The organism is Krasilnikovia sp. M28-CT-15 (genome assembly GCF_047159595.1).
Taxonomy (GTDB): domain Bacteria; phylum Actinomycetota; class Actinomycetes; order Mycobacteriales; family Micromonosporaceae; genus Actinoplanes.
In genome coordinates, this window is the sequence record NZ_BAAGAK010000001.1 from 1,534,698 (window position 1) to 1,592,368 (window position 57,671).

A 57,671-nucleotide genomic window follows, 5' to 3' on the forward strand; every position below is an offset into this window, starting at 1 on the left:
GTACGGCCTGCGCAACATCGACGAGGGCTACGTGCCGGAGCTGTACGACGCCACGGTCCTCAACCGCCGGTTCTCCGTGGGCACCCGCGACGCGGTCCTGCGGACCCGGCAGCTGGTCGAGGTCGAGGGGATCTTCGCGGGCTTCTCCACGGGCGCGATCCTGCACGCGTCGCTGGCCGTGGCGCACGAGGCCGTGAAGGCGGGCCGCCGCGCCGACGTGGCGTTCGTGGTCGCCGACGGCGGTTGGAAATACCTGTCCACGGGCGCGTACGGCGGCACGCTCGCCGATGCCGAGGAGGCCCTCGAGGGCCAGCTCTGGGCCTGAGCGGATCCGTGGGACTGTGCGGGGGACAACGGTGCCCGGGCTGCCGCCGGGCGGGCGGTCAGTAGGCGACCGCCAGCCCGACGGCCGCCGTCAGCGACACCCCGGCGCCGAACAGCAGCAGCCAGGGCGGGCGCCGGCGGTGGATGGACAGGAAGCCGGCCACCGACAAAGCCACGCTGAGCATTCCGCAGAACGCGAGCATCGGCACGTACCAGTCCGGGACGCCGCCGCGCACCGACGACACCAGCCCGCGGACACCCACCCCGACCCCGGCGAGCCCGAGCAGCGACGCGTAACCCGACATCGCCAGCAGCCGCCGGGTCCGCGGCGCGGGGTCGTCTTCGGCCGGGAAGCGGAACAGGACGCTGCGCGGGTTCGGGGGCGCCGGTTCGTTCACGTCTGTGGCCACAACGCCTCCGTCGGCAGGGGGCCGCAGCCCACAACGATGCACTTCACGGTGTGCAACGCCCCCGACTCACGGCCCGTGACGCCCCGTTCAATGATCCAGATCACGTCCTGTGTGACATGTGTTGTCGATTTAGCGACAAGTCGATCAGACGTTTACCCGTGGCGCTGGTCCCGGCGTAGGCTGCGCACCGTGATTGACTGGTCTGACGACTCAGCCACGGGCCGGTCGGCTGGGGCGTGGACGACCCAGCGTGAGCCAGAGGAAGCCGCATGCGACTGACCGTCCTCGGCTGTGCCGGCAGTTTCCCCGGCCCCGAGTCGGCCTGTTCCGCATACCTCGTGGAGGCCGACGGCTTCCGGCTGTTGATCGACTTCGGTTCGGGCTCGCTGTCGGCGCTCCAGCGGTACGCGGGCATCGACGGCATCGACGCGATCATGCTCACTCACCTGCACTGCGATCACATGCTCGACGCCTGCACGTACGTGGTGGTCCGCCGCTACACCCCGGGCGGGCCGCTGCCGCCCCTGCCCGTGTACGCGCCGATGGGCGCCGCCGAGCGCATCGCCGCCGCATACAGCGCCGAAGCCGAGCCCGTCGACGACGTGTACACCTTCTACGGGCTGCAACCGGGCACCTTCCCGATCGGACCGTTCGCGGTGACCGTGGACCGGGTCAACCATCCCATCGAGACGTACGGGGTGCGGGTCGAGCACGGCGGCCGGGTCCTGGCGTACTCGTCGGACACCGCGCCCTGCGACGCCCTGCTGCGCCTGGCCCAGGGCGCCGACCTCTTCCTGTGTGAAGCCAGCTACCCCGACGGCGTGGACAACCCGCCCGACCTGCACCTGACCGGTGGTGAGGCGGGCGAGGCGGCCACCAAGGCGGACGTGGGCCGGCTGCTGCTGACCCACCTCGTGCCCGCCTGGTGCAGCGAGGCATCTACTGTGGAGGCCGCGAGCGCCACCTTCGCGGGCCCGGTCGATGTGGTACGCCCGGGTTCCCGCTACGATCTCTGAGCTTGCCGCTGGGGGAACGGCATCGGATCGTCAGTTCCTGATGTGACCACGGGAGTGCCCTGCATGCGCATCGTCCGGCTGGCCAACTTCGTCACACCGCGATCGGGCGGGTTGCGCACCGCGCTGCGCAACCTCGGCGAGGGCTACCAGCGGGCCGGGCACGAAGCCGTCCTCGTCGTCCCGGGGCGCGAACCCTCCGACACCATGACCGCGCAGGGGCGGGTCATCACGCTCCCCGGGGCCACGCTGCCGCGCACCGGCGGCTACCGGGTGCTGGCCGAGCGCCGGGAACTCACCCGGCTGCTGGACGAGCTGCGGCCCGACCGCATCGAGGTGTCCGACCGGTCCACCCTGCGCTGGACCGGCCACTGGGCCCGGCAGCGTGGCGTCGGCTCCATGATGGTCTCCCACGAGAGCCTGGCGGGGCTGCTCGGCGTGTGGGGGATGCCCGCCCGCGACTCGCTGGCCGACCGGCTCAACCGGCGCACCGCGCAGGCGTACGACCAGATCGTGTGCACGACCGCGTTCGCCGCCGCCGAGTTCCGTCGCCTCGGCGTGCCCAACCTGGCCGAGGTGCCGCTCGGCGTCGACCTCGCCGGATTCCACCCGAGCCGCGCCGATCCCGCGGTCCGGGCCCGCTACGCCCGGCCCGACGAACTGCTGATCGTCTACTGCGGCCGGCTGTCCGCCGACAAGCGACCCGAGCTGGCGGTCGACACGATCGCTGCGCTGCGGGCGCAGAAGACCCCCGCGGTGCTGGTCGTCGCGGGGGACGGGGCCCGGCGCACCGCGCTGGCCTACCGCTCGGCCCGGTTGCCGGTGCGGTTCGCCGGGCACCTGTCCGAACGTGGCGCGGTGGCCGCGCTGCTGGCCGGCGCGGACGTGGTGCTGGCGCCGGGGCCGGTGGAGACGTTCGGGTTGGCCGCCCTGGAGGCGCTGGCCTGCGGCACCCCGGTGGTGGTCAACGCGGCCAGCGCGCTGCCCGAGGTGGTCGGCGACGCCGGGCTGGCCGTACCGGGCACTCCGGAGGCGTTTGCGCAGGGCGTACACCAGGTGCTGGAACGGCCCGAGGCCACCCGCCGGGCCGCCGCCCGCGCCCGGGCCGAGCTGTTCGGCTGGCCCCGCGCAGTGGCGGGCTTCCTGCGCGCCCACGACGCCGCGCCCGCGGTGATGGCGGCGGCCGCGTCCCGCCCCCTGCGCGCTTCCGGAGCGACCCGGCAGCCGGATCCGGCGCAGCCCCGCCCGACCCTGCTGCGCCCGGCCGTGCCCGAGACCCGGTCCCGTGCCGGTCATCTCGCCGGCCCGAGGCGGGAGCGCACCACCGAACCGCGCTTCGCGGCTGGGCGGGCCCCGGCGCGCCACACGGGAGCACCCGCCTGGGCGGGCACCACGGCCGAACCGGCCGGGGCGGACGACACCCACGGCGCCCGGTACGCATAAGGTGACCGGCATGGCACGCCCCGACGGCCGAGCGGCCGACCACCTGCGACCCGTGACCCTCACCCGGCGGTGGAGCATCCACCCCGAGGGCTCCGTGCTGGTCGAGTTCGGCAACACCCGCGTCCTGTGCACCGCCAGCGTCACCGAGGGGGTGCCCCGCTGGCGCAAGGGCTCCGGCCTGGGCTGGGTCACCGCCGAATACGCGATGCTGCCCCGCGCCACGAACACCCGCGGCGACCGGGAGAGCGTCCGCGGCAAGATCGGCGGCCGGACCCACGAGATCTCCCGGTTGATCGGGCGCAGCCTGCGGGCGTGCATCGACCTCAAGGCGCTCGGTGAGAACTCCATCGTGCTCGACTGCGACGTGCTACAGGCCGACGGCGGCACCCGGACCGCCGCGATCACCGGCGCGTACGTCGCGCTGCACGACGCGGTGAGCTGGCTGGCCGAGCGCAAGTCCCTGGCCGGTAAGCCCGCCGCGGTCATGCACCGCTCGGTGCAGGCGGTCAGCGTCGGCATCATCGAGGGCGAGGCCCGGCTGGACCTCATGTACACCGAGGACGTGGCCGCCGAGGTGGACATGAACGTGGTGTGCACCGGCGACGGTGACTTCGTCGAGGTCCAGGGCACCGGCGAGGCGGGCGTGTTCCGCCGCGACCAGCTCGACGCCATGCTCGACCTCGGCGTACGCGGCTGCGCCGAGCTGGCCGCCGCCCAGCAGAAGGCCCTCACCTCGTGACCCGGCTGCTGCTGGCGACCGGAAACAAGAAGAAGCTCGCCGAGCTGCAGCGCATCCTCGACCAGGCGCTCGGCGCTCACCAGGTCGAGCTGGTCGGGCTGGCCGACGTCCCGGACTACCCCGAGGTGCCCGAGACCGGCCTGACGTTCGGGGAGAACGCCCTGATCAAGGCCCGCGAGGGGGTCTCCCGCACGGGTCTGCCCACGGTGGCCGACGACTCCGGCCTGGCCGTGGACGCCCTCAACGGCATGCCCGGCGTGTTCAGCGCCCGCTGGTCCGGCCGCCACGGCGACGACGCCGCCAACCTGGACCTGGTGCTGGCCCAGATCGGCGACGTGCCGGATGCCCACCGCGGCGGCGCGTTCGTCTGCGCGGCCGCGCTGGTGCTCCCGAACGGCCGCGAACACCTCGTCGAGGGCCGCCAGCGCGGCCGGATCCTGCGGACCCGCCGCGGCGAGGGCGGCTTCGGGTACGACCCGATCTTCCTCGGCGAGGGCCAGGACCGGACGAACGCCGAACTCACCCCAGCCGACAAGGACGCGATCAGCCACCGAGGCAAGGCGTTCCGGGAGCTGTCCAAGGTCATCGCCCGCGAGCTGCCCCGCTGAGCGTCGGCGCCGCTGAGTATCCGCGCCCCGCTGACCATCCGCCCCGCACGCGAATCCTTGGTGCGGGGCGGCTTGCGGCGCGGCTCAGCGCAACGGGCCCGTGGCGGCCTCGATCTCGGCGCGCAGCGCCCGTCCCGACACCACGGCGCGGGCCTGCTCCAGCACCGGGGCCAGGAACACGTCCGGCCCCGGCTCCCCGGCGAACGCCCCCACCGCCGCGACCGCCGCCCGGCCCGCCGGGGACGGGGTCATCGGCGCCCGCAGTTGCAGGCCACGCACGGCGCTGAGCAGCTCGACCGCCAGCAGGCTGGTCAGGTTGTCCAGGACGGTGCGCAGCTTCTTCGCCGCGGCCCAGCCCATCGACACGTGGTCCTCCTGCATGCCGCTGGTGGGCAGGGAGTCCACCGAAGCGGGTGCGGCCAGACGGCGGTTCTCCGCGACGATCCCCGCCGCGGTGTACTGCGCGATCATCAGGCCCGAGTTGACCCCGGCGTCCGGGGACAGGAACGGCGGCAGCTCCCGGGAGCGGGTCACGTCCAGCAGCCGGTCCACCCGGCGTTCCGCGATCGCCCCGACCTCGGCGGCCGCGATGGCCAGGAAGTCCGCGGCGAAGCCCAGGGGGGCGCCGTGGAAGTTGCCCGTGGACTCGACGCGGCCGTCCGGCAGCACCACCGGGTTGTCCACTACGGACAGCAGCTCGCGCCCGGCCACGGTGGTGACGAACTCCAGGGTGTCCCGGGCCGCGCCGGCCACCTGCGGGGCGCACCGCATCGAGTACGCGTCCTGCACCGCGTGCGCCAGGTCGTGCCGGTGCGAGTCCATGATCGTCGAGTCCTGGAGCAGCCGGTAGATGTTGGCGGCCGACGCGGCCTGCCCCGGGTGCGGCCGGATCGTGTGCAGCTCCGGGAGGAACGGCCGCTCCGAACCCAGCATCGCCTCGATCGCCAGCGCCGCGGTCACGTCCGCCATGGCGAACAGGTGGGCGGCGTCGTCGATCGCCAGCAGCAGCATGCCCAGCATGCCGTCGGTGCCGTTGATCAGCGCCAGGCCCTCCTTGGCCGCCAGGTCCAGCGGGCTCAGCCCGGCCGCGTGCAGCGCCTCGGCCGCGGCGATCCGGGCGCCGTCCTTGCCCAGCACCCAGCCCTCGCCGAGCAGCACCAGCGCGCAGTGCGCCAGCGGCGCCAGGTCCCCGGACGCCCCCAGCGACCCGTGCTCCGGCACCCACGGGGTGATGTCGTGGTTGAGCAGGTCCACCAGCCCGTGCGCCAGCTCGGGCCGCACCCCGGAACGGCCCAGCGCCAGCGACCGCACCCGCAGCAGGATCATGGCCCGGACGACCTCGCGGGGCATCGGCGCGCCGATCCCGGCGGCGTGCGAGCGGATCAGCGCGTGCTGCAGCTCGGCGCGGCGCTCCGGGGCGATCGCGGTGTTGGCCAGCGCCCCGAAGCCGGTGGAGACCCCGTACACGGGACGGCCGGAGGCTTCGATGCCGTCCACGATGGCGCGGCTGGCCCGCATCGCGTCGACGGTGGCGGCGGCGAGTTCGACCCGGGCGTCGCCCCGGGCCACGGCGAGGACGTCGGCTCCGGTGATGCCGGTCGGTTCGACGATGACGGTGCTCATGGCTGGACTCCGTGGTGCAGGACGGAACTGATGAGGGGAACGCCGGGCCGGTAGGCCAGGTGCAGGTATGAGGGGGCGTCGAGGACGACCAGGTCGGCGCGGGCGCCGGGGCGTAGCACGCCGACGTCGGTGCGGCGCAGCGCCCGCGCGCCGCCCGCGGTCGCCGACCACAGCGCCTCCGCCGGGGTCATCCGCATTTCACGTACGGCCAGCGCGATGCACAGCGGCATCGACGACGTGTACGACGAACCCGGGTTGCAGTCCGTGGCCAGGGCGACCGTGGCCCCGGCGTCGAGCAGCCGCCGCGCGTCCGGGTACGGCGAGCGGGTGGAGAACTCCGCGCCCGGCAGCAGCGTGGCCACGGTGTCGCCGCCCGCCAGCGCGTCCACGTCCGCGTCGCTGAGGTGGGTGCAGTGGTCGGCGCTGGCCGCACCCAGTTCGACCGCCAGCCGCACCCCGGGCCCTTCGGTGAGCTGGTTGGCATGCACGCGCACGCCCAGCCCGGCCTTGGCGCCCGCGGTCAGCACGGCCCGGGCCTGGTCGCCGTCGAACGCGCCCCGCTCGCAGAACACGTCCACCCACCGGGCGTGCCCGGCGGCCGCGGCCAGCATCGGGCCGGTGACCAGGTCGACGTAGTCGTCGGGCCGGTCGGCGTACTCGGCGGGCACCACGTGCGCGCCCAGGAACGTCGTCTCGTCGGTCAGCTCGGCGGCGATCCGCAGACTGCGGGCCTCGTCGGGGACGCTCAGGCCGTACCCACTCTTGATCTCGATCGTGGTGGTGCCCTGCCGCAGCGCCTCCGCGACCAGGCGCCGCGCGGACGCGCGCAGGTCGTCGTCGCTGGCGGCGCGGGTCGCGGCGACCGTGGTGCGGATGCCCCCGCCGGTGTACGGCTCCCCGGCCATCCGGGCGGCGAACTCGGCCGCCCGGTCGCCCGCGAAGATCAGGTGGGCGTGGCTGTCCACGAAGCCCGGCAGCACCGCGGCGCCGTCCGCGTCGATCTGGGCGTCGGCCGGTGGCGCCGCGGCGCGCGGCCCGACCCACGCGACCCGGTCGCCGTCGATCAGCACGGCGGCAGCGCGGACGATGCCCAGCGGGCCCTCGCCGAGCGCCGGGTCGTTGGTGACGAGTTCGCCGATGTTGGCAACCAGCAGGCTCCCCGCCCTGGGCTCGCGGCCCTCGCTGCGCTCGCTCACGGCAGTACCTCCGTGATCGCGTCGCGCAGGGCTGCCGCCACGTCGAAGCCGGTGTGCCGGCCGCCGGTCACGACCGGGCGGCCGTCGACGACGACGTGGGTGACGTCGGCCGCGGTGGCCGCGAAGACCGCCCCCGCCGGGTCGACGCCCGCGGTGCGGACCGTGCCCAGCGACACCGCCACCAGGTCGGCCCGGTTGCCGACCGCGATCGCCCCGGCGTCCGTCCAGCCCAGCGTGGCGTGGTTGGCCGCCGCGGCCAGCAGTTCGGCGGGGGTGAAGTGGCCACGCCGCTCGGTGGCGAGTCGTTCGTCCATCTCCAGCCCGCGCGCCTCCTCGAACAGGTCGATCACGGCCTGGCTGTCGCTGCCCAGGCTGAGCGCGGCACCGGCGTCGGCCAGCCGCCGGGCCGGGCCGATCCCGTCGGCGAGATCCCGCTCCGTGGTGGGGCAGAAGCAGACCCCGGTGCCGGACAGGGCCGCGATGTCGCCGTCGGTGAGGTGGGTGGCGTGCACCGCGGTCGTCCCGGCACCCAGCAGGCCGTGGCGGTGCAGCAGCTCGGTCGGGGTGCAGCCGTGCACGGCCCGGCACTGCTCGTTCTCGGCGCGCTGCTCGGACAGGTGGACGTGCAGCGGCCCGGCCGGTCGCGGCAGGTTCGCCAGCGCGGTTGCGGGCACCGCCCGGACACTGTGGATGGCTGCACCGATCCGGGCGTGCCCGTCGGCCTTCAGCGCGTCGACCCGCTCGGCCCAGCCGTGCACGTCGCCGTCGCCGAAGCGCCGCTGCACGCCTTCCAGCGGGGCGCCGTCCACCCCGGAACTCAGGTACACCGTGTCCAGCAGGGTGATCCGGATGCCCGCCTCGGCGGCGGCGGCGATCAGCGCGTCACCCATCGCGTTCGGTTCCGCGTACGGGGTGCCGCCGGGGGCGTGGTGCAGGTAGTGGAACTCGCCGACGCAGGTGATCCCGGCGAGGGCCATCTCGGCGTACACGGCGCGGGCGAGGGCGAAATACGTGTCCGGGTCGAGTTTCCCGGCCACGTCGTACATCAGCTCCCGCCAGGTCCAGAAGCTGCCCCGCGCGCCGTGGGTGCGCCCGCGCAGCGCCCGGTGGAACGCGTGCGAGTGCGCGTTGGCGAGCCCCGGCAGCACCAGCCCGGGCAGCAGCGTCGCGCCCGCGGGCGCGGCGGCGTCCGCGGTCACCGCCGCGAACCGCCCGTCGCGCACCTCGATGAGCACGCCGGACGCGACCCGGTTGCCGAGCCAGGCGTGCTCGGCGTGGAACAGCCCGGCCGTCATCGGCACGTCAACTCCTCCAGCACCGTCGCGAGCGCCGTGACGCCCGCGGCGCAGTCCGCGTCGGGAGCGTGCTCGGCGGGGGCGTGCGACACCCCGGTCGGGTTGCGGACGAACAGCATCGCGGTCGGGGCGTGCCCGGACAGCACGCCCGCGTCGTGTCCCGCACCGGTCGGCAGGATCGGCACCCCGCCCAGCAGTTTCGCGAGGCGGGCGGCCAGGTTCGCGTCGAACGCCACCTCCGGGGAGACCGACTCCGCTTCGATGCCGACCTGGGTGCCGTCGCGGCCCGCGCGCTCCACGGCCCGCTTCACGACCGCCTCGACGAGGCGGTCCAGGGTCGCGCTGTCGGCGGCCCGGGCGTCCAGCCAGCCGCGCACCCGCGACGGGATCGCGTTCGTGGCGTTCGGTTCGGCCTCCACCCTCCCGACGGTCGCGTGCGCCCCGGCCAGCCGGGCCTCCTTGTTGGCCGCCAGCACGGTGTACGCGAACGTCAGCATCGGATCGTGGCGGTCCGCCATCCGGGTGGTACCCGCGTGGTCGCCGTCGCCGGTGAAGTCCATCCGCCACCGCCCGTGCGGCCAGATCGCGGAGGCCACCCCGACCGGGGAGTCCACGTCCACCAGCGCCTTGCCCTGCTCGATGTGCAGCTCCACGACCGCGGAGACATTGGCCAGCCACTGCGGCTGCGCCCCCGCCGGGTCGGCGCCCAGCGCCGCGGCGAACGTGATCCCGTCCCGGTCCGCCAGAGCGGCCGCCTTCTCCGGGGTGATCGCGCCGGTGAGCAGCCGGGAGCCCAGGCACGGCACGCCGAACCGGCCGCCCTCCTCCTCGACGAACGCGGCCACGGCCAGCGGCCGGTCCGGCGTCACGCCGCGCGACCGCATCTCGTCCACGGCCAGGAACGCGCTGACGATGCCCAGCGGGCCGTCGTACCCGCCGCCGAGCGGCACCGAGTCGAAGTGCGAGCCGGTCAGCACGGTCCCGGGCCCCCACGGCGACCCCCACCAGGCGAACAGGTTGCCGTTGCCGTCCTCGGTTACCGCCAGCTCCCGGCGGGCCGCCTGGGCCCGGAACCAGTCCCGCAGCGCCAGTTCCGGCTCGCTGAACGCGTACCGGAGATAGCCGCCGCCAGAGGTGCGGCCGATCGGCGCGATCTCGGCCCAGAGTGCGGCGAAGGTCGCGCTCATGACCGCATCGGGATGTGTACGCCGGTCGCGTCGGCGACCGCGGTGGCCTGCTCGTAGCCCGCGTCGACGTGCCGGATGACGCCCATCCCGGGGTCGTTGGTGAGCACCCGCTCGATCTTCTGCCCGGCCAGCGCGGTGCCGTCGGCGACGCACACCTGCCCGGCGTGCAGCGACCGGCCGATGCCGACCCCGCCGCCGTGGTGGATGGACACCCACGACGCGCCGGACGCGGTGTTGACCAGGGCGTTGAGCAGCGGCCAGTCCGCGATGGCGTCCGAGCCGTCCGCCATCGCCTCGGTCTCCCGGTACGGCGACGCCACCGACCCACAGTCCAGGTGGTCACGCCCGATGACGATCGGCGCGGACACCTCCCCGCGCGCCACCATGTCGTTGAACCGCACCCCCGCCTTGTCCCGCTCGCCGTAGCCCAGCCAGCAGATCCGCGCGGGCAGCCCCTGGAACGCGACCCGCTCCCCGGCCATCCGGATCCACCGGGCCAGGGGGTCGTTGTCCGGGAACAGGTCGAGGATCGCCCGGTCGGTGGCCGCGATGTCGGCCGGGTCGCCGGACAGCGCCGCCCACCGGAACGGCCCCTTGCCCTCGCAGAACAACGGCCGGATGTACGCGGGGACGAACCCCGGGAAGGCGAACGCCCGCTCGTACCCGCCGAGCTGCGCCTCGCCGCGGATCGAGTTGCCGTAGTCGAACACCTCGGCGCCCGCATCCAGGAAACCGACCATCGCCTCGACGTGCCGGGCCATGCTCTGCCGCGCCCGGTCGGTGAACTCTTCGGGCTTGCTCCGGGCGTACTCGGCCCAGTCGGCCACCTCCACCCCGGCCGGCAGGTACGACAGCGGGTCGTGCGCGCTGGTCTGGTCGGTGACGATGTCGATGGCCACGCCGCGGCGCAGCAGCTCCGGGAAGACCTCGGCGGCGTTGCCGACCACCCCGATGCTGACCGCCCGCCGGTCCCGCTTCGCGGCTTCCGCCTGCGCGATGGCGTCGTCCAGGTCGGCGGCGAGCGTGTCGAGGTAGCGGGTCTCCACCCGGCGCCGCAGCCGGGACTCGTCCACGTCGACGATGAGGCAGACCCCGCCGTTCATCGTGACCGCGAGGGGCTGGGCGCCGCCCATGCCGCCGCATCCGCCGGTCAGCGTCAGCGTGCCCGCGAGGTCGCCGCCGTAGCGCTTGGCCGCCACGGCCGCGAACGTCTCGTACGTGCCCTGCAGGATGCCCTGGGTGCCGATGTAGATCCACGACCCGGCGGTCATCTGGCCGTACATGGTGAGGCCGAGCTTCTCCAGGCGGCGGAACTCCGGCCAGGTGGACCAGTCACCGACCAGGTTGGAGTTGGCCAGCAGCACCCGCGGCGCCCACTCGTGGGTGCGGAACACCCCGACCGGCCGCCCCGACTGCACCAGCAGGGTCTCGTCGTCGGCGAGCGTGTCCAGCTCCCGCACGATCGCGTGGAACGACGGCCAGTCCCGGGCGGCCTTGCCGGTGCCGCCGTACACGACGAGGTCGTCGGGGCGCTCGGCCACGTCCGGGTCGAGGTTGTTCATCAGCATCCGCTTGGCGGCCTCCTGGGGCCACCCTTTCGCCGTACGCTGCGTGCCGCGCGCCGCCCTCACGACCATGTCGTCCTCCTCATGCCTCGAAGATGTGCCGCCGTGCGGCCGTCGCCTCGAACTGCTCCAGGCGGTGCTGGACGCCGCCGGGCGCCGCGTCGCACATCGCCTGCAGCAGAACCATCGCCATCGCCATCGGCCCGGTGTGCAGGTCGAAGACCAGGTGGGTGCCGACCGCCGCGGGCAGCACCACGTCCGCGCACTCGGCGGCCGGGCTGACCGCCGAGTCGGTGACCGCCACGACCGCCAGCCCCGCCGCCCGGGCCTCCCGCAGCGTGTCCAGGGTTTCCTTCGGGTAGCGCGGGAGCACGATCGCCAGCAGCGCCGCCCCGCCCGCGGCCCGGGCCTGGTCGAGCCGGTCCAGCAGGTGGGTGCCGCCGGTGTCCAGCACCCGCACGTCCGGGTGGACCTTCGCGGCGAAATACCCGAAATACGCCGCCAGCGGCGCCGCCGCCCGCAGCCCCAGCACGGGCAGGGGACGGCTGGCCACCAGCAGCTCGGCGGCCCGCTGCACCGCGTCCAGATTGTCCAGTTGCTCCACCAGTCGGCCCAGGTGCTGAGCCTCGACCCGGACCGCCCGCTGCATGGGGTTGTCCCCGGGCTGCCGGCCGTCGGCGGGGCGCGGCCCGGCCAGCGCGCGCAGCTCGCGGCGCAGCGCCGGATATCCGCTGTAGCCCAGGGCCATCGCGAAGCGGGTCACGGACGGCTGGCTCACCCCGGCCAGCTCCGCGACCTCGGCGGCCGACAGGTACGCCGCCGACGGGGCGTGCTGGACGAGGCTGTGCGCGATGCGGCGCTGCGTCGGCGTCAGCCGCGCGCCCTGGAACAGGTCGAGCACGCGCTCAGCCGTCCTGACAGCTCCGTCATTCACTCCCGCAGCGTATGCATGGAATCTTTCAAACGCCAGGGGTCCGACCAGACTCATCCAGGTGACCCGGCCCGGTCGCTGCCTTAGGTCTCTCTTAGAAGCGTTGCCCTCACGCGGACAGGGCCGAAAGATGCCTCAGCGTGACTGCTCATCGCCTGTTGACCCCCCGCTGGCTGGCCACCGGCGGCGCCGTACTGCTCGCGGGCGTCCTCGGCGTCGCACTGCTGCTGCGCGACGGCGGCCCCGCCTGCGCCGCGCCCCCGTCCGCCAGCGCCCAGAAGGGAAAGGCGACCTTCTACGACCTGTCCGGGGGCACCGGCAACTGCAACTTCGCCCCACCCGCCGACGACCTGTACGTCGCGCTCGGCCGCACCCAGTACACCGGCGCCACCGCCTGCGGCAGCTATCTCGACGTCACCGGCCCCAAGGGCACCGTCCGGGTCAAGGTCTTCGACTCCTGCCCCGAATGCGCTGTCGGCCACCTCGACCTGAGCCGGACCGCGTTCAAGAAGATCGCGAACGAGTCGGCCGGCGTCGTGCCGATCACCTACCGCGCCGTGCCCAACGCCCCCACCCCCGGGCCGCTGAGCATCACCTTCGCCGAGGGATCGTCGCAGTACTGGTGGGCGATTCTCATCGACAACCACGCCAACCCGATCGTCTCCGTCCAGGCCAAGGGGCCCGGCCGGGGGTGGATGACGGCCGCGCACGCCACGTACAACTTCTGGATCATCGACAAGAACACGGGGAACGGCCCGTTCAGCATCCGGATCACCGACAGCTACGGGCACGTCGCGACCGCCACCGGCGTGAAGCTGCTGCCGCAGCGGCGTCAGAGCACGTCCGTACGCCTCACCGGCAAGGCCGTCAGCGCACCGGTGGTGGCGAAGGGGCCGGGGGCGGCGAAGAAGAAGGCCGCGCCCGCGCCGTCGAAGTCGAAGGCGTCGTCCCCACCTGCGGCGCCGTCAGCGTCGGCCACGCCGTCGGTGCCCGAGCCCCCGGCGGCCGGTGCGGACCGGGAGGCGGACGGGCTCACGCAGGCTCCGCCGGTGGCGCTCGCGGCCGCCCCAGCGGCCCCGTCCTGCGGCTGACCCGGAATTCACGGAAGCCCGGACCCCGGGCTCCCGATGACGTGGTCTGTTGAACGCGTAGGGCCGACGGGATTCGAACCCGCACTGTCACGGACCTAAACCGTGTGCCTGCTGCCAGTTGGGCTACGGCCCCTTGGACGCGTAAACGTACACGTTCCAGAGCCATTCTTGCCGACGCGGAAGTTGCCTGCCCAAGGGGAGTCCTGTCGGTGTGGTGGCGGATTCGTCGTAGACCACGTCGGCAGGCGCGCCGGGCTTACGCCGCGTTCCCGCGTAGGTGGCCGTCTGGCTGTGACAGTTGGGGCAGAGAAAGCGCAGGTTGCGTGGCCGATTGTCGAGGAAGTTGCCGTTGATGTGATCCACCTGGAGGGTCAGTGGCCTGCCCAGCCAGGTCTTGCCCACCCCGCACTGCTCGCACGTCTCGGGCAGTCCGATGCTGCGCAGAGCCTTCCTGAGCTTGACGCCGGGGATGCGGCGATGGCCTTCGGGCAGCTCGACGAGACGCTGATCGGGGCTCAGCCGGTGGCGACCAGGTAACCCGCGATTGTGCGCCTGGCCGGTGAAGTGTGCGGTGTCGATGCCGAACCGGGTCAGTTGGCGGCTGATGTGCGTGTGGGAGCCGCCGGTCTGGCGGATGCCGAGGAACCGGAGCACCCCGGCGACGCTGTATGACGCGGCGGCGGCCTCGGCCAGCACCTCCCGTGTGTACTTCACCATGGAAGGAACGTAGCGACCGGGTCCGACAGTTCCCGGACACGGCACGGCGGCCGCCACGCGGGTCGGAACCGCATGACGGCCGCCGTGGGTCGGCGGGCCGGGAAGCCCCGGCCGAGGCTCAGTACCGGAACAGCGCCAAGCTCTGCTGCAGTTCGTGAGCGACACGTGCCAGTTCGTCGGCCGCGGCGGCGGTGTTCGACGCCGCGCTGGTGGTCTCGGCCGCCGCGGACGCGACCGCGGCCACGTTGGTGGTGATCTCGTGCGAGCCGGTGGCCACCTCGCTGACGTTGCGCGTCATCTCGTTGGTGGTCGCGGTCTGCTCCTCGACCGCCGCGGCGATCGCGGACTGGGTGGCGTTGATCCGTTCGATGACGCTGCCGATTCCGGAGATCGCGTTGACCGCGGCGGAGGAGTCGTTCTGGATGGCGTCGACCCGGGCGCGGATGTCCTCGGTGGCCCGGGCGGTCTCCTGAGCGAGCTCCTTGACCTCGCCGGCCACCACCGCGAAGCCCTTGCCGGCCTCGCCGGCGCGGGCGGCCTCGATGGTGGCGTTGAGGGCGAGCAGGTTGGTCTGCTCCGCGATGCCCGTGATGATCTTGATGACGGAGACGATCTCCGCGGACGACGTGCCCAGCTGCTGCAGGATCGCCCCGGCCTCGGAGGAGATCCGTACGGCCTCGGTGGCCACGTCCGCCGCGCTGGAGGTGCTGCGGGCGATCTCGTGGATCGAGCTGCCGATCTCCTCGGCGCCCGCGGAGATCGTGGTGATGTTGCTGGTGATCTGCTCCGAGGCCGCCGACACGGCGTGCGCCCGGTCGGCGGAGCTGGCGGCCGACGAGTTCATCTGGCCGGCCACCGCGGTCAGCTCCTCAGCGGACGAAGCCAGCGTGACCGCGTTCTCGTTGATGCCGCGCAGGGCGGCGGTGAGCCGGTCCAGAGCCGTGTCCACGGCCCGGCCCATCACCCCGAACTCGTCGCGGCCGGTGTAGTTGAGCCGTTGGTCGAGGCGGCCGTCGGCCAGCCCGCGGAGTACGCCGACGGTCTGGCCGAGCGGGGTGGCGATGGCGTGGCTCAGGGTCAGCGCCAGCACGACGGTGACCAGCACGGCTACGACGATGAGCACGATGGTGACGATCTGGGCGAGCCTGGCGCTGGCCTGGGCGGCGCCCATCTGCTTCTGCGCGGCGGCGTCCTCGATCTTGGCGAGGTTGTCCAGCGACACGGTGATCTTGGCGGTCAGCGGGTCGATGAAGTTGTTCTTGGCGCTCAGGTAGCCCTGGAAGTTGTTGGCCTTCGCCGCGGGCACCAGCTGCTGGTCCCGGACCTGGCGGTACTCCTTCAGCGCGGCGGCGAAGGCGGCCTTGTCCTTGGCGGCGGCCGGGTTCTCGTTGACGACGTACGCCTTCCAGATGCCGTCGATGTCGGAGTCCATCCGCTGCAGCGCCATCAGGAGATTGCTGACGTCGGCCACCGGCGAGCGCAGGATCAGGCCGTCGGTCTGGTAGGTGGCCTGCTGCATCTTGGCCCGGACCTCGCCGAGGCGCTCGATGGCCTGCATGTTGCCGCGGGTCATCGCCTCGAAGCGCGCGTTGGCGCTGCGCAGCTGGAACAGGCCCATGGCGCCGACCGCGCCGACCAGCAGGCAGAGCACCCCGAAGCTGAGGAACAGCTTGTGCGCGACCTTGAGGTTACGCAGCAGCAGACCGCTCCCGCTCAGGCGGCGCGACGGCGTGGCACGCCGCTTCGCGACGTGCGACTTGCGCGGCGTCGGGGCCTGCGATTTCGCGGGCCGCGGCTCGGCAGCGGACATGGGCGGTCTCCTGACACAGGCGGGGCCGCCCGGGGAACCCCCGGCGACCACCGCCTCAGACGGCGATGACTTACCGTTTTATCGACCGTCGAGCCGGGAATCCGCGGAATTCACAGGAATCAGGGTCAGTCGATGCCCAGGTCTCGCCGCAGCTTCGCCACGTGACCGGTCGCCTTGACGTTGTACAGGGCCCGTTCGATGCGGCCCTGTTCGTCGATCACGAAGGTGGAGCGGATGACCCCGGTGACCGTCTTGCCGTACAACTGCTTCTCACCGTACGCGCCGTAGGCGGTCAGGACGCTCTTGTCCTGATCACCGACCAGCGGGAAGGTGATCGCATCGCGTTCGCGGAACTTCGCGAGCTTCGCCGGAGTGTCCGGGGAGATCCCGACGACCTCGTACCCGGCCCCCTTCAGCGAGGCCAGCGAGTCGCGGAAGTCACACGCCTGCGTGGTGCAGCCGGGGGTCATGGCGGCCGGGTACGCATACAGCACGACCCGGCGGCCTCGCAGGTCCTTGAGGGAGAGGTTGTCGCCGGTGTCCGTGGGCAGCGTGAAGTCGGGCGCGGGGTCGCCGGGCGCCAGGCGGGCGGTCTCAGTCATGCCCCGACCCTAGCGGGGCCCCCGGACCGTCGCCGCAGACCCGCGACACCGGTCACCGCCGTGCCCAGCCCGGCACCGAGCGCCATCAGTACGGCGGCCCGGGCACACCACGCCGGGCCGGGAGCGTCGACGACGGCCTGCCGCCAGACCCCGGCCTGCGCCACCCCGGCGAACAGGGCCAGCGCCGCCCCGCCGAGCGCCAGCGGGAACGCGGCCGGGTGCCCCCGCGAGGCGGTGGCCGGCCCATCCCCAGGCCGGCCCCGGGTGGCGGAGCGCCGGGTCAGCGCCACCGCGCCCGCCAGCACGGCGAGGACCGCGGCGAGCAGGGCGGGCAGCGTACCGGGGGAACCCGCGAATGCCCGGCTCGCCGCGTATCCGAGGGCGACCGCGCCCGCGAGCACCGCGAGCGCCCCCGCGGCCCGGCCGTGCCACCGGCCCGCGGCCGCGACCGCGACCGCCAGCAGCGCCGCGCCCAGCCACCACAGCCAGGTCCGCGGCGGCGGCACCCAGTCGAGGGTGCCCCGGGCGGCGAAGGTACGGGCCCCGGCGCGCAGCGGCACGGACCAGTCGCTGATCCGGTGGGTGTGTGCGGGGTCGGCGAGCGCCGCGGGCGGCGGGCCGTCGCCGAGCCAGCGGGTACGCCGGTCGTGCCAGCGCACGCTCGGCTCCGCGGAGACCCGGGCCCACCGCGGCGTCGCGGCCGGATCGGCGCCGGCCGGCACCGGCGTGTCCCCGGCCAGGGTGCGGTTCAGGTAGGTGGTGGGCGCGTTGAGGTTCTCGTACGTCCCGTCGGGACGCACCTCCAGGTACGGCTCGCCGGAGTAGCCGAGCACCTCCACGGGGTGCCCGGTGTGGTTGACCAGTTCCAGCCGCGCCCCAGCCTCGACGGCCCGTACGGTGAGCCCCTTCTCCGGTGGGGTCACCCCGCTGACCGTGACCCGGTACGCCGTGGCGTCGGGCGCGTCCCCGCCGTGGGCGGACGCGGGCGTGGCCGGCGCGACGAGCGCACCGGCCACGGCGAGGATCAGGCCCAGCCGTTTCACCCCTTGGCCGCGTCGATCGCCTTGGTCACGTCGGCGGTGGTGGGCAGGGCGTTGTTCGGCCCGGTGACCTTCTTACCGGCCACGACGACCGTCGGAGTGCCGGTGTAGCCGCGCGCGGAGAACGTTTCCGTGTTCTTGCCCGCCCACGGCACGTAGGTCTTGTTCTTCACCGCGTCCGAGAACGTGGCATCGGTGAGCCCGACCGAGCGGCCCAGCTCGATCAGCTTGTCGTCGGTGAGCCCGGGCGTGTTCTCCTCGGGCTGGTTGGCGTAGAGCGCGTCGTGGTACTCGACGAACTTGCCGCCCTGGCCGGCCGCGGCCGACGCCCCGGCGGACCGGCTGGAGTACTGGGTGCCCTCCGAGGCCTCGTCCAGGATCGCCACGGGGTGATACCGCAGGGTGATCTCGTTCTTGGCGGCGAGGTCGCGCAGGGCGGCGCTCGACTGCGACTCGAAGACGCGGCAGACCGGGCACATGAAGTCCTCGTACAGGTCGACCACGACCGGTCCCGAGCCGACCGCGAACGCGGACCCGTCGTCGACCGCGGCGGAGGGCACCACCAGCTTGCCCGCGTCGGCGGCCTGCTGGCTGGACGAGACCGCGTAGCCGACCAGCCCGGCCGCGACCAGGAGGAAGACCACGGCGACGCTCGTCCAGATGGTCACCTTGCGGCGCCGCTCGCGGGCCTTCTGCTGCTCCACGACCCGCTTGGCCTTGTTGCGGTCCTTGCCCGCCTTGCTCATCGTTCCCCCATCAGGCTCATCAGTCCCCCATCAGGAGGGCGTCCAGTGAGAATCGGGTACGCGGCCGCCACAGCAGGATCCCGGCCAGCGCGAGAAAGCCGAGGTCGCGCAGGATCTCCCACAGGTAGCCCGGGTCGACACCCTCGGCCAGGTCGCCGCCGCTGCTGAAGCAGCCGCAGTCGATGGCCAGCCCGCGCGCCCACGCGGAGACGATCCCCGCGATGAACACCACCAGCAGGACCGCGGAGATCCCCGCGCTGAGCCGGACAGCCAGGCCGACCAGCAGCAGCAACCCCAGGGCGATCTCCAGGAACGGCTGCGCCGCCCCCACCACCTTCGCCGCCTCGTACGGCATCAGCCGGTACGCGTTCACCGCGCGCCCGGAAGCCGCCAGGTCACCGACCTTCGTGGCGCCCGCGACCAGCCAGACCAGGGCCAGCCCGAACCGGGCCGCGGTGGAGATCCACAGCCAGACGGCGGCCGAGCGGGCGGGTCGGCTGGTGTCCTCCGTGTCCATGTTCACGCCTCATTGGTCTGTCGCGGCAGGCCGTACGGTTCCCCCGGACCGCTGTGAATCGGCTGGCAGTCTCGATCAACCGCCGCCGTCGAGCAAACCGTCGGGGATCCGGCCGGGCCAGGGCCGATGGTCCTCTCAGCTGGCCCGGGCGGCGGCGACCGCGGTCACCAGCTCCTCGCGGGCGCGGGCGACCCGGGAGCGGATCGTGCCGACCGGAACCCCTTCGACGACGGCGGCCTCAGCGTACGACAGGCCCAGGACCTGGGTGAGCACGAACGCGGTCCGGCGTTCCTCGCTCAGTGCGCGCAGCAGATCGGCCGTGCCCAGGCGCAGCGCGGGGTCGGGGTGCGGGGACTCGGTCCAGGCCTGCGCAGCCAGCCGCGCGTCCAGCCGCCGCCGGCGCACGACCGCGCGCAGGTGGTCGGCGCAGGTGCGCCGGGCGATCCCGAGCAGCCACGTCCGGGCGGTGGAGCGGGCCTCGAACGCGGGCAGCGCCTTGAACGCCCGCAGGTACGTCTCCTGCGTCAGGTCGTCCGCGACCCCCGGGTCGACCAGGGCGGCGGCGAAGCGCCACACCTCCGCCTGGGTGGCGCGCACGAAGGCGGCCTGCGCCGCGGCGTCACCGGCGCGGGCGGCAAGGGCGAGGTCGGTGGCGTCGTCGGGGGGCGTCACGGCGGCAATGGTACAAGGCGAAAAAGTCGGTGCCGTCCGGAACCATCCCGGCTTCGCCGACGACTATCCGCCCGTGACTGAGTGCGGACCGGCGACCCGGTGGGCTCGGCGTGCGCCCATCGGGGAGCATGGCCGTCATGACCCGCTCACCTTCGCCGTGCCCGGCCGCGTCATGATCCGTGCTCGTCTCCGTCGGCGCCGGGCTCTCGCGGCCGCCGCGGGCCTGCTGTTCGGCGTGCTCTGCGTCCTGCTCGGCCCGGCCGCCCCGGCCAGTGCGCACGCCGCGCTGGTGGCCAGCGATCCGCAGAACGGCACGATCGTGCCGGACGCCCCCAACCGGGTCACGCTGACCTTCAGCGAGTCCGTCCAGCTGGTCGAGGGCCGCATCCAGGTGCTCGGCCCGGACGGCAAGCGGGCCGACCAGGGCGAGCCGCAGGCCGACGGCGCCACGGTCACGGTCCCGCTGCGTTCCGGCGGGGGCCGCGGCACGTACGTGGTGAGCTACCGGGTCATCTCCGCCGACAGCCATCCGATCGGCGGCAGCCTCAGCTATTCGGTCGCCGAGCCGTCGACCCCGCCGGTCGCCGCGGGCGACGCCGCCAGCAACGACCCGGTGGTGCGCACGCTGATCTCGGTCGGCAAATACCTCGGGTACGCGGGGCTGGTGCTGCTGGTCGGCCCGGTGCTGGTGCTGGCGCTGCTGTGGCCGCACCGGCTGTCGCGGCGCGGCCCGGCCCGGGTGGTGTACACCGGCATCGGCCTGGTGCTCGGCAGCACCCTGCTGGGCCTGTGGCTGCAGGCCCCGTATGCGGCCGGTGCTTCGCTGTTCGGCGTCGGCTTCGGTGACCTCCGCGACGTGCTGGGCAGCACCTTCGGTGCGGTCATGCTGGTGCGTCTCGGGGTGATCTGCGCGGCCGCGGTGCTGCTGCGGCCGCTGCTGCGCACGGGCGGCGAGTCCAAAGCGGATCTGGCTCTGCTCGGGGCGCTCGGGGTGGCCGCGCTGGCCACCTGGCCGTTGAGCGGGCACCCGACGGCCTCCCCGGTCGCCGGGGTCTCGGTGGTGCTGGACGCCATCCATCTGGCGGCCATGGCGGTGTGGCTGGGCGGCCTGCTCATGCTGCTGGCGTTCCTGCTGCCCCAGGCCGACGCGCGGGAACTGAGCGCGATCCTGCCGATCTGGTCCCGGTGGGCGGCCACGGCGGTCAGCGCGCTGCTGCTGGCCGGGGTGGTGCAGGCCCTGATCGAGGTGGCCTCGCTGAGTGGTCTGGTGGACAGCACGTACGGGCGGCTCATCCTGGTGAAGGCGGGCCTCGCCGCGGTGGTGATCGCGGTGGCGGCGGTGGCCCGCACCGTGGTGCGCAAGGGTGGGGTGCCGGAGAGCCCGCGCCCGCTGCGGCGCCTGGTCGCTGTCGAGCTGGGGGTGTCCGCGGTGGTGCTGGCGGTCACCGCGGCCCTGGTGCAGATCCCCCCGCCGCGGACGGCCGAGGCCGCCGAGACCGCCGCCACGAAGAACACCACGGTCAGTCAGACGCTGCGGAACTCCTCGATGTCGTTGCAGGTGGACATCTTCCCCGCGACCGTCGGCAACAACTCCCTGCACCTGTACGCGTACACCCCGGACAACAAGCCGCTGCCGGTGGTGGAGTGGACGGCCACGGCGGCGCTGCCCGCCAAGGGGATCGAGCCGATCGAGGTGCCGCTGCTGCGGATCACGGACTTCCATGCGATCGGCGACGTCGCGCTGCCCGCGGCGGGGGACTGGACGTTCAAGTTCACGCTGCGGACCAGCGACATCGATCAGTCCACGGTGACCATGACCGCGAAGATCTCCTAGCCCGGGGAACCGCCCGGCCGAGCTGTCCCTGACCTGCTCGTCCGGGCAGTTGTCATGCATCCCGGGACCTAAGTGCCTGTTTGCCCTTTTTCCGGCCGTTTTGGTCGTATGGTCTGCGCAGAATGACCGGAAAGGGGACAGGCTGATGCGGGTGATCCGCACGATCCTCGGAATGCTGATGCTGACCGTCGGGCTACCGGCCCTGCTCGGCGGAGCCGTGCTGTGGACGGCGATGCAGCACCGCGACGCGGGCGGCGCGTTCAGTGGCAAGGTCCAGCAGTTGACGACCCCCGGGTACGCCCTGGTTGTCGACGACCTCGGCGCCCTGCTGCGCCACGACGCTCCGTTCACCCGCTCCGGCGGAACCCGGATCCGGGTGACCGCCGCCGCCCCCGACGGCCCCGCGTTCATCGGCATCGCCCCCGCCGCCCAGGTCGGGCAGTACCTCGACGGGGTACCCCGCGCCGCCGTACGCACGTTCGATCTCGCCACCGGCGACCTGCCCGTCGGCATCGAGCAGGTCGACGGCAACCGCGCGCCCAGCAACCGCCCCGGCGAACTGAACATCTGGACCAAGGCCGGCGCGGGCGCCCTCGACTGGTCCGCCCGCGACCTGCGCGACGGCACCTTCAGCCTGGTCATCATGAGCCGCGCGGCCCAGCCGGAGCTGCACCTGCAGCCCACCGCCGAGGTACGCCCCGGGTGGCTGAACTCGAGCACCTGGGCCCTGTTCATCCTCGGCAGCCTGCTCACTCTCGGTGGCCTGATCACGCTGGCCTGGCCGGCCCGCCGCCGCGAACTGGTGTACGTCGTGGAGCCCAGCCAGGTGCCGGAGCTGATGAAGCGGATCGGCGCGCCGCTGCCCCTGCCACGCTCCGGCGGCGGCCGCCATGCCGCAGCCACCCGGCCCCGTACGCTCGCCGACGCCCTGGCCAAGGGGGGCCTGTCGTTGCCGCAGCTCAGCTGGCCACCGGTGCGCCCGCTGCAGAAGTCCCGTGCCGGCGGGGCCTCCTCGTTGGACGCCGCCGCGCCCTCCACGGGCGACGCGCAGCCCACGCCGGGCCCCGTCGCCGCACCGACCACGCCCGCCGAAGCGGCCGGTGACCCGGTCGCCGTACCGGTGGGTGAGAAGGATGGTGCGAACGCCGGGCCGGAGACAGCCGGCTCCCCGTCCTCCACGTCGTCCGCGGGTCCCGCCGCCGCCGAGGCCGGTGCCGTCGCATCCGTGCGGGGTGCGGTGACCTCCGGTTCCGGCGTCGGCCCGATCGTGCTCCCGGTGCGGTCCGGCCCGGCGGGTGTCGACGGGGGAGCAGAGCGCAAAGCGCCGGGCGAGCAGATCGGCCGGATCGGCGGCGCGACGCCTTCGTCCGAACCCCTGCTCGGCCGGGCCGGGCAGCGTCCCATCCGGCGACGCGGTACGCCGGCCGACGACACTCCGGTCTTCGAGGCGTCCGCCGTCGGTGCCTGGGTGGCCGAAACGGCCGCCGCCCGTGCCCGCGAGACCGAGGCGCGTGCGGCGGCTGCCCTGGCCGCCGCGGCGTCGCGCGAAGCCGAGGCCGCGGGCGAGCCGGCCACCGCGGGCGACTCGCCGGACGGCGAAGCCCGGAAGCAGAGTGCTGACCACCCGGCGGCCAGTCGGCCGGGGGTGGCCTCGTCGGAGAGCCCCGAGTCGGTGCCCGCCCAATCGGTGCCCGGCCAGTCGGTGCCCGGCCAGTCGGCGGTGGCCCGGCCGAAGGCCGCCCCGGCGGCGGAGCCTGCCGCAGGCCAGCAGGCCGCGCGCCGGTTCGGCGCTTCGTCACCCGCGGCATCGTCGCCGAGCGACAAGCCGCCGACCCGGCTCGGATACCTCACGGGCTCACGGGCCACGGACTGGGCCGCCACCGGCCTGACCCGCGCAGATCGGCCGACGCGGGGCACCGGGCCGGGATCCACCGGTACGCCGGTCGTGCCGGGGCGCGGTGCCGGGTCCGGGTCGGCTGGTAAGCCGCTCGTGCCGGGGCGTGCGGCTGGATTGACAGGGTCGACTGCGCCCGCGCCCGGGACCGGGGCTGGCCCGTCCGGCGACCCGGCCACACCGGCAGGTGGTGCCGCGACCGGTCCGGCGGGTGCGTCGGTGCGCGGTGGCGAAACCGGTTCGACGACGACGCCGACCGAGCGGACAGGATCCGCCGTGAAGGCCGATGCCGGTGCGAAGCCCGCGACGGCCGGTCCGGTGGGCGCGAAGCCCGATGCGGCACCCAAAGCCGCGTCGGCGAACACCACCCCGGCAGTCCGTCCGGCGCGCCGCACCGAACCCGCCGCTGTGGACACCGGCGCCAAACGTACGCCCAAGAAGGAGCCGGACACGGCCTCATCGCCGGAGACCGGAAAGGACGGCGCCCCGCCGGTGCCCAGCCAGGTGGCGCCGGTGGCGGGTGTCCCGAGTGCCGGTGGAGCCGCCGCTGGCAGCGCTTCAGCCGCCAAGGGCTCCCCGCCCGACCCGGCTGCACTGAGGGTGCGCCCGGCGACCGGCAGCTCAGCGTCGACCAGCTCAGCGTCGACCAGCTCAGCGTCGACCAGCTCAGCGTCGACCAGCTCAGCGTCGACCAGCTCAGCGTCGACCAGCTCAGCGTCGACCAGGAAGGCCGACGCGACGTCCGGTGCTCCGGCCGAGCAGCCTGCAGGGGCGAAGACCGCGACACGGGCCACCGTACGTCCGGCAGCCTCCGCGCGGGCGACGGCCGCGCCCGCCGCCCCGGAGGCCGGGCCCATGGTGCGCGGTGCCACCACAGCGTCGGCGGCCAATCCGCCGGCCGCCATCTCGCCGGCCGCCACCCCGTCGGCCGCCGCCCCGCCGACCGCACCGCGGCAGGCAGGGAGCGGTGCGCCGGGAACTCCGGTTCCCGCCGGTCCGGTGCCGAGTGCCCGCCCGGCCGTCCCCGGTCCCGCCCAGCCGCGGACGCCGCCCGCGGCCGACGCGCCCGTTGCCGTCACGGCTGGCACGGCATCGGCCAAGGCGGCATCGGGCGGCTCTCCTGCGGCTGGTGCCGCGTCCGTCAAGGCGGCGTCTGACGGGTCTCCGGCGGCTGGGCTGACCGGCGCGCGGAAGTCCCCATCGATCGGGGTCGGTGGGCAACGCTCCGGTGGCACCCGCACGGGAGCGGGCCGCAAGACCGAATCCGGCAGTTCGGCTGGGCGGGAGCCGACCGGTAAGGCCGCTGTGGAGAAGGCAGACGAGGGCCCGACCAGGCTCACTGGGGGTGCCGCCAAGCCCTCGTCTCCGACGAACTATGCGGAGGAGGCGGCGAAGCTGCTGGCCGGCGGGACTTCCGCCCGTCGCAAGCGGGGCGCGTCCGACGAGGATGCCCCGCAGCCGACCGCCAAGCCGGTCGCGCGGGGGACGGCCAAACGCCCGCCGAAGGAGTGACCGGACTCCACGTCCGCACGGAGGGCCGCCCAACCGGGTGGCCCTCCGCGTCGTCGGCTGGCGGTGCTCCACGAGGTAGCGGCGCGGTGAGCGGCGGGCCGGTGGCGTGGCTCGCGTTGCTTCGACGGGTCGGGACCGCGCCGGGTGGCGCTGACGGTGCCCGCCGTACCTGAATGGGCCCTCCGCGCTGCCGACGTGGAGGGCCCATTACCGGGGGAACGGAGTAACCGAAGGGGGTTTCGTCCGTTAAGCACAGTTTAGCCAAGGCGAGGTACCGCTGGGAAGGTATCGCCCAAAATCGGGCATAACAAACTGTACGTCCCCGACAGGCGGGTATGGCCGACGGCGCAGCGCGTTGACCGGCCGACGCGTAGGCTGTCCGCGTGGCGGATCTTCTGGTGTGGATCGATTGTGAGATGACGGGTCTCGACCTCGGCAAAGACGCGTTGATCGAGGTGGCCGCGCTGGTTACCGACCCTGATCTCAACGTGCTCGGCGAGGGTGTTGACCTGGTGATTCACGCCGACGACGCGGCACTCGACGCCATGCCCGAGGTCGTCCGCGACATGCATGCCAAGTCCGGCCTGACGGAAGAGGTGCGCCGCTCCGCGATCACGATGGCGGAGGCGGAGGACGCCGTCCTGACGTACGTGCGTGAGTTCGTGCCCTCTCCCCGCACCGCGCCCCTGTGCGGCAACTCGATCGCGACGGACCGGGGCTTCCTGGCGCGCGACATGCCGACCCTCGATGCGTACCTGCATTACCGGATGATCGATGTCTCCTCGATCAAGGAGCTGTGCCGCCGCTGGTACCCGCGCGTGTACTTCGGTCAGCCCACCAAGGGCCTCGCTCACCGCGCTCTGGCGGACATCCGGGAGAGCATCCGCGAGCTCGAGTACTACCGCCGTACGGTGTTCGTTCCCCCACCCGGACCGGATGTGGAGACGGCCCGGGCGATCGCGGCCGAGCTGTAGCCGGATACGCCCGTCGGACCCGTGTCGAGCACTCGGCGAGCCACGCCGGGAACCCACTCGACGGGCGTCCGGTGCGTGTGGCTATGATTGTCCGGCGCGCGCCGCGGTGAATGCCGCTGCACGGGGCATGGTGGTCGTAGCTCAGCTGGTAGAGCACCGGGTTGTGGTCCCGGATGTCGCGGGTTCGAGCCCCGTCGATCACCCCACCTGGTCACATGTGACTGCGAATCAGGCCCGGTCCCAGACCGGGCCTGATTGCTGTCCCGGTGCCCTTATCCGGCGGTCTCCAGGCCCGAGTCGATGCACACCGCGGACATCTCGGCGCCCGCCGCGCTGACCGCCGCCACCGCGTCGGGCTCGTTCTCGGTGCCGTGTGCCGCCACCGCGGCGGCGTACGCCTCCCCGAGCCTGCGCGCCGCGTCGGCGACCGGGGCGTCCGCGGTCCTGCTGGTCGCCACGATGTCGTCGACGACGCCGGGCTCCATCAGGGTGCCGTCCGCGATCGCCCGGGTCAGCTTGGTGCAGGTGATCGTGCCTGGCGGGTCGTCGACGGCCGCGCTGGCGCTGGATGGCGCCGGCGTGGTGGCCGGCGGCGGCGACCCGCCGCCGCAGCCGGCCAGCAGGAGCGCGAACAGCGCGACAGCGCCGAGTGACCGCGACATCAACCCAGCGTAGGTGCACCCGGGGCGCCGCGGCCGGAACGCCGCGGGCCCCGGCCGTGTGACGACCGGGGCCCGCGAGGTGCCGTGGATCAGGACAGCGCGCTGCCCTTCTTGTACTGGTCCCAGCTCATGTTCCAGTCGGTCCAGCCGTTGCCGTTCTTCAGCGGGCTCCCCGTGCCGCTGACCGTGACGGGGTCGCCCATCATCGTGCGGTCGAAGAGCCACTTGGCCATCTTCTCGCTGACGTTGACGCAGCCGTGCGAGACGTTCGTCCGGCCCTGCACGCCCTCGGACCACTTCGCCGCGTGGATGAACTGCCCGCTCCACGTGATCCGCTGCGCGAAGTCGATGTCGGTGCGGTAGCCCTTCTCCGGGCCCAGCTCGGCCATCGTGTCGAAGACGGTGTGCTCCTTCTTCTCCATGACGACCATCGTGCCGCTCGAGGACGGGGTGCTCGGCTTGCCGAGGCTCACCGGGATGGTGTTGATGACCTTGCCGTCCTGGCGGACCGTCATCTGCTTCGACTTGTTCTGGACCGTCATGACGAAACTCCGGCCGATCTTGAGATCGACGCCCAGGTCGGAGCGGCCGTACCAGCCGTCGCCCATCGGGAGGCCCGCAAGCTGGACCCGGTAGGAGACCTTGCTGTACGGCTTCCAGTACGTCTTGGGCCGGTAGTGGATCTCCGTGGGGCTGATCCAGTGCCAGGTGCCTTCCTGCTCCGGCTCCGCCTTGACGGTCATCCGCTTCTCGACGTCGCCGCGGACGTTCTCCGGCACGGAACGGCCGAAGCGCACGATCAGCGGCATGCCCACGCCGACGACCTGCCCGTCGCCGAGGAAGCTGGAGACCCGCACCTGCTTCGACGGCTTCGCCATGGTCTTGAACGTGGCCGTCGTGGTGCCGGACTTGCCCTCGGTCGCAGTGCCGGTCACGGTCACCGTGTACGTGGTGTCGTAGTTCAGCGCCTTGGCCGGGTGGAAGACCTTCGCGTCCTTGTCCAGCTCGCCCTTGACCGCGCCGCCGTCGGAATCCTTGACCTCGACCGAGGTGTTCGCCGGGTCCTCGCTGTCGTACTTGATGTCCGTGATCGCCACGACGTCCTTGGCGTCGGGCGCCGGTGTGGTGACCGCCACGGTGCTCTGGGTCGGGGCCGGGGACGGGGACTGGGCGTTGCCGCCGCCGCCCTGCGAGCCGTTCTGCCAGGAGGGTGACTTGTCGCCGCTGCATCCCGCGCTCAGGAGAACGACACCGGCCGCCAACGCGGCCGCAGCTGCCCGCCATGGCCGCCGGGCGGCGCGGGCGGCCGGGCGGGCTGTATTCATGCCCGTCGACCTAACTCGACTCGTACCCATGTTCTCCCCACCCGTGATGTCGTCCGGCGCCCATCTTCTCTCATGAATGCCGGGTCACCAATCCCGGATTCGTGCCGTGGTGGGGCCGTCCGAGGGCGCAAATCGGCCGCGACCACCCATTCGGCCGCTCGGCCGCTGATCTGTGCCCCGCGCGGGGAGGATCAGGTCACCGAAGATTCGCGGGGACCGGAAGCGCGCTGCCCTTGATGAAGTTTTCCCAGCTCAGGTCCCATGCCGTCCAGCCGTTGCCCTGGATCAGCTTGTCGCCCGTGCCACGCACCGTGATCGGATCGCCGATCAGCGTGTGATCGAACAGCCACCGGGCGTTCGAGGGGGAAACATTGACACAACCGTGCGAAACGTTTCGGTGACCTTGCGCACCCACCGACCAGGAAGCCGAGTGGACGTACTGTCCGCTCCAGGTCAGTCGCTGCGCGTAGTCGATGGTCATCTTGTAGCCGTTCGCGCCGTCGGTGTCCGTCGTGTCGAACACCGTCGACGTCTGCTTGTCCATCACGACCATCGTGCCGCTCGAGGACGGGGTGCTCGGCTTGCCCAGGCTCACCAGCACGGTCCGGACGACCTTGCCGTCCTGCAGCACCGTCATCTTCTTGGTCTTGTTCTCGACCTTCATGACGAAGTTGCGGCCGATCTTCGCGGTGGCGGCCCGGTCCTGGCTGCCGTAGCGCCCGCCGCCGGTCGGCAGGCCGCCCACCGCGAGACGCACCTTGAGCTGGGTGCCGGGCTGCCAGAACTGCGGCGCCCGGTAATAGGCCTGGGTGCCGCTCGAGGTCCACGACCAGGCGCCGGGCTGCGGCGGGTCGGTCTGCACGAACATGCGCTTCTGTACGGCGGCCCGGTCCTTCTTCTTGATGCCGGGGTTGAACTCGGCCACCACCGGCATCGCCACCCCGTACGTGTGGTCGTCGAAGAGGTACAGCCCCGTGCCCGTGCGGCGGGCCGGCTCGGCCATCGTGGTGAAGGTGGTCGTCGCGGTCGTCGTGGCGCCGCCCGGGTCGGCGGCGGTGACCGTCGCCGCGTACCGCTGCCTGTGCTTGAGAGGCTTCGCGGGTACCCAGGCCGAGCCGTCCTCGCGCAGCGTGCCCGGGATCGACCCGCCCTTGGCGTCGCGCAGCGTGACCGTCTTGACCGTGCCGCCGGCGAGCTTGAGCCCGATCTCGGTGCTGATGGGCAGGTCCTTCGTGCCCTTCGCCGGCGTGATGGCGAGCTCGAGCGGAACGGTGGCCGCCACGGGCTGCGGCACGGTCGTGGGGGGTGCGCTCGATGCCTGCGGGTCGCGCGCGGCCTCCGCGCCCCCCGTGCATGCGGTCAGGGCGAGGACCGCCACGACCCCGACCGCGACCAGCGAGCGCTGCCTGCCACCCATGTCATCCCCGTTCTCGACCTTGCGCGGACATCCTGCCTCATCCATGCAAGATGTGGGGGCCGGTTGTGGATGACGGGCCGAGGCGATCATGCGGGGATACCCGTTGGAGTGGGGGTTCGGCCCCGTGCTATCGTTTCCGTCGTTGTCAGCGAGCGCCGCTAGCTCAACTGGCAGAGCAGCGGACTCTTAATCCGCGGGTTGTAGGTTCAAGTCCTACGCGGCGCACAGTTGATCAAGGCTCTGATCAGGCATTTTGTGCTTGATCGGAGCTTTTTTCATGTCCCTTGTGGACGTTTGCGTGATCCGTGCGTGATCTATAGATACTGATACGCCCCGACAGGGGGCGGCATCCTGCTGAGCAACAGGACGCTCAGCAGAGCCAACCGACGGTCGCACCCGCTACTCCTGCACAGAAGCGCAGCACCATCACGTCCGTGATCGAGTCCACCACCAGCGCCGCCGCGTACATCGCAGTGCGCGCCAGGCACACGCTCGGCGATCACCCGATCGAGTCCGATTGACGCCGGCGCCAAAGGCCGCCGGGGCCGACGAGCTGCTCGCGCTCGGCGAGGGCGGGGGCCGGCTTCGCCCGGCACGTCTGGTCGTACGACACTGTCGTCGAGTTCGGCTGGCGAGCCGGGCGCGGCACCTCGGTTCCGCGCGACAGCAGCCCGCCAGCGCCACGCGGACACTGCGCATGATCCGCGGGTCAGAACTTAGCGGCGACCCATGCCGCCCTGGTCAGATTCCGCAGCCTTCGCTGTGGGCTTCGGCCAAGTTGGCGGTCCGCTTGGGCGCCGCACGGATCGCCGACATATGGCGCTGATGCGCCGGGGGCGTCTCGGTACCCACATCCGCGATATCGGCATTCATCCATCAATTGTGTCACACCACGACCGGTATTTCGCCTGGTAGTGACCGTGCCAGCCGCTCCGGGCAGTCACGCCGGCCACCGGCGACGGTCCCGCAGTTGCTGGTCGAGCTTGTGGTGCCACGCCTGGCGGTGGGGGTCGTCGTGTCCATCGGCGCCGAGTGCCACGACTGGATCTGTCACCTGGTAAGTGACCCGGTAGGCCAGCAGCGAGGTAGCCAGCTCGATCCACGCGGCGACGTCTTCGGCGAGCGGCTGGTGGCCTAGGACCAGCGTAAGCCAGGGCGGTAGCAGCGCGCCCTCGGCCACCGCCGTGTCGAGCCGGGCGCGCAGCACATCCCGCAGCCGGGCCCTGGCGGCTTCGCCGGTCATGACCTGTGGCCCGTGGACTTCCCGGTGCTTGTCGTCCAGGTTCAAAGCGCGGCGGGCGTCGTCGGCGGCCTGTCGCGTCGCGGGCAGCCGTCCTCGGTAGCCGGTCAGGCGCTTGGCCGCCGCCCGGTACGCGTCGCCTGCTTCGCGGTACTCGATGCTGCCCCGTGGTCTGTTCGCGAGCGTGGCGCTGAGCTGCAGCGCGAGCGCGGTGTCCTGCTCGATGTTGCGCTCCAGCTCGCCCAGTTGGTCGATGCGCGACTGGTGCGCCATCCGAACGGGCTGGCTCAGTAGCACCGCTGCGGACTGCTGCCCTCGGCGGGCGCGGTCGGCCAGCTGCCGCAGATTGTCGTCGACCGCGTCGAGCGGCGCCGCGGCGATGTCGTGCTCGGCGCGCAGCCGTCGTTCCATCCACCCGACGGTCGCGGCTAACGCCTTCACGGTCGCTGCGATCCGGGCGATGTCGTCGTCGATGCCTTCCTGGAGGTCGTCGTGCGCCTCCCGCAGTTCCTGCTGGACGGTTTCCAGCGCGTCGACCCGGTTGTCGACCTCGTCGACGCTGGTGTCGAGGTCACGGTGCCGGTCCTGCAGCTCGTCGAGGTCGGAGGCGATCGAGGACACCCGCTGCTGCAACCGTTGCAGGGTCTGCTCCAGCTGGGAGCCGTCGTAGGCGGTGTAGGTCACTGCGCCTCCTCGGTCTCGGTTTGCCCGCCCAACCAGAACCCGGCCGTCAACCCCAGGAGCGGAATCAGGGCCAGCAGCCAGAACGCCGACAGCAGCCCGGCGGTGACCACGACCACGAAGGCGGCGGCCAACGCGACGATGACCGCGCCGACGGCCCGGCCTCGGTGCCCGTTGGTCGGTTCCTGCCCCTCCAATCCGGCTATCAGGCCGGCGATGCCGGCCACCGGCAGCACCGCGATCAGATACCACCAGCTGAGGTGGTGCTGCAGCATCCGCGCGATCTGGATCAGCATCATCATCACCACCGCGATCCCGGCCGCGGCGTACACGATGATGCTGCTGAGCCGGCGCCGCCGTTCCTCACGCATCCGGGGCAGCTGGGCCTCGAAGTCCAGCAGTGCCTTCGTCGCGGCGAAGACCGCTCCCCGTTGCGTACCGCCGTCATCACCGGCCGCCGCCAGCTCCTCATGCCGCTGCTTCAATACCTGCTGCAGCCGCACGGCTTCGGCCGCATCCGCCTGATCCGCCTTACCCACTGCCGATCCACCCCGCTCACACGTCGTGGTGGGACTATCTCGCTAATGGTGTTTCCGGCGGTCTTCAGTAGGTCTCAGCGGCCGGGAAGCGATCGCTGAAGGTGATGGCGAAGGCGTTCAGGGCGGGTTTCCAGCGCATCGTCCATCGGGTTCGGCCGGTCCCGGTCGGGTCCAGGGACCGGGTCACGAGATACAGGCACTTTAGCGCTGCCTGTTCGTTCGGGAAGTGGCCGCGGGCTTTGATCGCCCGCCGGTAGCGGGCGTTCAACGACTCGATCGCGTTCGTGCTGCACAGCACCTGCCGGATCTCCACGTCATAGTCGAGGAAGGGGATGAACTCCGACCAGGCGTTGTCCCACAACCGGATCACCGCCGGATACCGGCCGCCCCACTTCTCGGCGAGGTCGTCGAAGGCCGCCCGTGCGGCAGTAGCGTTGACCGCCGTGTAGATCGGCTTGACGTCGCGTTTCAGCTCGTCCCAGTACTTGCGGGAGGTCAGCCGGAACGTGTTGCGGATCAGATGAATGATGCAGGTCTGCACCACCGTGCCCGGCCACACGTTCGTAACCACCTCCGGCAGCCCCTTGAGCCCGTCGCAGACCAGGAAGAACACGTCCTTGACACCCCGGTTACGCAGGTCGGTCAGCACGCTCATCCAGAACTTCGCGCCCTCGCCACCGGTGCCGGCCCACAGGCCGAGGATGTCCTTGTCCCCGTCGAGAGTGACCCCGATCGCGGCGTAGAACGGCCGGTTCGCGACCTGACCATCGCGGACCTTGACCACGATGGCGTCGATGAACACCGCCGCGTAGATCGCATCCAGGGGCCGGTGCGACCAGTCGGTCATCTCCTCGATGACCTTGTCGGTGATCCGGGAGATCGTCTCCTTCGACACCGACGCCCCGTAGATCTCGGCGAAATGGGCACTGATCTCGCCGGTGGTCAAACCTTTCGCGTACAGCGACAACACGACCTCGTCGACGCCGGACAACCGGCGCTGCCGCTTCTTGACGATCTGCGGCTCGAACGTGCCCGCCCGGTCGCGGGGCACGTCGATCGCGACATGGCCGGTGGCCTCGGTCAGCACGGTCTTGGACCGGGTGCCGTTGCGGATGTTGCCCGACCCCGCACCGGCCGGGTCGTGCTTCTCGTAGCCCAGGTGCTCGGTCATCTCCTCGTTCAACGCGGTCTCGAGCACCGTCTTGGTCAGCTGCTTGAGTAGCCCGTCTGGCCCGGTCAGCGCCAGGCCCTGTTCCTTGGCCAGCCGTACCAGCTCCGCGGCGGCCTGTTCCTCCGCCGACGGCTCGGGCCTCTTCTTCCGTGGGGTCACATCGTTCAGTGTCGCGGTCATCACGGCACCCTCCTCGCCGGGCTACGCCCGGCGGGTCAGGCCGAAAACACCGTTAGATCCAGTGTCAACCTTGGACTGTCTGGCGGGCTCGCTCCACCTGTTTGTTGCCTTCGTGGCTGTTGTAGGTTCTGCGGCCCGCCAGACCTCAAGGACCGGCCGGTATGGCTTGAGAGGAGCGTGTCAGCGCCCGACTGGGACATGCCTACCGACCGGCCCGCGCCCCTCGGTCAAGGAGACGCACTTCCATGGTGGTCATCGGCATCGACGCGCACAAGCGCACCCACACCGCCGTCATCATCGACGGCAACGGCCGGCAAGTCGCGGTCAAGACCTGCGGATCAACCAGCAAAGATCACCTCACGCTGCTGCGGTGGGCGGCCAGGCACGACCCCGACCGCGTCTGGGCTCTCGAGGACTGCCGCAACATGACCCGCCGCCTCGAACGCGACCTACTCGCCGCTGGCGAACGCATCGTCCGTGTCCCGCCCAAGCTCATGGCACACGCCCGCGATGCCGCCCGCACCTACGGCAAGTCCGACCCAATCGACGCCCTGGCCGTCGCCCGCGCCGCGCTCCGCGAGGACGGACTACCCGTCGCCCACCTCGACGGACCCGACCGCGAGATCCGCCTGCTCGTCGACCACCGCGAAGACCTGATCGCCGAACGCACCCGCGCCGTCAACCGCCTCCGCTGGCACCTGCACGAACTCGACCCCGAGTGGGATCCGCCTGCCCGGTCACTGGACCGGGCCAGCAACCTCAACCGAGTCCTTCACCGGCTGACGACCCTGCCCGGCACCGTTGCCCGGCTCGCCGCCGCGCTCGTCGAGCGATGCCGGCAGCTGACCGACGAGATCAACGCCCTCGGGGCGGAGATCAGCAAACTCGCCCAGCAACTGGCACCCACACTGATCGCACTACCTGGCTGCGCTGCGTTGACCGCCGCGAAGATCCTCGGCGAAACCGCTGGTATCGCGCGCTTCCGGTCCGCGTCGGCCTACGCCCGCCACAACGGCACCGCCCCGCTTCCTGTCTGGTCGTCCAACCGTTCCCGGCACAGGCTCAGCCGCACCGGGAACCGCCAGCTCAACGCCGCCCTGCACCGCATCGCGATGACCCAGGCCCGCTGCCACCTGCCAGCACAAGAGCTGATCGCCCGCCGCAAAGCCGGCGGCGACGGCGGCATGGAAGCCCTTCGCGTGCTGAAACGACGCCTCTCCGACGTCATCTACCAAGCGCTACGCGCCGATACGGCTGCTTGACAGAGGAGCAATCCACAGTCCCGTCGTGGTCGAACGACTACAAAACGACGGATGTCACTGTACTGGGAGGGTCCGACACTCTGAACCACGAAACGCTGACGGCGACTGGCAACTCATTCGCCAACCTGCAGGTCATCATGCGTCGGTTGTTGTCGATGCGCGTGGATGGTCTTCTGCAGGACGGAGACATCGACGCCGTTGGTGGTCAGGATCCCGTTGCCGACGAACCACCGACAGGTATGGATGAGTCCGTCGATCGAGTTGACCCAGTCCTGCTCAGCGTTGGCGTCAACGATCTCGGTCCGGGTCGGGTCGTCGGTCCGCCCAAGCCAATGCAAGGTAGACACAGCCCCCTGCCGAAGCTGCACTCGCAGCTGGTCGTTGGTGGGCTCGGTGGTGCCGATCATGTGCATGATCCGCTCAGCGAATCCCCGGCTCCAGCTGTCGATCTCGTCGAATGGCGGCCGCTTGAACAGCAGCATGTCGAGTTCGGCATCGGATTTCGGTACAGGCATCATCGCCGTCCGCCTTCGTCATGTGGCGGCTGGTCGGCCGCTGCACATCTGGTCGCAATGCGGCGGGGTCACGCCTGATCGGTACCACGTCCGGTAGTGGCACCGTCAGGTCCTGGCTCGGCCCTGTCAACGGCGTGCTGTCCTGCGACCGCAGACCCCAACCCAGCGAACCAATCCACGAAGAGGCAATCGCCTTGGCCTGCACCAAGTAGTTGGCAGGGCGCCTTGCGACGCCGGGACGATTGGTAAGGATCAGTGTCCTTTTGCCAACGAGGTTTGTCCGTGCCAGTGAAGAACGTGCGACGTGGGGTTCTTGCCAGTGAACTCTGTCCGTGGCGGTGCGCGGCCGAGGCTCGTTCGGGGCGGGGCGAGGCGGGGCGGGGTGGTGTTGGGGTTGATCGGGTTCAATACTGTCCTGGCGTGACGGTTGCAAGCAAGGAGAGCCCAGCCTCCCGGGCACACGAACGTGGTTTGATGGCGCTGATCCTCGGCTTCTTCGCCGCTAGCTGGTTCGGCTGGGCGCAGGCGACGCCCACAGGGTTCAAGTCGTGGCTTGCTGGCGGGGCTGTCTTGTCGCTGCTGATCTGCGCCGCCGGGTTGGTGCTGGTGGTCCGCAACAAGCCGTCGCGGCGGCTGGACCCGTCAACCAATCGCCGCTACGGGATCATCGTGGGCATCGAGTTCACCCTCTGTGGTGCGGGGTCGGCCGTGCTGGGCGTCGCCGGCCTCGCTCAATTCATTCCTGCCCTGGTGGCTGCAGTGGTGGGGCTGCATTTCATCCCACTCGCGCCGGTGCTGCACGATCCGCCGCTTGTGCCGCTCGGTGTCGCGGTGACCGCAGTCGCGGTGGCCGCAGCGATCGGTGAGCCGACTGCCGGCATCGCGCCGAGCACGATCGCCGGTAGTGGCACCGGCACAGCTCTGCTGGTGTATGCGGCAGCCGCGCTGATCCGGGCCTGGGTTGGGCGCGCACCGATCGCGTGATGTGTCAAGCCGTCAACCCCTTGCTCGGGGCGGCTCAGCCGGCGTCCGTGGTGGTCGAGCCCTCGGTGCTCGCTCGTTCCCGCAGCGGCACAAACCCTCACCGGGGAAGTGTTTGCTGGCACGCGGACACACTTCGATGGCAAAGGACAATCAGGACTGCGGGCTCGGCAACGTCGGACTGGTTCTGACGGCCTGTGTTGGCTCCACTCGGACGGCTTAAGGTTCTAGCGGTCGTCGCGGGGACACCCCTGCCCAGCGGTTCAGCCGACTGCTCGCCGAGGCCGCATGGTCAGGTAGCTGAGGATGGTGATTGCGGCGGCGAGGGTTTCCGAGACTCGAAGTCACCCGGCCGAGGAGCTGATCGATAGATTTCCAGAGAATCTTCGATAAAAGCATTTGCAGTTATCCGTCCACCTTGCAATTTGCTTCCGGCGACAGCCAGATCACCAGCGGGTTGGCCGCAGCGCTGGTTGCGGCCTGAAGACCTGCGGACGGGGACGTCTGGAACGCGGACACAGTCACCCTGTCCACCAGGCCGGTCGGGCGAATCGCGGTCACGATCGCGTCGCAAAGGCTCAGCCGGTCGTCTTGGGTGGTGGTGTCCGTCCAGACACCCACCTGGATGACGGTGCCGTTCCAGGACCGCGACGAGACATCTTTGCCGAATTCCGCCTCGTTGAGGATGTCCTCCAACATCGAGACGCGGCCCGCTGCGCTGAGCTCCGGCGACGTTCCGTCTGACGGTTTAGGGGACACGGCGGCACACGACGTGGTCCCTGTGCACGGAGACTCCGATTCGCCCGCCGTGCACCCGCCAAGCACGCCAGCGGCGAGACCTGCAGATGCCAAGACGGCATACGGCAACTTCATGATCGGCTTCCTTCGCGGCGAGTAGCAGTGGCCAGCACCGTCTGTGCGCGGCTTGGCGCACCAACATCGTGCAGCGCGTCTGTCAGGTCCGCTAATAAAACGCCGCATCCTGAGGTCTAGAGCTGCGAAGAGTACAACGCAGGCATCTGCTCAGGTCCACGACCAGCTCGAGGACCCGCTGTCCCCGCGCCCATGCCGCAACCCGCGCGGGCTCGGTAATGGCGAATCCAACCGCAGTCCGGCCGCCGACCGCATAGCTGAACTGGGAGCCATTGAGGCCCCAGAAGACGCTGAGCGCCGGGCCGCGTGCACAGAACGGACGGAGCACCTCGATTCGCGACCCCTCGAAGCCGTTCGGTTCGACGGCGACCTGCCAGTCGCCGACGCCGCGCACGAGGACGGTTTTCGGGACGGCGCTGTAGTGGTAACCGGACAGCGCGGCTTCGCTCTCCTCGATCGTCATCACCGAAACGTGCGCCGGGTCGCCACCGAACGCCGAGATCACCGTGTCGGCGTCACCTTTGGCGAAAGTCACGCAGGCTGCCTCGCCCAGGTGCCACACCAATTCGCGGCCGCGGGCGACCGCCTCATCGCTCACGCCCTGACGATATCGGCAGGTGCGGAATGTCCGCCGGGAAACCACGTCAGGGAGGGCGGGAGCAGGAGATCCTTGCGGCTTGCCGGGCCTAACCGGCACTCAAGATTGCTTAACTGGTGCCCGCCTGCCGAGTTGCCCCCAGGTCTCGCAGGGCAGCGTGCGGCCGCGAGCTGTGTGCGCAGGTCGGTCACCTCCTGGAAAGGTCGCGGTTGCGTTGATGTGCCGCTTCCGGGCGCGCGGCGACGCCGACGCCATCCCTCTCGCGGTGCGCTACGACCCGGCCGAGAAGACCCACGGCCCGGCGCTGCCGCACCTGTTCGCCCGCCGCGTCGACGCCCGCCAAGAGGTCCTGTCCGCGCACTACGTGCGCACCGTGCTCATCGCCACGGGCGACCGGCCTCCGCGACGGCGACGCCCCGATCACGTTCACGCCGCACGACTTCCGGCGGCTGTTCACGACCGAAGCTGTCGGCGCCGGCCTGCCGCTGCACATCGCCTCCGCCCTGCTCGGCCACCTCGACCTCGACACCACCCGTGGCTACACCGCCGTGTTCCCCGACGAGGTGATCACCCGGCACCAGCAGTTCATCACCCCTCGCCGGGCGCTGCGCGACGCCGCCGAATACCGCGAGGTCACCGCGGACGAGTGGGCCGCGTTCGAGAAGCACTTCCAGCTACGCCGGGTCGCCCTCGGCGACTGCTTTCGCCCCTACGGCACCCCATGCGTACACGAGCACGCCTGTATCCGCTGCCCACAGCTGCGCCTGGACCCCGCCCAGACGCCGCTGCTGGACTCGATCGAGGCCAACACCCACGCACGGATCCGCGAGGCCGAAGGCAAGCAATGGCTCGGCGAGGCTGCCGCGCTGCGAGAGACACTGCACCACATCGGCCGCAAGCGCCTCCAGCTCGGTGCCCCCACATCGCCTACCTGACAGGGTCGACTAGGTGGGCGTGAATGTCGGTCCCGTTTCTCCGTCGGACGGAGTTCCGGGCTCGCGGACTATTGGTCGCGGCGTTGCACGCTAATGATGGCGACGAGGATCGACGTCGCGGTCCAGGCGGCGTAGACGGTCCACGCCCCCCCCGACGGTCCACGGGTAGTGCGACAGGGTGGCCGGTCCCGAGCCCGGTTCGAGTTCGGTGAGCCGACCCCAGGCCACTCGCGGCATGGTGTGGGCGAACACGGCGGCCCAGTATTTGTCGTCATTCAGCGCCATCGGCAGGATCACCAGGCCAAGCGTTGCGGTGACGAGCGTGGCGGCGGTGGTCCGGATCAGCGCCCCGAGCCCCATGCCAATGAGCGCCGACAGCGGCGCTAGCAGGGCCGACCCGGCGACAAGTCGCAGTGCGCCGGGCTCACCGATGGAGATTCCGGCGTGCCGCCCCGACAGGATCGCCTGGGTGGCCCAGAACGACAGGCTTGCGACTAGGACGCCGAACACGGTCGTCACGAACCCGATCACGACGATCTTGGCGGTCATGACAGCGCCGCGAGACGGCACCGCAGCAAAGGTGGTGCGGTTCAGTCCGCTGGTGTACTCGCCGACGATGCTGATCGCGCCGAGCGAGCTCATCGCCAGGATCACCAGCGTCGCGGCGAGCGAGATGAACGCGTCCCAGGCCGCCCATCCGGGTGCGAAGGCGGCTTGCGTGGTGGCATCGTAGTCGGGAAAGTTGCGGTAGTCGGCGTAGGCAGCGTTGACGTTGGCCGCCACGACGCCCAGCGCGCTGAGTAGCAGCACCCAGACCGTCGAACGCAGCGACCAGAGCTTCATCCACTCGGCGCTGATCAGGTCGATGAAACGGGCGCCCGGTTCGGCCGCCTGCCGAGTGGCGTTTCGTGCGGTCGCAAGCTCGGTCATTGACACTCCTTGGGGAGATTGGCTTCACGCGTCGTGAGCGGCGTACTCGACGCTGTCTGCCGTGAGTTCCATGAACGCGGCTTCGAGTGAGGCGTTGCGGGTGGACAGCTCGCGCAACATCACGCCGTGCTCGAAGGCGAGCTCGCCGATCCGATTTCGGGTCAAACCGGTAACCTCGAGCAGCTCGATCCCATCCCGGTCAGCCTGGGCCCCGGCCTCGCCGAGGATCGCAACGAATCGATCCACGTGTGGGGTGCGGACCCGTACGCCGGGTCGGGTGCCGCGGGCGGCGAACTCCGCCAGGCTTTCCGCGGCGATCAGCTCACCGCGGCCGATGACCACGAGTTGGTCGGCGGTGTTCTCCATCTCGCTCATCAGGTGGCTGGACACGAACACGGTGCGGCCATCGGCGGCCAGCTGATGGAACAGGTTGCGCACCCACCGCACACCTTCGGGGTCGAGGCCGTTGAGCGGTTCGTCGAACAGCAGCACCGGCGGGTCGCCGAGCAGGGCGGTGGCGATGCCGAGCCGTTGTCGCATGCCGAGCGAGAACGTGCCGATGCGCCGGCCTGCCGCGCTGGAGAGCCCGACGAGGTCGATCACTTCGTCGACGCGGCGTTGGGTGATGCGGTTGCTGCGGGCCAGCGCGGACAGGTGTGCGGCCGCCGTGCGCCCGCCGTGGACGTCGCCGGCGTCCAGCAGCGCACCGACGTGACGCAGGCCGCGCGGCAGATCGCGGACGTCGCGGCCGTCCACGGTCACGCTGCCGCTAGTCGGGGTGTTCAGGCCGAGGATCATCCGCAGGGTGGTGCTCTTGCCAGCTCCGTTGGGTCCGAGGAATCCGGTGACATGACCGGGCCGCACGGTGAAGGTGAGACCGTTCACGGCGGTCTTGTCGCCGTAGCGTTTTGTCAGGTTCGTGGCTTCGATCACGCGACTCATCCTGGTTGCGCGGCGCCGGCGGCACATCCACTCCGGAATGCAACCTGGCAGGCCGGCATAGACCCGGGGTGTACAACCGGGGTCGGACGACGCCTGCATCGCAGCGCTCTACCCTGGTCGCATGTCAGCCGCTGCGCCGCCGCCCTCGCTGTTCAGGGCCTGTCCCCGGGTGCGTGGACGGCCCTGAGCTGGTTCCTGGCCGTGGCGTACTCGCTGCTCGCCTCGCTCCGGCTACCCGCGGCGGCGGGGATGGTGTTCGACCACTCCGACCTGCGCTGGCTGGTGCTGGGTGGTGCGACAGCGCTCACCCTGGCGGGAGTGGCGGCCCTCGTGCGGCGACCGGTGCTCGCGGCGGTCCTGTTGCTGGCCGGCGGGGTCTGCGGTGCGGCCATGGGCGCTCCCGCGGACCTCCCGCTGGCGCAATTCCTCGCGTTCGACGTGGCCCTGGGGTGCATCGCGGCAGCTCACCCCCGGCGCACCGCGATCGTCAGCGCGATCGTGGCGGCCGGTCTGTTCCTGGGGTACCAGGGCATCCGGCTGGTCACCGGGTGGGGGGTCGCGGTGACGGAGACGGTGCTGCTGACGTTCGCTGCGGTCGTCGCCTGGCTGATCGGCCGATCGGTGTACGACCGTCGTGAGCACGCCGCGGCGCTACGGGCCCGGGCAACCACCGACGCGATCAACGTCGAGCGGCTACGCATCGGCCGGGAGCTGCACGACATGGTCGCCCACAACATCGGGATCGTCGCGTTGCAGGCAGGTTCGGCGAACCTGGTCATCGACACCCAGCCGGCCGTGGTCCGTCAGGCCCTGCTCAGCATCGAATCCGCCAGCCGGGAAACGCTCGCCGGCCTGCGCCGGATGCTGGTGGCGCTGCGCGAGGCGGACCCGGAGCAGTCCGCGCCCACACCGGGCCTCTGCGACGTGCAGCGGCTGGCGACGGCGACCAGCGATGCGGGGCTGGCCGTCGATCTGCGCTGGGCGGGTGAGCGCCGTACGCTTCCGCCCGAGGTCGAGGTCTCGGCGTACCGGATCATCCAAGAGGCGGTCACCAACGTCGCACGGCACTCCGACGCCCGGTCCTGCCAGGTATCCATCGACTACCAGGACGACGAGCTGGTGATTGAAGTGCTCGACGCCGGAACAGGGGTCGGCCGCGGCACCGGCGGCGGGTACGGCCTCATCGGCATGCGCGAGCGCGTCAACCTGCTGCACGGCGACTTTTCCGCCGCACCCCGCCCGGAAGGCGGCTTTCGCGTGGCGGCCCGCCTGCCGACGCTCGCGAGTGCCCCATGACGATCCGGGTGATAGTCGCCGACGACCAGCCGCTGATCCGTACCGCGTTGCAGACATCGGTCGCCACCGTTGAAGACATGGAAGTCGTCGGTGAGGCGGGCACCGGCGCGGACGCCGTACGCCTGGCCGAGCGCCTGTGCCCCGACGTGGTGATGATGGACCTGCGGATGCCGGGGATGGACGGCATCGAGGCAACCCGCCGCATCGCCCAGGGCTCCACGGGCGCCCGGGTACTGGTGCTCACCACATTCGACGATGACGAGAGCGTCTATGGGGCGCTGCACGCCGGCGCGTCCGGCTTCCTGGTCAAGGACATGGCGGTGCCCGAAGCCCTGCTGCACAAGTTGGAAGTATGCGGTCCGCTCCACAGCGAGCCGCTTCGCTCCCTGCGGCTTCCGGCTCTCCCGGATCTTGAAGTCCATCGCACCCCTTGAGCTGGGGTGTGGCAACGTTCACTGGAATCCAAGGTCCGGGCACGCGGTCATTTCCCGACCGAGCAGGCCGCGTTGAAGTGCCTGTACCTTGTGACCCGCAGCCTGGACCCCACCGGGGCCGGCCGCGCCCGATGGACGATGCGTTGGAAGCCAGTACTCAACGCCTTCGCCATCACATTCGGTGACCGCTGGCCGGCCGCCGAGACCTACTAACCGAAGACGCCGAAACACCGTTCGCGTTACGGACCCTGCCCGCGGGCTGAACGGGAACGATCTGCCACCCGGTTGAGTCCCAGAGATGCGCCAGGACCCACAAAGTCCTCGGATTCAGAAGGAATGGGTCCAGGTGAGGTTGAGGTAAACGCTCCAGAACGCGCAGAACACGGCCATTCCGCCGATCACGACGTAGGGGATGGTGCGGTTGCGGCTGCGGACCATCGCGTACGCCACGGGCAGCAGTAGCGGAAACGCCGGCATCAGATGGCGCGCCTTCGCCCAGTAGAAGCCGTCGCCGGTCAGCACGATGGCCAGGCAGGCGCCGGCGTACACCAGCAGCGGCCAGGGGAGCCGTTCCCCGACGGCCACGATGAACAGCAGCGTCGCCACCAGCAGGACCACGGTGACCTCGGCGAACTCCACCGACTCCTTGCCGAGCAGGGTGTTGGTGACACTCTGGCGGGTGTAGCCGCCACCGTCGAACTTCATGTTCCAGGCGACGTTCTGCACGTAGAAGTAGCCGTCGGCGCGGCCCAGACGCACGCCGACCCAGGCGAGATACCCGAGCAGGCCCACCGGGGCAAGCAGCATCGCGCACCATGCCCGCCATCGGGCCGGTTCCCGGCACACCTGAACCAACGCGGCGAGGCCGACCGCGAGCACCAGGGCCGCCGCGGTGGGCCGGGTCAACCCGGCCAGCACGCACAGCACCCCGGCGGTCAGCCAGTTGCGGCGCAGCACCGCCAGCAACGCGCCTGCCGCGAGCGTGGTGAACAGCGGTTCGCTGTAGCCCATCGACTCGACCACACCGTGCGGCAGTACGGCCCAGAGGGCGGCCAGCAGCACGCCGGTGCGGGGGTCGCGCAGGTGGGCGCCGATGCCGTACAGGGCGGCGGCCGCGGTGAGCCCGCACGCCCAGGCCACCAGCAGCAGGGCGGTGGTGATGTGGATCGGCAGCAGGAACTTCGCCGCCGCCACCAGAGCCGGATAGAGCGGGAAGAACGCGAGGTTGGTGAGCTCCGGATCGCCGTCGGAGTCGAGGGGGATCGCCTCGTCGTAGCCATGCTCGGCAATGCCGCCGTACCAGACGGCGTCCCAGTTCGTGAGCAGCGTGCGCAAGGTGGGATGGTCCGGATCGGCGTGCGCGTACACGTCGAGCACCAGCAGCGTGCCCACGCGCAGTGCCAGGTACAACGCCACCGCCACCAACAAGCCGCGCAGCCAGAGCCGCTGCCGGCTCGTGCCACACCAACGCAGCGTCGCCAGCAACGACATACCGGACCTCTCGGGCGTTCGCTGCTCCGGAATCGTGGCCGTCGCGGTTGACTCCGCCTGATCTGTGGTCACCCGGGCCACTCCTCGCCACGCACGTCAGGGACATCGATCAACGGTGCACCGTACCCGCTGCCGACTTTGCGTGGAAACGAACCGGTGCTCTGAGGCGGGCGAGCCTCGAAAAGACCGGACACGTTCAGCGGGCGGGGGACGTCGCCGACAGCCTCCTCGCTTCGGTGATCATCACTATTGACGGGCATCGACTAGGCCATCTACGGTCGGTCTGCACGCTTGCTGTGCGGGGATCTCCGTGGCGGGACGGACCTGCCCCCGGCAAGCTTCTGTGGCTTACGGGGGAGATTCTGATGTCGATGGCGCGTGGCCGCATTGTGCTCGGTTCAGCCCTAGCTGTCTTCGCGACGTCGCTCTGCGTCGTTGCGCATCCGGCGGACGCGCAGGCGGCCTGTCCCGCGGGAGTGGCCGCCGACCAGGCCCCCACTGCACAGACGGAGGCGTCGGCGCAACGGCTCGCGGTTGCCTGCGCTAAGCCGGTCGAGGTGCTCGCTGGGGCGGATGAGACGACCAAGGTGATGGCGCTGCCGTCCGGGGACTTCACCTTGGACAGCTATCTGGAACCGCAGCGGGTGAAGCGCGGAGATCGTTGGTTGGACCTCGACACGCGCCTGGAGAAGGCCGCCGACGGTCGATACCGGCCCCGGGCCGCGGCCGATGTGTCCTTCTCCGCTGGTGGCGGCACCGCTCCATTTGCGACCTATCGTGAGGGCGGTGCGGACTTCACGCTCAGCTGGCCTACCGTGCTGCCACCCGGTGTGGTGTCGGGTGATTCGGTCACCTATCCGAACGTGTACCCGGATGTCGACCTGGTGGTCCGGGCCGTTGCGGGTGGGTTCTCGCACGTTCTCGTGGTCCGGACGCCCGAGGCGGCGGCGAATCCCGCGGTGCGTGAGTCGTCGTACGTGATCGGGGGTTCGGCTACCGTTTCGGCGACGAACGACGAAATCGTCATTAAGGGTCCGAAGGGTGTGGTGGCCGGGGCCCCGCGCCCAGTGGCATGGGACTCGAACCGCACCGCCCCGGCGCCGATCAAGGCGTTGCGCAGCGCGCCGCCCGGCGTGGCGCCGCCCGTAGCGCCGGCGGCGCCGGTGGCGGACGCCTCGACTGCACGTGCGCCCGGAGACCTGGCCCGGCGAGCCGACCTGGATGTCCGGATTTCGGAGGGGACGCTGAAAGTCCGTGCCGATGAGAGCCTCTTGGCTGCCGCGTCGGCGTTCCCGGTCTACATCGATCCGGTGTATTCGAAGTACTACCAGAAGTGGATCCCGGTCTCGAAGCTTAATCCGGACTCGAGGTGGACCTCCGGTGACAGCTATCCGCGAGACGTGATGAGGGTCGGCTCGAACTGGGACAACCACTCCGATGTGTGGCGAGCTCACACGCAGTTCGACATCAGCATCCTGAAGGGCAAGCGTCTGATCAAGACGCCGAGCGTGGACGCCTATGTGGTGCACACAGGTGCGTGCGCCGGGGAGTCGCTGGAGCTTTGGCAGACGAACGGGCTCGACGGCGACAACCTCACGTGGAACGGCATGAAGGACAAGTGGCTGCACGGTGACCCGTTGCAGACCAGGACGGTCAAGGCGAACTCCGGGTGCAGCGGTCAAACGCCGAATTGGGTCAAGTTCGATGCCTCCGGGATCGAGTCCAACGTGCAGCGGCACGCGGACGCGGGCTTCACGACGATCACCTTCGGGCTGCGGGTGCCGACTGAGAGCGGCGGCCACTGGGTCAAGGTCGACCGTGACAAGGTCAAGCTGACCGCCGAGTACCAGTCGAAGCCCACCTCGCCGGTCGCGGCGCGCTCGGCTCCCGGCGGCGCCTGCAACCACAGCTCACCGGGCCCGTGGATCAACGACAGCACGCCGACGCTGTACGGCACGGCGACCGACGCGGACAACTCCGTGCGGATCGTGTTCGATCTGACCGGACCCACCAGTCCCGCCGACTTCACCTCGCGGGCGGTCGCCTCCAAGGCGGAGGGGGACTGGACGACGCCGACCCTGGCCGATGGCAGCTACAAGTGGCGGGTCCAGGGCACGGACGGCACCGACTCGACCGCCTGGACGGACTACTGCTACTTCCGCCAGGACCACACCCCACCGACCTTGCCGGAGATCACCCGCACCTCGGGCCAACCGGTACTCGGCCAGCCCGTGACGCTGAGCTTCTCGTCGACGGACGCCCTCTCCGGCGTCCAGCGCTTCGAGTACGGCGTCGGCGTGGACACCGGGGAAAGGAGCGTCAACGCTTCGTCCGGGAAGGCGAGCGTCACGTTCACCCCGGACTCCGGGCGCACGCAGATCTACGTCTGGGCCACGGACAACGCCGGTAACCGCTCCGCCCGGGCCATCTATAACGTGTTTACCGGCCGGGTCACGCCGATCGTGCCGATGGGCGTCTGGCGATTCTCCTCTGACCTGCGCGACGACTCGGGGACCACGGACGACTCCGGCAACAAGGACGTGCACGCCGACGAGAAGGATCTGCGCTGGAGCGGATCGCCCGGCCCGACATACACGGCCGACCACCTGGGTAAGGGCGGGGCGGCACTCGAATTCAACGGCAACACCTGTGCGTCCACGATGCCGGTGCTGCGCAGCGATGTGGAGTTCACCGCGGCGGCCTGGGTGAAGCTCGGCGACAAATCCACCAACCGTACGGTGCTGACCATCAGTGGTGCCGACGCGCCTGCCTTCATGCTCGGCTACCACGCCGGTACGGACCGGTGGGAGACGGCACTGACCGACCGCGATAGCTCGTCGGTCGGCTGGACGGCCGCCCGGAGCACTACGTCGCCGCCGCTCAACACCTGGCAGTACGTGGCGGCCAGCGTGGACCCGGTGGGCAAGGTGCTCCGGTTGTACGTGGACGGCAAGCTCGTCGCCGAGACGGCGATCTCCTCCGTCCCATGGCGCGGCGAAGCGCACACGCTGATCGGTTGTGGCAGGTACGGGACTACCACCTACCAAGAGATGATCGGCGCCATCGACCAGGTTGGGATGTGGAGCGGTCTGCTCAGCGAGGCTCAGATCGCGGCGGCTGCCAACGAGTTGCCGGCCGGTGTGTCCGGTGCGTGGATGTTGCGTAAGACCGGCGCCGATGACTCCGGTCACGGATATGATCTGAGCGTCCCGGAGCCGGTGGTGGCTGAGCCGAACGATCCCGACGTGCCCGCGCCGGCGGCCCCCACGGCATGGACCGGTGACCAGTACGCCCGGCCCGAGTCTGCGTGGTATCTGACCGGCGACCGATGCGCGACCAGCGCGCGTTCCGTGGTCCGCAGCGACGAGTCGTTCTCCCTGGCAGTCTGGGCCCGGCTTGACGACACGAAAGGGATGAATCAGACGATCATCGGTGCGGACGGCAACCGGGTTAGCGGCTGGTTCTTCGGTGCCCGGGCAAACGGGCAGGGCGTGCCGTTCTGGTCGCTGATGATGAAGGCCTCCGACGACGAAAAGTCCTCCTCGGATTGGGCCTATTCCACGACGGACGCCTTCGCGGCAACCGTCGGCAAGTGGACCCACCTGGTCGGCACCTACAACGCCACCACCAAGACCATCACTCTGTACGTGAACGGTGAGAAGGTCTCGTCCGTGGGCCGCGGCGGCACCAACTGGGCCGCGTCCGGCCCGCTTACCATTGGCTGCGGGAAGTACGCCGGGGTGCCCGCGGACTACTTCCGCGGCGCGATTACGGACGTCCGGGTGTGGCGCGGTGTGCTCACCGATGCCGAGGCGACCGCGCTCAAGGGCGCGAACCCGCCGGTGAAGCTGGAAGGCATGTGGCCGTTGGAAGGCCCGGGCAGCGATGAGCCCACCAACTTCGAGGACCGTTCCGGCAACTCCCGGCATCTGAGCGTCGCGGGTGCGTACAGCTGGGAGCGGGACCGTTTCGCCACCCGCCAGGGCGCACTGGGGCTGGCACTGGCCGAGGGATCCTGCGCAGAGACCGGCGGTCCGGTCGTGCGCACCGACGGCTCCTTCTCGGTCGCCGCGTGGGTCTCGGTGGACGACCTGTCGGGTACCCGCACGGTGGTGTCGCAGCCGGGTGCGGTCCAGCAAGGGTTCCGGATCGAGTACGACGGCACGGCGAACCGGTGGCGGGTGGTGATGCCGCAGAGCGACTCCAGCAACGCGCCGCTCGTCGCGGTCAGCTCGCTGGACGCGCCGGCGGCCGGCACCTGGACGCACGTAGCTGCCGTATTCGACCTGCCGGCGAAGAAGCTGCGCTTCTATGTCGACGGTGAGCCGCAAGGGGAGGTGGCGGTGCCGTCCGCACCGTGGCATGCCTCCGGCCCGTTGACCGTCGGCTGCACGGGTTCCACCGACGGCCGTCGGTCCAACTACCTGGGGGGCGTCGTCGACGACGTCCGGGTGTGGAGTTCCACGGTCGACCCCGACCTCTTCGGCACGTTCGCGCACGCCTGATCCAGGAGAGATCGATGTCGCTGCAGAAGACTCTGTTCTCGCCGACCCGGCGCAAGCTGGCCCTCGGCGCCGCGGCCCTGATGGTGACGTCCTTCCTCGCGTACCACTGGGTGGCCGAGGAGCTGAACGGGGCACGGGACGCCGAGACCGTGGCCGCGAAGAACTTCGGAGTCGTGCACGTTCCCGCGGTGCCGCCCCCGGCCGACGGCGGCGTCTGGACGGGACCCGCGAACGGCCGGTGGCCGACTGCCGGCTCGGTGGAGATGGTGCTGGCGGGTTCGGCGGGCCAGGAGGTCCGGGGCCAGGCCGGTTCCATCCCGGTGCGGGTCAAGGCGGTGTCGGGCAAGCCCGCCCCGGACCGGGTCCGGATCTCCACGCTTCCGCAGGAGCACTCCGGAAAGCTCGGTGTTAGTGGCCCGGTGATCGCCGTCGAAGGCGACAAGCCCGGCGAGGTCGAGACCGCCATCGACTACGACAGCTTCGCCCAACTGTACGGCGGCAACTGGGCCTCCCGGCTCAACCTCGCCCAGCTCCCCGCGTGCGCTGCCATGACACCGCAGCAGGCGGAGTGCCAGGCGACGACGCCGCTCCATGCCGCCAAGACGACGAGCGCCCTGTCGACCCGGTTGGCGGTGTCCACCGCAGGCGCGACGGTGCTCGCCGCCACCGCGGACACCGAGTCGGCCGAGGGCGACTACAAGGCCAGCGACCTACAAGCCTCCGGCTCGTGGACGGCCGGAGACGGCTCCGGCGGCTTCACCTACACCAACGCGATCAAAGTGCCGCCGGTTCAAGGCCCCACCCCGGAGATCGCCCTGAGCTACTCGTCGCAGATGGTCGACGGACGCATGGCCGGAAACAACAACCAGGCGTCCTGGGCCGGCGATGGCTGGGACTACTCACCCGGCTTCCTCGAGCGCACGTACGTGACCTGCCTCGACGATCTGGCCAAGGCCGACGACAAGGATCCCAACAACAAGGACAAGAAGACCGCCGACCAGTGCTGGAAGGGCAAGTCCCCGAACATCACGGTCGCGCTCGGCGATACGAACGCCACCCTCGTCAAGGACGACGCGACGGGGGCGTGGCGCCCGGCCCAGGACGCCGACTGGAAGGTCGAGTACCAGGGCGCGGCCGCGACCAAGGACGCGGCGACCACGGAGCGGTGGGTCATCACCACCCCGGACGGCACCCGCAACTACTTCGCCAGCGACGTCGCCACGGCCAACTCACGGTGGACCGTCCCGGTCTTCGGCAACCACGACGGAGAGAACTGCCACGCCGACGGGTTCAAGGACTCGTCCTGCCAGCAGGCCTGGCGCTGGTGGCTGGACAAGCAGATCGACGTCAACGGCAACATGACCCGCTACTTCTACCGGAAGGAGACGGGGCACTACGGCGCCGCCGGTGACAAGAACAACCGGGTCTCGTTCGACCGCGGCGGCAACCTCGAGCGGATTGAGTACGGCCTCAACACCGCATACCCGGACGTGGCGGCCACGGCCCGGGTCGTGTTCAGCACCGCCAACCGCTGCTTCGCCAGCGAGTGCTACAAGGACGACAAGCCGGTCGCGGCGAACTGGCCGGATGTGCCGTGGGACAAGGAATGCACCGCCGAGCTGTGCACCGACCAGCTCGCGCCGGTCTTCTTCTCCATCAAACGACTCACCAAGATCACGACCGAGGTGCGCAGCGGCAGCGGCTTCACCCCGGTCGACTCCTGGACGCTGGATCAGGAGTTCAAGGCGCCGAAGGTGGCCCGCTCGGCGTCGCTGTGGCTCAAGCAGATCACCCACGCGGGACACGTCGGCGCGACGATCACCGACCCCCCGGTCGTGTTCCACGGTGTCGAGTTGGCCAACCAGGTCAACGCGATCGCCGGCGCGGCGATGTTCTCCCGGTGGCGCATCGATAACGTCCGTACCGAATCCGGCGCCGACATCCACGTCACTTACTCGGACCCGGACTGTGACGGTAACGACCTGCCGAACGTCTCGGCGAACAGCCGACTCTGCTTCCCGGTCTACTGGACGCCGGACGGCTACTTCGTACCGACCCGGGACTGGTTCCGCAAATATGTGGTCAGAGAGGTTAGCCACAGCGACCGGACCGCGGACCAGCCGGCGATCACCACCCGGTACGAGTACTCCACCGACGGCGGCGGCACCAATGTCCTGTGGGGCTGGGACGACGCCGAGTTCACCAAGAAGAAGCACCGCACCTACGGCCAGTGGCGCGGGTACGCGCAGGTCGTCTCGAGGGTCGGGCAGAGCGACACGGGCAAGGTGCTGACCACCCGCAAGCGCTTCTACCGCGGTCTGGACGACCAGCCGCTGCCGGACGACAAGACCCGCAACGTCCAGGTGACCGACTCGGCGGGAAACACCTACACGGACCATCCGGCCCTGGCGGGTGCCACGCTCGAGGAGGCGAAGCTCGACGGCAATTCCGTCGTTGAGGCGAGCACCACCGCGTACTGGGTCAAGAAGACTGCGGAGCGGGACCGCACCGGGGGAAGCGACCGGGCATACCTGGTCGCCCCGTCGGTGCAGAAGACCCGCAAGCTCGTGGCGGCCGGGGCTTGGCGGCAGACCGAAGCCCGCACCGACTACTACGGTGACGGCTACGCCAAGACCAAGGACGAACTGGGCGACACGGGCAAGTCCGGGGACGAGAGGTGCACCCGGTACACGTATGTGAGCAATGACGGGCCGTGGCTGCGTGGTCTCATCTCCCGCTCCGAGACCGTGGCCAAGGGCTGCGACGCAGCCGCGACGCGGCCGGACGACATCGTCTCCGACGTCAAGACGTACTACGACGGGTCCGAGACGCACGGGACCGCGCCGACGAAGGGTCAGGTCTCCCGGGTCGACACCCTGAACACCTGGACGGATGGATCGCCGGTCTACACGACGACGTCCCGCGCCTCCCGCGACGGGCTGGGCCGGGTCATCAGTTCCACCGACTCGCTGGGCAAGGCCACCACCACTAGCTACACCCCCGCGGGACCGGGACCTGTCACCCAGACGAAGACGGTCAACCCCTTGGGTCACGAGGTGATCACCGACCAGAACCCGGCCTGGGCAGAGCCGACGTCGATCCTGGACGCCAACAAGAAGCGCACCGACCTGCAGCACGACGCCATGGGCCGCCTGACGAAGGTGTGGTTGCCGGGCCGGGCCAAGGCCACAGCCACACCGAACCTGGAGTTCGGCTACCTGGTGCGCAACGACGGCCCCGTCGCGGTGACCACCAAGCGGGTCGGGCCCAATGGCAACTACATCACCGAGATCGGGCTGTTCGACTCGCTGTATCGCAGCGTGCAGAAGCAGGAGGACGCCCAGAAGACCAAGGACGGCAAGGACGCCCGCCTGGTCACCAACACCGGCTACAACGACCGCGGCCAGGTCGAGTACGAGTCGGACACGAACTACGCCCTCGGCAAGCCCGGCACCGACCGTCTCCAGATCCAGTCGGGTGAGGACCGCAGCCGGACCGTGTCCACGTACGACCCGCTCGGTCGGGTCGTCGAGAGCGCACTCTGGTCGAACAACGTCAAGAAGTGGGCCACCACCACTGCCTACGGCGGCAACCCGGACGGGTGGCAGGTCGCGGTCACCCCGCCGCAGGGTGCCACGGCCACCGCCACCATCGAAAACGTCGACGGCGATGTCGTCGAGAAGCGCGAGTTCCACGGACGTCAGCCGACCGGTGACTTCGACGCGACCCGGTACACCTACACCCCACGGGGCGACCTCGCCACGGTCAGCAAGGGCAAGTACGTCTGGAAGTACGAATACGACCTGCGCGGCCGCGAAATCAAGACGATCGACCCGGACAAGGGCAGCACGAGCGTCGAGTACAACAACGCCGATGACGTCACCAAGTCCACCGACGCCAAGGGCGACGTCGTCACCACGACTTACGACGACCTGGGCCGGCAGAAGGAACGCTTCTTCAACGGCGTCAAGGCGGCCACTTGGACCTACGACACCGTGGCCAAGGGACACCCGACCAAGTCGACCTCGATCGTCAACGGATACTCCTTCAGCCGGGAAGTCTTCGAATACAGCGACACGTACCAGGTCGTCGACGAGGAGTCGGTCATCCCGGCCATGCCCGGACTGACGGCTCTGGCCGGCGCCTACGTGGCGACCCACACGTACACCGCCAACGGTCTGCCGTACCGCGACAGCCTGCCCAAGGTCGGGCCGATGGAGAAGGAGGGCATCACCCGCACCTACGACGACCTGGGCAACGTCACCAAGCTGGCCGGCACCTCATCGCCGTCCGGCACGGTGCGCACCTACGTCGACCGGACCGCGTACTCGCCGTACGGTGAAGTGCTCAACCGCTGGCTCGGCACGTCGGTCGGGGACAAGCCGCAGGCGTACCAGAACTACGTGTACGACGACGTCACCAGACGGCTGTCGGAGTTCTACTTCGACCGCGACGGCACCGTACCGAACGTCGCCGCGCTCAAGTACGAGTACGACGACGCCGGGACCGTCCTGTCGATGGCCAACCGCCCCCTCGACGCGGACAACAAGCCGCGCCCGGGCGAGCAGGACGTGCAGTGCTTCTCCTACGACTACCTCCGCCGGCTGACGCAAGCCTGGTCCCAGGACTCCACAACCTGCGGCACACCGGCCACCGGATCGATCGGCGGCAAGGCGCCGTACTGGAAGTCATGGTCCTTCGACGAGCACGGCTCCCGTACCTCGACGACCGATCAGCTGACCGGCAAGACGTCGAGGTACGACTACCGGGACGAGGCCGGCGCCGCGCAGCCGCACGCGGTCCGCACCGTCACCACCGGCGAGCAGGTCGACCACTACGACTGGGACCAGCGCGGCAACCTCACCTACCGCAAGATCGGCGATCGCAGTGAGACGTTCACGTGGAGCCCGCACGGCAAGCTGACCAAGATCAGCGGGCCCGACGGAGACACCACCATGGTGTACGACGTGGACGGGAACCGGATCGCACGTGTCGATCCGGGCGGCGCGGCCACGGTATTCGTCTACGGCCACGAGTACTCGACCACGCCGAACCAGGGCACCAGTGCCACCCGGTACTACGAGCATGCCGGTGACACGATCGCGTCCCGCACCGACACGACCGGCCGCAAGGGCGACATCATCTGGCTCGGGGCCGACCAGCAGGACTCGGCCACCTGGGCGGTCAACTCGGTGACCCGGGTCGCGACGATCAAATACAACGATCCATACGGCAACCCCCGCGACGGCACCACGCCACCGAAATGGCCAGCCGGTCAGCGCGGGTTCGTTGGCGGCATCAACGATCCCACCGGCCTCACCCATCTCGGCGCCCGCGAATACGACCCCACCCTCGGCCGTTTCACCTCCGTCGACCCCGTTATGGACCTCGCCGACCCACAACAATGGGGCGCCTACAACTACGCCAACAACAACCCGGTCACCCTGAGCGACCCGGACGGGCTGTGGCCCAAGGATCCGGACCTCGACACCCAATTCGGTCGGGAAAAGAAGAACACAGGCACGTACAAAGACCGCAGCGGGTACCACAGAAACATTCGCGCACACCCGAGGAAGGACCAGCCCGCCAAAACGTTCTACGGCAGGCCCGTCATCGACGACTCGGATCCGATCCGCATTCTCCGCAATCCGGACCCGACTCCGACCCCGAAGCCCTCGCCTGAGCGCAACGAAAAAACCAAGACCGTCGGCTTCTGGGCCCGCGCCAACTACGCCAGTACCGGCGGCTTGTGCCTCAACGCCTCAGGTCAGGTCGGTGGCCTAGGCGGCTGGACCGGCTGCATCCTGGTAGACGGCGATGGCTTCGGCTGGTCGAGCGCGGTGAAAAGCGGTGCAGGTCCGGCAGCCGGAGCCAACATCACTGTCGGGCCTATAATTTCGACAGCGGATCGAATGCAGAACATGAGCGGACCGCAGGCATACGGCGGGGTGGAGATCGGAGAGGGGCCCACTTTGGGCGGCGAGGTTGACAGCGGCGGCGACACCACCATCCAAATCAATGGAGGCATCGGTGGCAACGTCTCCGAACTCGGGCCAGGATCGGGCGCTGGCGGCATTGTGATTACCAAGGTGCAGAGATGGGAGTGGGCCACGTGGGGCGACTGACCACCGAGGAAGGCATGCTCCGCTTGCGTACCTCGCGGGTCTACCGGCGGGCGATGTGGGCGCTGCGGCTGCTGCTGCTCACGCCATTCCTCATGATGCTGTCGGCGGTGGGCGCTGCGGTGCTCACCGGCCCAGCCCAGTTCGTGCCGTTGGTGTGCACGTTCGGCCTCACGCTGGTGGCGCTGGCCATGTGCTGGAGCACGGTCCTGCCGTTCTCACGCACCTTGCGGAAGACATTGCCCGACCACCCGCGGGACATCCTCGGCGCGCCGGTTGGCGTGCCGACGACTATGATCCGCGACATCTTTCGCCGCAAGCCGATTCCGCCCGCATCATGATCAGCATCGACATCGATGTGCCCTTGCTCGGCGCCCAAACGGCCTGAACTAGCCTGGGCGCAGGCGACGGTGTGGGACATGGCGGACCGCCCGCAGTGCCAGCAGGTCATGCCCCGACCTGTGCAAAGTAAGTCAAGATCGATTCCGGTGTGGTCTGTGAGTGTCCTTCTCGGTCCGGGCGGTGACCGTTGTCGATCTTGGGAGTGTCGGCGGCCTCGTTTGCAAGTGCATGTCCCAGATCCCAGCGGATCGGCGATCGCTACGGCGTTTCGTCGATGCGCCATCCGAGGGAAACCAATTGCCTCATGATCATCCCGCGACGGTAGGTCCAGAACACGGTGGCCTCATCCCGGTCGCTTACCTCGAACCTGAGACCACGACCGAGGGCGGGGAGCCAGTCGTAAGCAGTGATGGACGTGAGGTTTCCACGGGTAACCACGAACGGCTCGAACAGCACGGAAGAGATCGACAACTCGTCCTTGGTTGCGCGTAGCTTGGCGGATGGCCAGGTCGCCCTGGCGTAGGGGCGGGCAGAGCTGGGCGACCAGGGCGTCCTAAGTCGGCGGTCGAAGATCCAGGTTCCGCCTCGCGTGCTAAATCCTTCCCCGTCCATGCTCCGATCATCTACGACGGCGTCGCGATCTGTGAACCTCTTGTTGTTCATCCGCCGGCGCCAATTCCGTCACGATGGAGACCGGTCCCGCCGAGCGGACCCTCGCCGCCATATGGGCGCCGCCCCAACGGGCGGCCTCCCGGGCGGCAGTCGGCGTCGACCACTCTTCGACCTCATGAGCCTCCCCATCGTCCCCACGGCGTCGACAGTCGGCGATGCTCGCAGATGGGTACGACAAAATCGAATAGTCGTACATTTGTACGACGATCTGGAGCTCAATGTTCGGCCCGCGTGGCCATCGCGCTCGGCGGCCGTGTGGCAGCTGCCCGACCTGGCCCTGGCTTCAGTGGCAGCAACGTACTACGTAGCACCGGCCGCTCGGCGCCCTGGTCTGACCAGCCGAGGGTGGCCTGGACGCGCGTGCAGAAGGTGTCGACGAAGTCCTCGAGAAGCTCGCTGGAGCGGATGACCTCCAGTATTCGGTGCTCCCGCGGGCCGGCTCGTGTGGGCGTCCCCGGCACTGCCGTGATCGACGCACGACCCGGCCCACGCAAGCCTCCACGCCATCATCGACAAGCTGACCAGCGGCCGGCGTGATGACCTTCGCCCTCTACGGTCTCGTCGTTTGACTCTGTCCGAATGATCCTCAGCAAGGTTTCCAGGGGGCTGCTCGGCCGATCCAAGCCGTCTGGTTGGCGGCCACGAAGACAAGTAGGCCCTTGAGCCGTCGCCATCCCGCGGGGTCGTCGGGGTTCGGGCATGCCACGCTTGGCAGTGATGCGTCCGGGCCTGGTTCGCGAAGACGGCTGACATCACCACCGAATCGCCCTCCGCCGTCGCGACACACGGAGGGTCAGCGCCCGCGTCCAGTAGAAGCCTCAGCCTCCCCAGCGGATTTCGCCGCGGGGCCGTCGATCCGGTAGCGGCGGCCGGGATTGCGGGCGGCGGCGGTGAGGACGAGCCGGGCGGTGGCTTCCGCGGCGTATGTCAGGAGGTCGGTGAGGACGCTGGTGTAGGTGTCTGCGGTGAGCACGATGCTGCTGTGTCCGAGCTGCGCCTGCACCGCCTTCAGGTGGCGCCGGCGCAGTGCGCGAGGCTTGCGGCGCCGTGTCGCAGGTCGTGTAACCGCACCGGCGGTAGACCGGACTCGAGCACGAGGTGGCGGAAGCGGCGGGTCAGAAAGTCCGGGTGCAGCGGGGCCCCGTCCTCGGTGGTGAATGCGTAGCCGCTGTCCGTCCACGCCGGACCGGCCGTCCGCCCGCCTCGCCGACGGGATGCTCGAATGGCGGCTGGCCGACCTCCCCGTCACCGCCGCATGACCGCGCCGGTCGTGCTGGACGGCGGCGACCGCCGCTGCGTGCAACTACTCATCGAGCTGCGCCGCCTGGTCCACGACAGCCAGGCTGGAACGCTCATCCACCTCGTGGCCAGTGACCCCGCCGCACCGCTAGACCTGCCAGCCTGGTGCCACCTGACCGGCCACATTCAGCGTGCCTGCCGTGGCCGCCGCCGCGACCTGCGGGACGAACTAGCAGCAGCGCCGCGTCCACCTTCGGGCGGCCGCCGCCCACGAGTGGTGCAGTCGGTCAGGCGGAGCGGTGGATCCAGGCGACGCAGATCTTGTCGACCTTCGTGAACGGCACCCCGTACGCCTCCCGCGCCGCCTCGTCATAGGGTTCCTGCCAGGTCAGCACGGCCCGGGTGAAGCGGAGCAGCTTCTGCTGTCCGTACGTGCGGGCCATGCAGTCGACCGCGAAGTGGCTCAGCCCGTAATAGGCGTCGCCCGCGCGTGGGGAAGCGTTCCGACCGGGCATCGACGGAATCATCGAACGCGGCGCACCGTTGCGCAGCGCCCACCGTACGCTGGACCGCCGTGGGCTGTCGGTGGCCCGTTGCGGCGACCAGCCGATGTATTCGGCAATGCCCTCAGCCAGCCATTGCACGTCGACGCCGGGCGGCCCGGACGCGCCGGTGAGGGTCACCACGTGGCCCAGTTCGTGCTGCAGGGTGGTCTGCAGCATCGCCCGGTCGGGGATCGCGCGGACCCGCACGATGACGTCGATGCCGTACTTGTTGATCGGCGTGGCGAGCCCAATGACCCACCGGTCCTTGTTACCGCCGTACCACGTGCGCCACTGCTTCTCGCCGGCCAGGTAGATGCGGTAGTTGAGCTGCGTGGCGTGCAGCACGTTTGCGAACGCATCGGTGTGGGCGGCCGCCTTCTCGGCCAGCGGCAGCACGGACGGCAGATACTGCGCCTCGCTCGGAGCGGCGCTCAGCGTGACCCGCGAACCTTTCTGGACGACGAGGTGCCCGTCCTGCCACGGCGTGGGTGTGAAGGTGTCGCTTGGGCCGTCGTCGACCTCCCGGGTGATCACATATCTGCCGTCCACCGGTTTCATGGTCAATATCTGCGCCACGTGGGGCGGGTCGGCGTCGCCGTCGCCCTTGCAGGTGTCCGAACCGAAGCAGTACCAGACGTTGGTCTTGAGGGAGACCACGGACGGGTCCTTGCTGCCTGCGGGACCGATCCGCGGATCGTATTCGAACTTGGTGACGCCGAGAGCGCGCAGCGTGGTGTACCAGGCCCGGTAGCGCGCCACGAGCGCGGGTTGGCCTGGGTCGACGCCGTTCAGCCAACCCTGCTCGTCGCCATCCGCCAGGCTGGCTGCATGCGAGCGCAGCGCCAAGGCCGCCTTTCGAACGGCTTCGTGGGCGCGCCGACCTCGACCGACGGACCAGGCGCCGCGCTGCGAACACCGGCCGGGAGATCGGCGCTCGGGTGACTCCTCGACGCCCCGCGCGAGGAGAACGCGCCGGCCACCCCGGCCAGCACCACGAGCACCGCGGCCGCCGCCACCGTCCACCGCCGGCG

General features: G+C 70.5%; 45 protein-coding genes, 3 tRNA genes and 2 pseudogenes (1 of these 50 only partly in view). 20 read left to right on the forward strand and 30 right to left on the reverse strand.

Annotated features, from left to right (window positions below; translation table 11 throughout):
* A protein-coding gene (locus ACMCNO_RS07365) for a PLP-dependent cysteine synthase family protein (protein ID WP_412748650.1) crosses the window boundary here: on the forward strand, positions 1–325 show its end. 641 nt of this gene lie to the left of the window's left edge; the window shows 325 of its 966 coding nt (coding positions 642–966); its start codon lies off the left edge, out of view; the stop codon is at positions 323–325.
* 58 nt (positions 326–383) lie between these two features.
* On the opposite strand, the gene ACMCNO_RS07370 is transcribed toward ACMCNO_RS07365, so the two are convergent.
* Positions 384–734, reverse strand: coding sequence for a hypothetical protein (locus tag ACMCNO_RS07370; protein WP_412748651.1), 351 nt, complete (start codon positions 732–734; stop codon positions 384–386).
* Positions 735–1,003: 269 nt separating this feature from the next.
* On the opposite strand from ACMCNO_RS07370, the gene ACMCNO_RS07375 reads away from it, so the two are divergent.
* The 4 genes from ACMCNO_RS07375 to rdgB all read left to right on the forward strand — a co-directional run bounded on the left by ACMCNO_RS07375 (position 1,004) and on the right by rdgB (position 4,537).
* Entirely contained in the window at positions 1,004–1,750 is a 747-nt protein-coding gene (locus ACMCNO_RS07375; RefSeq protein WP_412748652.1) for an MBL fold metallo-hydrolase, read from the forward strand.
* Between the two features lie 63 nt (positions 1,751–1,813).
* A complete protein-coding gene (locus ACMCNO_RS07380; RefSeq protein ID WP_412748653.1) occupies positions 1,814–3,190 on the forward strand; it encodes a glycosyltransferase in 1,377 nt (458 codons plus the stop codon).
* A gap of 10 nt (positions 3,191–3,200) precedes the next feature.
* Positions 3,201–3,929 carry a ribonuclease PH gene (gene rph, locus ACMCNO_RS07385; RefSeq protein WP_412748654.1) on the forward strand — a complete coding sequence of 243 codons (729 nt, stop codon included), beginning with the start codon at positions 3,201–3,203 and terminating at the stop codon, positions 3,927–3,929.
* Entirely contained in the window at positions 3,926–4,537 is a 612-nt protein-coding gene (gene rdgB / locus ACMCNO_RS07390) for an RdgB/HAM1 family non-canonical purine NTP pyrophosphatase (RefSeq protein WP_412748655.1), read from the forward strand. The genes rph and rdgB overlap by 4 nt, the downstream gene beginning before the upstream one ends.
* Positions 4,538–4,621: 84 nt before the next feature.
* On the opposite strand, the gene hutH is transcribed toward rdgB, so the two are convergent.
* From hutH to ACMCNO_RS07420, 6 genes are read right to left on the reverse strand one after another with little or no spacing between them, the layout of a single operon-like run.
* Positions 4,622–6,160, reverse strand: coding sequence for a histidine ammonia-lyase (gene hutH, locus ACMCNO_RS07395; protein WP_412748656.1), 1,539 nt, complete (start codon positions 6,158–6,160; stop codon positions 4,622–4,624).
* The gene (gene hutI, locus ACMCNO_RS07400; RefSeq protein WP_412748657.1) at positions 6,157–7,356 is read right to left on the reverse strand and encodes an imidazolonepropionase; all 1,200 of its coding nucleotides are present in this window, start codon (positions 7,354–7,356) and stop codon (positions 6,157–6,159) included. Before hutI ends, hutH begins: the two co-directional genes overlap by 4 nt.
* On the reverse strand, positions 7,353–8,651 hold the full coding sequence (locus tag ACMCNO_RS07405) for a formimidoylglutamate deiminase (RefSeq protein WP_412753648.1): 1,299 nt from the start codon (positions 8,649–8,651) through the stop codon (positions 7,353–7,355). Before ACMCNO_RS07405 ends, hutI begins: the two co-directional genes overlap by 4 nt.
* Positions 8,648–9,838 carry an allantoate amidohydrolase gene (locus ACMCNO_RS07410; RefSeq protein WP_412748658.1) on the reverse strand — a complete coding sequence of 397 codons (1,191 nt, stop codon included), beginning with the start codon at positions 9,836–9,838 and terminating at the stop codon, positions 8,648–8,650. Before ACMCNO_RS07410 ends, ACMCNO_RS07405 begins: the two co-directional genes overlap by 4 nt.
* The gene (hutU, locus tag ACMCNO_RS07415; RefSeq protein WP_412748659.1) at positions 9,835–11,475 is read right to left on the reverse strand and encodes a urocanate hydratase; all 1,641 of its coding nucleotides are present in this window, start codon (positions 11,473–11,475) and stop codon (positions 9,835–9,837) included. The genes ACMCNO_RS07410 and hutU overlap by 4 nt, the downstream gene beginning before the upstream one ends.
* Before the next feature lie 10 nt (positions 11,476–11,485).
* Positions 11,486–12,337: a MurR/RpiR family transcriptional regulator gene (locus ACMCNO_RS07420; protein WP_412748660.1), complete on the reverse strand. Its 852-nt coding sequence runs from the start codon at positions 12,335–12,337 to the stop codon at positions 11,486–11,488.
* A 137-nt stretch (positions 12,338–12,474) separates the two neighbouring features.
* Between ACMCNO_RS07420 and ACMCNO_RS07425 the strand changes: the two genes are divergently transcribed.
* Positions 12,475–13,425, forward strand: a complete 951-nt coding sequence (locus ACMCNO_RS07425) for an expansin EXLX1 family cellulose-binding protein (RefSeq protein WP_412748661.1) — start codon at positions 12,475–12,477, stop codon at positions 13,423–13,425.
* A gap of 58 nt (positions 13,426–13,483) precedes the next feature.
* On the opposite strand, the gene ACMCNO_RS07430 is transcribed toward ACMCNO_RS07425, so the two are convergent.
* From ACMCNO_RS07430 to ACMCNO_RS07465, 8 genes are all read right to left on the reverse strand, one after another.
* Positions 13,484–13,558, reverse strand: a tRNA-Leu gene (locus tag ACMCNO_RS07430).
* On the reverse strand, positions 13,549–14,142 hold the full coding sequence (locus ACMCNO_RS07435; RefSeq protein ID WP_412748662.1) for an HNH endonuclease: 594 nt from the start codon (positions 14,140–14,142) through the stop codon (positions 13,549–13,551). Before ACMCNO_RS07435 ends, ACMCNO_RS07430 begins: the two co-directional genes overlap by 10 nt.
* 118 nt (positions 14,143–14,260) lie before the next feature.
* Entirely contained in the window at positions 14,261–15,952 is a 1,692-nt protein-coding gene (locus ACMCNO_RS07440; RefSeq protein WP_412748663.1) for a methyl-accepting chemotaxis protein, read from the reverse strand.
* A gap of 125 nt (positions 15,953–16,077) precedes the next feature.
* Positions 16,078–16,554 (reverse strand): thioredoxin-dependent thiol peroxidase, encoded by a 477-nt coding sequence (bcp, locus tag ACMCNO_RS07445; RefSeq protein WP_412748664.1) that lies wholly within the window; start codon positions 16,552–16,554, stop codon positions 16,078–16,080.
* A complete protein-coding gene (locus tag ACMCNO_RS07450; RefSeq protein ID WP_412748665.1) occupies positions 16,551–17,597 on the reverse strand; it encodes a hypothetical protein in 1,047 nt (348 codons plus the stop codon). Before ACMCNO_RS07450 ends, bcp begins: the two co-directional genes overlap by 4 nt.
* Positions 17,594–18,340: a DsbA family protein gene (locus tag ACMCNO_RS07455; RefSeq protein WP_412748666.1), complete on the reverse strand. Its 747-nt coding sequence runs from the start codon at positions 18,338–18,340 to the stop codon at positions 17,594–17,596. Before ACMCNO_RS07455 ends, ACMCNO_RS07450 begins: the two co-directional genes overlap by 4 nt.
* Before the next feature lie 19 nt (positions 18,341–18,359).
* Complete coding sequence (locus tag ACMCNO_RS07460) at positions 18,360–18,857, reverse strand: MauE/DoxX family redox-associated membrane protein (protein ID WP_412748667.1); 498 nt, start codon at positions 18,855–18,857, stop codon at positions 18,360–18,362.
* A 135-nt stretch (positions 18,858–18,992) separates the two neighbouring features.
* Complete coding sequence (locus ACMCNO_RS07465; RefSeq protein ID WP_412748668.1) at positions 18,993–19,529, reverse strand: sigma-70 family RNA polymerase sigma factor; 537 nt, start codon at positions 19,527–19,529, stop codon at positions 18,993–18,995.
* 172 nt (positions 19,530–19,701) lie between these two features.
* On the opposite strand from ACMCNO_RS07465, the gene ACMCNO_RS07470 reads away from it, so the two are divergent.
* The 4 genes from ACMCNO_RS07470 to ACMCNO_RS07485 all read left to right on the forward strand — a co-directional run bounded on the left by ACMCNO_RS07470 (position 19,702) and on the right by ACMCNO_RS07485 (position 25,949).
* Positions 19,702–21,363 (forward strand): copper resistance protein CopC, encoded by a 1,662-nt coding sequence (locus ACMCNO_RS07470; RefSeq protein WP_412748669.1) that lies wholly within the window; start codon positions 19,702–19,704, stop codon positions 21,361–21,363.
* A gap of 151 nt (positions 21,364–21,514) precedes the next feature.
* The gene (locus ACMCNO_RS07475) at positions 21,515–24,769 is read left to right on the forward strand and encodes a hypothetical protein (RefSeq protein WP_412748670.1); all 3,255 of its coding nucleotides are present in this window, start codon (positions 21,515–21,517) and stop codon (positions 24,767–24,769) included.
* A 383-nt stretch (positions 24,770–25,152) separates the two neighbouring features.
* Entirely contained in the window at positions 25,153–25,743 is a 591-nt protein-coding gene (orn, locus tag ACMCNO_RS07480) for an oligoribonuclease (protein ID WP_412748671.1), read from the forward strand.
* A gap of 130 nt (positions 25,744–25,873) precedes the next feature.
* Positions 25,874–25,949, forward strand: a tRNA-His gene (locus tag ACMCNO_RS07485).
* Positions 25,950–26,015: 66 nt separating this feature from the next.
* Here ACMCNO_RS07485 and ACMCNO_RS07490 read toward each other — a convergent pair.
* From ACMCNO_RS07490 to ACMCNO_RS07500, 3 genes are all read right to left on the reverse strand, one after another.
* Positions 26,016–26,405: a hypothetical protein gene (locus tag ACMCNO_RS07490; protein WP_412748672.1), complete on the reverse strand. Its 390-nt coding sequence runs from the start codon at positions 26,403–26,405 to the stop codon at positions 26,016–26,018.
* 89 nt (positions 26,406–26,494) lie between these two features.
* Positions 26,495–27,730 (reverse strand): Ig-like domain-containing protein, encoded by a 1,236-nt coding sequence (locus ACMCNO_RS07495; protein ID WP_412748673.1) that lies wholly within the window; start codon positions 27,728–27,730, stop codon positions 26,495–26,497.
* Between the two features lie 196 nt (positions 27,731–27,926).
* Positions 27,927–29,147, reverse strand: coding sequence for an Ig-like domain-containing protein (locus tag ACMCNO_RS07500; protein ID WP_412748674.1), 1,221 nt, complete (start codon positions 29,145–29,147; stop codon positions 27,927–27,929).
* 152 nt (positions 29,148–29,299) lie between these two features.
* Here ACMCNO_RS07500 and ACMCNO_RS07505 point away from each other — a divergent pair.
* Positions 29,300–29,372 (forward strand) — tRNA-Lys (locus ACMCNO_RS07505).
* 516 nt (positions 29,373–29,888) lie between these two features.
* Here the strand turns inward: ACMCNO_RS07505 and ACMCNO_RS07510 are convergent.
* The 4 genes from ACMCNO_RS07510 to ACMCNO_RS07525 form a co-directional block, all read right to left on the reverse strand.
* Positions 29,889–30,020: a hypothetical protein gene (locus tag ACMCNO_RS07510; protein WP_412748675.1), complete on the reverse strand. Its 132-nt coding sequence runs from the start codon at positions 30,018–30,020 to the stop codon at positions 29,889–29,891.
* A 67-nt stretch (positions 30,021–30,087) separates the two neighbouring features.
* Complete coding sequence (locus tag ACMCNO_RS07515) at positions 30,088–31,071, reverse strand: hypothetical protein (protein WP_412748676.1); 984 nt, start codon at positions 31,069–31,071, stop codon at positions 30,088–30,090.
* Positions 31,068–31,607: a hypothetical protein gene (locus ACMCNO_RS07520; RefSeq protein ID WP_412748677.1), complete on the reverse strand. Its 540-nt coding sequence runs from the start codon at positions 31,605–31,607 to the stop codon at positions 31,068–31,070. The genes ACMCNO_RS07515 and ACMCNO_RS07520 overlap by 4 nt, the downstream gene beginning before the upstream one ends.
* 64 nt (positions 31,608–31,671) lie before the next feature.
* A complete protein-coding gene (locus tag ACMCNO_RS07525; RefSeq protein WP_412748678.1) occupies positions 31,672–32,958 on the reverse strand; it encodes an IS256 family transposase in 1,287 nt (428 codons plus the stop codon).
* A gap of 245 nt (positions 32,959–33,203) precedes the next feature.
* Between ACMCNO_RS07525 and ACMCNO_RS07530 the strand changes: the two genes are divergently transcribed.
* Complete coding sequence (locus ACMCNO_RS07530) at positions 33,204–34,220, forward strand: IS110 family transposase (protein WP_412747779.1); 1,017 nt, start codon at positions 33,204–33,206, stop codon at positions 34,218–34,220.
* A gap of 113 nt (positions 34,221–34,333) precedes the next feature.
* Here the strand turns inward: ACMCNO_RS07530 and ACMCNO_RS07535 are convergent, their stop codons facing one another.
* Positions 34,334–34,738 (reverse strand): hypothetical protein, encoded by a 405-nt coding sequence (locus ACMCNO_RS07535; RefSeq protein ID WP_412748679.1) that lies wholly within the window; start codon positions 34,736–34,738, stop codon positions 34,334–34,336.
* Positions 34,739–35,209: 471 nt separating this feature from the next.
* On the opposite strand from ACMCNO_RS07535, the gene ACMCNO_RS07540 reads away from it, so the two are divergent.
* Positions 35,210–35,719: a hypothetical protein gene (locus ACMCNO_RS07540; protein ID WP_412748680.1), complete on the forward strand. Its 510-nt coding sequence runs from the start codon at positions 35,210–35,212 to the stop codon at positions 35,717–35,719.
* 402 nt (positions 35,720–36,121) lie between these two features.
* Here the strand turns inward: ACMCNO_RS07540 and ACMCNO_RS07545 are convergent, their stop codons facing one another.
* Both ACMCNO_RS07545 and ACMCNO_RS07550 read right to left on the reverse strand, forming a co-directional pair.
* The gene (locus tag ACMCNO_RS07545; RefSeq protein ID WP_412748681.1) at positions 36,122–36,415 is read right to left on the reverse strand and encodes a hypothetical protein; all 294 of its coding nucleotides are present in this window, start codon (positions 36,413–36,415) and stop codon (positions 36,122–36,124) included.
* Between the two features lie 265 nt (positions 36,416–36,680).
* Entirely contained in the window at positions 36,681–37,187 is a 507-nt protein-coding gene (locus tag ACMCNO_RS07550) for a hypothetical protein (protein WP_412748682.1), read from the reverse strand.
* 548 nt (positions 37,188–37,735) lie between these two features.
* Between ACMCNO_RS07550 and ACMCNO_RS07555 the strand changes: the two genes are divergently transcribed.
* Positions 37,736–38,122, forward strand: coding sequence for a hypothetical protein (locus tag ACMCNO_RS07555; protein ID WP_412748683.1), 387 nt, complete (start codon positions 37,736–37,738; stop codon positions 38,120–38,122).
* A 90-nt stretch (positions 38,123–38,212) separates the two neighbouring features.
* On the opposite strand, the gene ACMCNO_RS07560 is transcribed toward ACMCNO_RS07555, so the two are convergent.
* Positions 38,213–39,052 (reverse strand): ABC transporter permease, encoded by an 840-nt coding sequence (locus ACMCNO_RS07560; RefSeq protein ID WP_412748684.1) that lies wholly within the window; start codon positions 39,050–39,052, stop codon positions 38,213–38,215.
* 24 nt (positions 39,053–39,076) lie between these two features.
* The gene (locus ACMCNO_RS07565; protein ID WP_412753649.1) at positions 39,077–39,994 is read right to left on the reverse strand and encodes an ABC transporter ATP-binding protein; all 918 of its coding nucleotides are present in this window, start codon (positions 39,992–39,994) and stop codon (positions 39,077–39,079) included.
* Positions 39,995–40,195: 201 nt separating this feature from the next.
* Here ACMCNO_RS07565 and ACMCNO_RS07570 point away from each other — a divergent pair, with 201 nt between their 5' ends.
* The 3 genes and pseudogenes from ACMCNO_RS07570 to ACMCNO_RS07580 form a co-directional block, all read left to right on the forward strand.
* Positions 40,196–41,290 carry a sensor histidine kinase gene (locus ACMCNO_RS07570; RefSeq protein WP_412748685.1) on the forward strand — a complete coding sequence of 365 codons (1,095 nt, stop codon included), beginning with the start codon at positions 40,196–40,198 and terminating at the stop codon, positions 41,288–41,290.
* A pseudogene (locus ACMCNO_RS07575) lies at positions 41,287–41,625 on the forward strand (response regulator transcription factor); the annotation flags it as partial. The gene ACMCNO_RS07570 and the pseudogene ACMCNO_RS07575, both read left to right, overlap by 4 nt.
* Before the next feature lie 132 nt (positions 41,626–41,757).
* Positions 41,758–41,937: pseudogene (locus tag ACMCNO_RS07580) on the forward strand (IS256 family transposase); the annotation flags it as partial.
* Between the two features lie 114 nt (positions 41,938–42,051).
* On the opposite strand, the gene ACMCNO_RS07585 reads toward ACMCNO_RS07580, so the two are convergent.
* Positions 42,052–43,287: a hypothetical protein gene (locus ACMCNO_RS07585; protein ID WP_412748686.1), complete on the reverse strand. Its 1,236-nt coding sequence runs from the start codon at positions 43,285–43,287 to the stop codon at positions 42,052–42,054.
* Between the two features lie 293 nt (positions 43,288–43,580).
* On the opposite strand from ACMCNO_RS07585, the gene ACMCNO_RS07590 reads away from it, so the two are divergent.
* Genes ACMCNO_RS07590 through ACMCNO_RS07600 form a run of 3 tightly spaced genes read left to right on the forward strand, consistent with a single transcriptional unit; the run spans position 43,581 to position 54,183 of the window.
* Positions 43,581–47,720 carry a LamG-like jellyroll fold domain-containing protein gene (locus ACMCNO_RS07590; RefSeq protein WP_412748687.1) on the forward strand — a complete coding sequence of 1,380 codons (4,140 nt, stop codon included), beginning with the start codon at positions 43,581–43,583 and terminating at the stop codon, positions 47,718–47,720.
* A gap of 14 nt (positions 47,721–47,734) precedes the next feature.
* On the forward strand, positions 47,735–53,845 hold the full coding sequence (locus ACMCNO_RS07595) for an RHS repeat domain-containing protein (RefSeq protein WP_412748688.1): 6,111 nt from the start codon (positions 47,735–47,737) through the stop codon (positions 53,843–53,845).
* Positions 53,833–54,183 (forward strand): hypothetical protein, encoded by a 351-nt coding sequence (locus tag ACMCNO_RS07600; RefSeq protein ID WP_412748689.1) that lies wholly within the window; start codon positions 53,833–53,835, stop codon positions 54,181–54,183. Before ACMCNO_RS07595 ends, ACMCNO_RS07600 begins: the two co-directional genes overlap by 13 nt.
* Before the next feature lie 1,466 nt (positions 54,184–55,649).
* Here ACMCNO_RS07600 and ACMCNO_RS07605 read toward each other — a convergent pair.
* Both ACMCNO_RS07605 and ACMCNO_RS07610 read right to left on the reverse strand, forming a co-directional pair.
* A complete protein-coding gene (locus ACMCNO_RS07605) occupies positions 55,650–55,859 on the reverse strand; it encodes a hypothetical protein (RefSeq protein WP_412748690.1) in 210 nt (69 codons plus the stop codon).
* Positions 55,860–56,382: 523 nt separating this feature from the next.
* Positions 56,383–57,486, reverse strand: a complete 1,104-nt coding sequence (locus ACMCNO_RS07610; RefSeq protein WP_412748691.1) for a hypothetical protein — start codon at positions 57,484–57,486, stop codon at positions 56,383–56,385.
* Positions 57,487–57,671 lie beyond the last annotated feature (185 nt).

What these genes read in the sequence shown, in the direction of transcription:
- ACMCNO_RS07495 (WP_412748673.1), bottom strand. Translation starts at nt 27,730, where the DNA reads ATGAATACAGCCCGCCCGGCCGCCCGCGCCGCCCGGCGGCCATGGCGG.
- ACMCNO_RS07440 (WP_412748663.1), bottom strand. Translation starts at nt 15,952, where the DNA reads ATGTCCGCTGCCGAGCCGCGGCCCGCGAAATCGCAGGCCCCGACGCCG.
- ACMCNO_RS07375 (WP_412748652.1), top strand. Translation starts at nt 1,004, where the DNA reads ATGCGACTGACCGTCCTCGGCTGTGCCGGCAGTTTCCCCGGCCCCGAG.
- ACMCNO_RS07410 (WP_412748658.1), bottom strand. Translation starts at nt 9,838, where the DNA reads ATGAGCGCGACCTTCGCCGCACTCTGGGCCGAGATCGCGCCGATCGGC.
- ACMCNO_RS07455 (WP_412748666.1), bottom strand. Translation starts at nt 18,340, where the DNA reads ATGAGCAAGGCGGGCAAGGACCGCAACAAGGCCAAGCGGGTCGTGGAG.
- ACMCNO_RS07380 (WP_412748653.1), top strand. Translation starts at nt 1,814, where the DNA reads ATGCGCATCGTCCGGCTGGCCAACTTCGTCACACCGCGATCGGGCGGG.
- ACMCNO_RS07470 (WP_412748669.1), top strand. Translation starts at nt 19,702, where the DNA reads ATGATCCGTGCTCGTCTCCGTCGGCGCCGGGCTCTCGCGGCCGCCGCG.
- ACMCNO_RS07590 (WP_412748687.1), top strand. Translation starts at nt 43,581, where the DNA reads ATGTCGATGGCGCGTGGCCGCATTGTGCTCGGTTCAGCCCTAGCTGTC.
- ACMCNO_RS07435 (WP_412748662.1), bottom strand. Translation starts at nt 14,142, where the DNA reads ATGGTGAAGTACACACGGGAGGTGCTGGCCGAGGCCGCCGCCGCGTCA.
- ACMCNO_RS07560 (WP_412748684.1), bottom strand. Translation starts at nt 39,052, where the DNA reads ATGACCGAGCTTGCGACCGCACGAAACGCCACTCGGCAGGCGGCCGAA.
- ACMCNO_RS07565 (WP_412753649.1), bottom strand. Translation starts at nt 39,994, where the DNA reads ATGAGTCGCGTGATCGAAGCCACGAACCTGACAAAACGCTACGGCGAC.
- ACMCNO_RS07525 (WP_412748678.1), bottom strand. Translation starts at nt 32,958, where the DNA reads ATGACCGCGACACTGAACGATGTGACCCCACGGAAGAAGAGGCCCGAG.
- hutU (WP_412748659.1), bottom strand. Translation starts at nt 11,475, where the DNA reads ATGGTCGTGAGGGCGGCGCGCGGCACGCAGCGTACGGCGAAAGGGTGG.
- rph (WP_412748654.1), top strand. Translation starts at nt 3,201, where the DNA reads ATGGCACGCCCCGACGGCCGAGCGGCCGACCACCTGCGACCCGTGACC.
- ACMCNO_RS07595 (WP_412748688.1), top strand. Translation starts at nt 47,735, where the DNA reads ATGTCGCTGCAGAAGACTCTGTTCTCGCCGACCCGGCGCAAGCTGGCC.
- ACMCNO_RS07510 (WP_412748675.1), bottom strand. Translation starts at nt 30,020, where the DNA reads ATGAATGCCGATATCGCGGATGTGGGTACCGAGACGCCCCCGGCGCAT.
- ACMCNO_RS07490 (WP_412748672.1), bottom strand. Translation starts at nt 26,405, where the DNA reads ATGTCGCGGTCACTCGGCGCTGTCGCGCTGTTCGCGCTCCTGCTGGCC.
- ACMCNO_RS07540 (WP_412748680.1), top strand. Translation starts at nt 35,210, where the DNA reads ATGGCGCTGATCCTCGGCTTCTTCGCCGCTAGCTGGTTCGGCTGGGCG.
- ACMCNO_RS07545 (WP_412748681.1), bottom strand. Translation starts at nt 36,415, where the DNA reads ATGTTGGAGGACATCCTCAACGAGGCGGAATTCGGCAAAGATGTCTCG.
- ACMCNO_RS07530 (WP_412747779.1), top strand. Translation starts at nt 33,204, where the DNA reads ATGGTGGTCATCGGCATCGACGCGCACAAGCGCACCCACACCGCCGTC.
- ACMCNO_RS07405 (WP_412753648.1), bottom strand. Translation starts at nt 8,651, where the DNA reads ATGACGGCCGGGCTGTTCCACGCCGAGCACGCCTGGCTCGGCAACCGG.
- ACMCNO_RS07500 (WP_412748674.1), bottom strand. Translation starts at nt 29,147, where the DNA reads ATGGGTGGCAGGCAGCGCTCGCTGGTCGCGGTCGGGGTCGTGGCGGTC.
- ACMCNO_RS07535 (WP_412748679.1), bottom strand. Translation starts at nt 34,738, where the DNA reads ATGATGCCTGTACCGAAATCCGATGCCGAACTCGACATGCTGCTGTTC.
- hutH (WP_412748656.1), bottom strand. Translation starts at nt 6,160, where the DNA reads ATGAGCACCGTCATCGTCGAACCGACCGGCATCACCGGAGCCGACGTC.
- ACMCNO_RS07460 (WP_412748667.1), bottom strand. Translation starts at nt 18,857, where the DNA reads ATGGACACGGAGGACACCAGCCGACCCGCCCGCTCGGCCGCCGTCTGG.
- bcp (WP_412748664.1), bottom strand. Translation starts at nt 16,554, where the DNA reads ATGACTGAGACCGCCCGCCTGGCGCCCGGCGACCCCGCGCCCGACTTC.